Annotated in this window: 50 protein-coding genes and 1 pseudogene (1 of these 51 only partly in view); 7 read left to right on the top strand and 44 right to left on the bottom strand. The window is 64.9% G+C overall.

What is annotated here, in order from left to right; translation table 11 throughout:
• From ACTG4K_RS10140 to ACTG4K_RS10115, 6 genes are all read right to left on the bottom strand, one after another.
• Window positions 1-8,711, bottom strand: the 5' end (the start) of a protein-coding gene (locus tag ACTG4K_RS10140; protein WP_439114088.1) for an LEPR-XLL domain-containing protein. It extends 31,375 nt beyond the left edge of the window; only the first 8,711 of its 40,086 coding nucleotides appear in the window; it begins with the start codon at window positions 8,709-8,711; the stop codon falls past the left edge of the window.
• Window positions 8,712-9,457: 746 nt separating this feature from the next.
• Window positions 9,458-10,159 carry a response regulator transcription factor gene (locus ACTG4K_RS10135; protein ID WP_439114087.1) on the bottom strand — a complete coding sequence of 234 codons (702 nt, stop codon included), beginning with the start codon at window positions 10,157-10,159 and terminating at the stop codon, window positions 9,458-9,460.
• 3 nt (window positions 10,160-10,162) lie between these two features.
• The gene (locus tag ACTG4K_RS10130) at window positions 10,163-12,073 is read right to left on the bottom strand and encodes a sensor histidine kinase (protein WP_439114086.1); all 1,911 of its coding nucleotides are present in this window, start codon (window positions 12,071-12,073) and stop codon (window positions 10,163-10,165) included.
• Between the two features lie 209 nt (window positions 12,074-12,282).
• On the bottom strand, window positions 12,283-12,663 hold the full coding sequence (locus tag ACTG4K_RS10125; protein WP_439114085.1) for a hypothetical protein: 381 nt from the start codon (window positions 12,661-12,663) through the stop codon (window positions 12,283-12,285).
• Window positions 12,664-12,726: 63 nt separating this feature from the next.
• The gene (locus ACTG4K_RS10120) at window positions 12,727-13,443 is read right to left on the bottom strand and encodes a response regulator transcription factor (protein ID WP_439114084.1); all 717 of its coding nucleotides are present in this window, start codon (window positions 13,441-13,443) and stop codon (window positions 12,727-12,729) included.
• Complete coding sequence (locus ACTG4K_RS10115; protein ID WP_439114083.1) at window positions 13,428-15,425, bottom strand: 7TM-DISM domain-containing protein; 1,998 nt, start codon at window positions 15,423-15,425, stop codon at window positions 13,428-13,430. Before ACTG4K_RS10115 ends, ACTG4K_RS10120 begins: the two co-directional genes overlap by 16 nt.
• 597 nt (window positions 15,426-16,022) lie before the next feature.
• On the opposite strand from ACTG4K_RS10115, the gene ACTG4K_RS10110 reads away from it, so the two are divergent.
• Window positions 16,023-17,063: a ParA family protein gene (locus ACTG4K_RS10110; RefSeq protein ID WP_439114082.1), complete on the top strand. Its 1,041-nt coding sequence runs from the start codon at window positions 16,023-16,025 to the stop codon at window positions 17,061-17,063.
• Window positions 17,064-17,208: 145 nt separating this feature from the next.
• Here ACTG4K_RS10110 and ACTG4K_RS10105 read toward each other — a convergent pair whose 3' ends face one another.
• The 32 genes from ACTG4K_RS10105 to fliF all read right to left on the bottom strand — a co-directional run bounded on the left by ACTG4K_RS10105 (window position 17,209) and on the right by fliF (window position 45,375).
• Complete coding sequence (locus tag ACTG4K_RS10105) at window positions 17,209-18,330, bottom strand: EscU/YscU/HrcU family type III secretion system export apparatus switch protein (RefSeq protein ID WP_439114081.1); 1,122 nt, start codon at window positions 18,328-18,330, stop codon at window positions 17,209-17,211.
• Between the two features lie 3 nt (window positions 18,331-18,333).
• Window positions 18,334-18,915 carry a tetratricopeptide repeat protein gene (locus ACTG4K_RS10100; RefSeq protein WP_439114080.1) on the bottom strand — a complete coding sequence of 194 codons (582 nt, stop codon included), beginning with the start codon at window positions 18,913-18,915 and terminating at the stop codon, window positions 18,334-18,336.
• The gene (locus tag ACTG4K_RS10095) at window positions 18,912-19,214 is read right to left on the bottom strand and encodes a hypothetical protein (RefSeq protein ID WP_439114079.1); all 303 of its coding nucleotides are present in this window, start codon (window positions 19,212-19,214) and stop codon (window positions 18,912-18,914) included. The genes ACTG4K_RS10100 and ACTG4K_RS10095 overlap by 4 nt, the downstream gene beginning before the upstream one ends.
• A gap of 76 nt (window positions 19,215-19,290) precedes the next feature.
• Window positions 19,291-20,073 carry a hypothetical protein gene (locus ACTG4K_RS10090; protein ID WP_439114078.1) on the bottom strand — a complete coding sequence of 261 codons (783 nt, stop codon included), beginning with the start codon at window positions 20,071-20,073 and terminating at the stop codon, window positions 19,291-19,293.
• On the bottom strand, window positions 20,073-21,179 hold the full coding sequence (gene motB, locus ACTG4K_RS10085) for a flagellar motor protein MotB (protein WP_439114077.1): 1,107 nt from the start codon (window positions 21,177-21,179) through the stop codon (window positions 20,073-20,075). Before motB ends, ACTG4K_RS10090 begins: the two co-directional genes overlap by 1 nt.
• A 23-nt stretch (window positions 21,180-21,202) precedes the next feature.
• A complete protein-coding gene (motA, locus tag ACTG4K_RS10080) occupies window positions 21,203-22,063 on the bottom strand; it encodes a flagellar motor stator protein MotA (RefSeq protein WP_439114076.1) in 861 nt (286 codons plus the stop codon).
• A gap of 32 nt (window positions 22,064-22,095) precedes the next feature.
• Entirely contained in the window at window positions 22,096-22,932 is an 837-nt protein-coding gene (locus tag ACTG4K_RS10075) for a flagellin (RefSeq protein ID WP_439114075.1), read from the bottom strand.
• A gap of 24 nt (window positions 22,933-22,956) precedes the next feature.
• Window positions 22,957-24,333, bottom strand: a complete 1,377-nt coding sequence (locus ACTG4K_RS10070; protein WP_439114074.1) for a FlgK family flagellar hook-associated protein — start codon at window positions 24,331-24,333, stop codon at window positions 22,957-22,959.
• Between the two features lies 1 nt (window position 24,334).
• Window positions 24,335-24,715 (bottom strand): hypothetical protein, encoded by a 381-nt coding sequence (locus ACTG4K_RS10065; RefSeq protein ID WP_439114073.1) that lies wholly within the window; start codon window positions 24,713-24,715, stop codon window positions 24,335-24,337.
• A 1-nt stretch (window position 24,716) separates the two neighbouring features.
• Window positions 24,717-25,847, bottom strand: coding sequence for a flagellar basal body P-ring protein FlgI (locus tag ACTG4K_RS10060; RefSeq protein WP_439114380.1), 1,131 nt, complete (start codon window positions 25,845-25,847; stop codon window positions 24,717-24,719).
• Window positions 25,847-26,572, bottom strand: coding sequence for a flagellar basal body L-ring protein FlgH (locus tag ACTG4K_RS10055; RefSeq protein ID WP_439114072.1), 726 nt, complete (start codon window positions 26,570-26,572; stop codon window positions 25,847-25,849). The genes ACTG4K_RS10060 and ACTG4K_RS10055 overlap by 1 nt, the downstream gene beginning before the upstream one ends.
• Complete coding sequence (flgG, locus tag ACTG4K_RS10050) at window positions 26,572-27,354, bottom strand: flagellar basal-body rod protein FlgG (RefSeq protein ID WP_439114071.1); 783 nt, start codon at window positions 27,352-27,354, stop codon at window positions 26,572-26,574. Before flgG ends, ACTG4K_RS10055 begins: the two co-directional genes overlap by 1 nt.
• Window positions 27,355-27,373: 19 nt before the next feature.
• Complete coding sequence (flgF, locus tag ACTG4K_RS10045) at window positions 27,374-28,111, bottom strand: flagellar basal body rod protein FlgF (RefSeq protein WP_439114070.1); 738 nt, start codon at window positions 28,109-28,111, stop codon at window positions 27,374-27,376.
• A complete protein-coding gene (locus tag ACTG4K_RS10040) occupies window positions 28,111-30,393 on the bottom strand; it encodes a flagellar hook-basal body complex protein (RefSeq protein WP_439114069.1) in 2,283 nt (760 codons plus the stop codon). Before ACTG4K_RS10040 ends, flgF begins: the two co-directional genes overlap by 1 nt.
• 10 nt (window positions 30,394-30,403) lie before the next feature.
• Window positions 30,404-31,123 carry a flagellar hook assembly protein FlgD gene (locus tag ACTG4K_RS10035; protein WP_439114068.1) on the bottom strand — a complete coding sequence of 240 codons (720 nt, stop codon included), beginning with the start codon at window positions 31,121-31,123 and terminating at the stop codon, window positions 30,404-30,406.
• Complete coding sequence (gene flgC / locus ACTG4K_RS10030) at window positions 31,120-31,527, bottom strand: flagellar basal body rod protein FlgC (protein WP_439114067.1); 408 nt, start codon at window positions 31,525-31,527, stop codon at window positions 31,120-31,122. Before flgC ends, ACTG4K_RS10035 begins: the two co-directional genes overlap by 4 nt.
• Window positions 31,524-31,937: a flagellar basal body rod protein FlgB gene (gene flgB / locus ACTG4K_RS10025; protein ID WP_439114066.1), complete on the bottom strand. Its 414-nt coding sequence runs from the start codon at window positions 31,935-31,937 to the stop codon at window positions 31,524-31,526. The genes flgC and flgB overlap by 4 nt, the downstream gene beginning before the upstream one ends.
• A gap of 157 nt (window positions 31,938-32,094) precedes the next feature.
• Window positions 32,095-33,231, bottom strand: coding sequence for a carbonic anhydrase family protein (locus tag ACTG4K_RS10020; RefSeq protein WP_439114065.1), 1,137 nt, complete (start codon window positions 33,229-33,231; stop codon window positions 32,095-32,097).
• A gap of 43 nt (window positions 33,232-33,274) precedes the next feature.
• Complete coding sequence (locus tag ACTG4K_RS10015; protein ID WP_439114064.1) at window positions 33,275-33,916, bottom strand: hypothetical protein; 642 nt, start codon at window positions 33,914-33,916, stop codon at window positions 33,275-33,277.
• Window positions 33,906-34,670: a flagellar biosynthetic protein FliR gene (locus ACTG4K_RS10010; RefSeq protein ID WP_439114063.1), complete on the bottom strand. Its 765-nt coding sequence runs from the start codon at window positions 34,668-34,670 to the stop codon at window positions 33,906-33,908. The genes ACTG4K_RS10015 and ACTG4K_RS10010 overlap by 11 nt, the downstream gene beginning before the upstream one ends.
• Before the next feature lie 11 nt (window positions 34,671-34,681).
• Window positions 34,682-34,951, bottom strand: coding sequence for a flagellar biosynthetic protein FliQ (locus tag ACTG4K_RS10005; protein ID WP_439114062.1), 270 nt, complete (start codon window positions 34,949-34,951; stop codon window positions 34,682-34,684).
• Between the two features lie 4 nt (window positions 34,952-34,955).
• Window positions 34,956-35,699, bottom strand: a complete 744-nt coding sequence (gene fliP, locus ACTG4K_RS10000) for a flagellar type III secretion system pore protein FliP (RefSeq protein ID WP_439114061.1) — start codon at window positions 35,697-35,699, stop codon at window positions 34,956-34,958.
• Window positions 35,696-35,977, bottom strand: coding sequence for a flagellar biosynthetic protein FliO (locus ACTG4K_RS09995; protein ID WP_439114060.1), 282 nt, complete (start codon window positions 35,975-35,977; stop codon window positions 35,696-35,698). Before ACTG4K_RS09995 ends, fliP begins: the two co-directional genes overlap by 4 nt.
• A 5-nt stretch (window positions 35,978-35,982) precedes the next feature.
• Window positions 35,983-36,363, bottom strand: a complete 381-nt coding sequence (fliN, locus tag ACTG4K_RS09990) for a flagellar motor switch protein FliN (RefSeq protein ID WP_439114059.1) — start codon at window positions 36,361-36,363, stop codon at window positions 35,983-35,985.
• Window positions 36,360-37,370 (bottom strand): flagellar motor switch protein FliM, encoded by a 1,011-nt coding sequence (gene fliM, locus ACTG4K_RS09985; protein ID WP_439114058.1) that lies wholly within the window; start codon window positions 37,368-37,370, stop codon window positions 36,360-36,362. The genes fliN and fliM overlap by 4 nt, the downstream gene beginning before the upstream one ends.
• A 22-nt stretch (window positions 37,371-37,392) precedes the next feature.
• On the bottom strand, window positions 37,393-38,109 hold the full coding sequence (locus ACTG4K_RS09980; RefSeq protein WP_439114057.1) for a flagellar basal body-associated FliL family protein: 717 nt from the start codon (window positions 38,107-38,109) through the stop codon (window positions 37,393-37,395).
• A 29-nt stretch (window positions 38,110-38,138) separates the two neighbouring features.
• Window positions 38,139-39,698, bottom strand: a complete 1,560-nt coding sequence (locus tag ACTG4K_RS09975) for a hypothetical protein (protein ID WP_439114056.1) — start codon at window positions 39,696-39,698, stop codon at window positions 38,139-38,141.
• A 37-nt stretch (window positions 39,699-39,735) separates the two neighbouring features.
• A complete protein-coding gene (gene fliJ, locus ACTG4K_RS09970) occupies window positions 39,736-40,194 on the bottom strand; it encodes a flagellar export protein FliJ (RefSeq protein WP_439114055.1) in 459 nt (152 codons plus the stop codon).
• 1 nt (window position 40,195) lies between these two features.
• Window positions 40,196-41,593, bottom strand: a complete 1,398-nt coding sequence (locus ACTG4K_RS09965) for a FliI/YscN family ATPase (protein ID WP_439114054.1) — start codon at window positions 41,591-41,593, stop codon at window positions 40,196-40,198.
• The gene (locus tag ACTG4K_RS09960; protein ID WP_439114053.1) at window positions 41,590-42,237 is read right to left on the bottom strand and encodes a FliH/SctL family protein; all 648 of its coding nucleotides are present in this window, start codon (window positions 42,235-42,237) and stop codon (window positions 41,590-41,592) included. The genes ACTG4K_RS09965 and ACTG4K_RS09960 overlap by 4 nt, the downstream gene beginning before the upstream one ends.
• Before the next feature lie 36 nt (window positions 42,238-42,273).
• Window positions 42,274-43,383: a flagellar motor switch protein FliG gene (fliG, locus tag ACTG4K_RS09955; protein ID WP_439114052.1), complete on the bottom strand. Its 1,110-nt coding sequence runs from the start codon at window positions 43,381-43,383 to the stop codon at window positions 42,274-42,276.
• A 78-nt stretch (window positions 43,384-43,461) separates the two neighbouring features.
• Entirely contained in the window at window positions 43,462-45,375 is a 1,914-nt protein-coding gene (fliF, locus tag ACTG4K_RS09950; RefSeq protein WP_439114051.1) for a flagellar basal-body MS-ring/collar protein FliF, read from the bottom strand.
• Window positions 45,376-45,497: 122 nt separating this feature from the next.
• Between fliF and ACTG4K_RS09945 the strand changes: the two genes are divergently transcribed.
• The 4 genes from ACTG4K_RS09945 to ACTG4K_RS09930 are packed head-to-tail and all read left to right on the top strand — an operon-like array spanning window position 45,498 to window position 48,725.
• Window positions 45,498-46,652 (top strand): sensor histidine kinase, encoded by a 1,155-nt coding sequence (locus ACTG4K_RS09945; protein ID WP_439114050.1) that lies wholly within the window; start codon window positions 45,498-45,500, stop codon window positions 46,650-46,652.
• 7 nt (window positions 46,653-46,659) lie between these two features.
• On the top strand, window positions 46,660-48,138 hold the full coding sequence (locus ACTG4K_RS09940) for a sigma-54-dependent transcriptional regulator (RefSeq protein ID WP_439114049.1): 1,479 nt from the start codon (window positions 46,660-46,662) through the stop codon (window positions 48,136-48,138).
• On the top strand, window positions 48,135-48,461 hold the full coding sequence (gene fliE, locus ACTG4K_RS09935; RefSeq protein WP_439114048.1) for a flagellar hook-basal body complex protein FliE: 327 nt from the start codon (window positions 48,135-48,137) through the stop codon (window positions 48,459-48,461). Before ACTG4K_RS09940 ends, fliE begins: the two co-directional genes overlap by 4 nt.
• A 57-nt stretch (window positions 48,462-48,518) precedes the next feature.
• Window positions 48,519-48,725 carry a hypothetical protein gene (locus ACTG4K_RS09930; protein WP_439114047.1) on the top strand — a complete coding sequence of 69 codons (207 nt, stop codon included), beginning with the start codon at window positions 48,519-48,521 and terminating at the stop codon, window positions 48,723-48,725.
• Window positions 48,726-48,841: 116 nt separating this feature from the next.
• Here ACTG4K_RS09930 and ACTG4K_RS09925 read toward each other — a convergent pair whose 3' ends face one another.
• The 6 genes from ACTG4K_RS09925 to ACTG4K_RS09900 form a co-directional block, all read right to left on the bottom strand.
• A complete protein-coding gene (locus ACTG4K_RS09925) occupies window positions 48,842-49,162 on the bottom strand; it encodes an EscU/YscU/HrcU family type III secretion system export apparatus switch protein (RefSeq protein ID WP_439114046.1) in 321 nt (106 codons plus the stop codon).
• Window positions 49,163-49,179: 17 nt separating this feature from the next.
• A complete protein-coding gene (locus tag ACTG4K_RS09920; protein WP_439114045.1) occupies window positions 49,180-50,292 on the bottom strand; it encodes a hypothetical protein in 1,113 nt (370 codons plus the stop codon).
• Window positions 50,293-50,335: 43 nt separating this feature from the next.
• Entirely contained in the window at window positions 50,336-50,746 is a 411-nt protein-coding gene (gene fliS / locus ACTG4K_RS09915) for a flagellar export chaperone FliS (protein WP_439114044.1), read from the bottom strand.
• A 43-nt stretch (window positions 50,747-50,789) separates the two neighbouring features.
• Window positions 50,790-52,181 (bottom strand): flagellar filament capping protein FliD, encoded by a 1,392-nt coding sequence (gene fliD / locus ACTG4K_RS09910; RefSeq protein ID WP_439114043.1) that lies wholly within the window; start codon window positions 52,179-52,181, stop codon window positions 50,790-50,792.
• Between the two features lie 101 nt (window positions 52,182-52,282).
• Window positions 52,283-52,675 carry a flagellar protein FlaG gene (locus ACTG4K_RS09905; RefSeq protein ID WP_439114042.1) on the bottom strand — a complete coding sequence of 131 codons (393 nt, stop codon included), beginning with the start codon at window positions 52,673-52,675 and terminating at the stop codon, window positions 52,283-52,285.
• Between the two features lie 101 nt (window positions 52,676-52,776).
• Window positions 52,777-54,273 carry a flagellin N-terminal helical domain-containing protein gene (locus ACTG4K_RS09900; RefSeq protein WP_439114041.1) on the bottom strand — a complete coding sequence of 499 codons (1,497 nt, stop codon included), beginning with the start codon at window positions 54,271-54,273 and terminating at the stop codon, window positions 52,777-52,779.
• Window positions 54,274-54,739: 466 nt separating this feature from the next.
• Between ACTG4K_RS09900 and flhA the strand changes: the two genes are divergently transcribed.
• Both flhA and ACTG4K_RS09890 read left to right on the top strand, forming a co-directional pair.
• The gene (gene flhA, locus ACTG4K_RS09895) at window positions 54,740-56,821 is read left to right on the top strand and encodes a flagellar biosynthesis protein FlhA (protein ID WP_439114040.1); all 2,082 of its coding nucleotides are present in this window, start codon (window positions 54,740-54,742) and stop codon (window positions 56,819-56,821) included.
• Window positions 56,822-56,934: 113 nt separating this feature from the next.
• Window positions 56,935-57,522 (top strand): annotated as a pseudogene (locus tag ACTG4K_RS09890) (hypothetical protein); the annotation flags it as partial.

Raw genomic sequence — 57,522 nt, 5'->3', positions numbered from 1 at the left:
CGGTAGACCTGCCCGGCTTCGCCGAGCACCTTGCGCCAGCGCTGGGTGTTGCTCCAGTCTTCTTCCACCAGGTCGGGTGTCTCCAGCGCGGTGGTGCCCACGTATTCGAAGACATCGCCCTCGGCTGCGCTGTCACTGTCGAACTTGATCTGGACCCGGTCGCCGGCTTGCACGGTCGCGGGTTCGTCGTAACTGGTGTAAGCCACGCTGCCCACGCGCACCATATCGCCCACGGCCAGGGTCTGGGTGCCGGAGCGGTCGGTGAAGTCCACGCCCTCGCTGTTGGCGATGAAACCGGTGTACAGGCTGAGGCCGGCGTCGTTCTCGCTGGAGGCGATGGCAGAGAGGCGGGAGATGGCCCGAATCGACGCGGTCTCCGTGGCTTGGATGACGACGTCACCGGCTGCTGTCACCGCCTGGTTGGTGGCGTTGGTGCTGCGGATCGCGGCATCGGTGAGCGCGCTCACCATGTTGCTGCTCAGCACCGCACCCACCGCCAGACTGGACGCACCGGTCAAGGCCGCGGCTTTGGACTCGGTGTCGTTGTCGACCAGTGCGCGCAGCACGGCGCGGTTGGTCGCGGTGACGCTGACATCGCCGGCAGCGTTCACGTCGGAGTCGGTGATGTAGGCCCGCACCCGCGCCGGGTCTTCCTCGCCAATGTCGGTGCCAATCAGGGCATCGATCGACTGAAACAAGATGTTTTGCGCTTCCCAGCCGATGGTGTTGAACGCCAGGGTGACGTTCACCCCCGTGTCGCCCGACTGCACGTTGGCGATGTTGCGCGCATCGATAAAAGCGTGGTTGTCGGCGTTCACACTCACGCCACCAGTGCGGGTCTGCACCTGGCTGCGCAGGATCTCCGCGTCGGCGTGCGACAGCACCAGGTTGGTGGCGATCACACCGTTCACGGCCAGGCTCGTGCCACTACCCAGCGCACTGCCACCGGACGAGGTGGCTTCGCTGTTGTTGACGGCTCGGATGGTGGCCTCTTCCAGCGCCTGCACCTGGATGGCAGCGGCGTCGATGCGCGCGTCCGAGAGGCGGGCCAGGGCGCCGCTGCGCACGTCGTTGCGCACCACCAGCACGCCCACGGCCACCGAGTCGGAATCGCTGATGTTGAATTCCGGAATGGATTGGGTCGAAGTCTGCTCGTACCAGTAGCCCAGATCGCTGAAGTCGGCGGACGACAGGTCCACGCTCGATGCGGTGCCCATGTAGCGGTACAGGCCACCCGGCGTGCCGCCTGCATCGTGGTCCTGCGCCAGGCGCACCAGGTCGCCAAATTTCAGGCTCTGCTCGCCGTCGGTGCTGAGGTAGTCGAAGTCCTTGGTGGACAAGGCGTTCAGCGCGTTCTTCAACACGCTCACCCCGCCCGTGTTGCTGGTTACCGAAGACGCCACCAGCTTCATGTTGGCGTACACGCCCGCTTCGTCGCTGGCACGCAAGACAACATCCCCGCCCGCCACCACGTCATCGGTGCGGCCCTGCGGCCGCACGTAGGTCGATCCGTATTCGATGGTGGCCAAAGCACCCGCGGCCACCATGTTGCTGGCCAGCACCGCAGACGCACCCACGCCCGAAGCGCCGTACAGCGCCGAGGCCGACGACGACGCTGCGTTGCTCAGCGTGGCGTTGAGCTGAGCCGCGTTGGTGGCTTCGACCGTGACGCTGCCGCCGGCCGACACGGCGGTGTCCAGCAACCGGACCTTGGCCTGGGACGGCTGCGCATCCCCGATGGACGTGCCAATCAGCGCATCCAGCGCCTGGAACAAGATGTTCTGGGAGGCCCAGCCCAGCGTGTTGAAGGCGAGCGAAACGCCCACCGCCGTGTCGCCACTGGTGGTCACGCTGTTGAGGGTGGCGTCGATGCCGCTGGCGTTGTCCGCCGTCACCGACACGTTGCCGGTGGCGTCCAGCGTGCTGGAGAGCGCCTCCACGACCGCATCGGACAACACCAGGTTGGTCACGATCATGGCGTTCACAGCCAGGCTGGTGCCGGTGCCGAATGCGCTGCCGCCGGACGAGCTGACCACGCCCTCGGACAGGGCCTTGAGATCGGTGGCCTCCAGCGCCGAGAGCAGCACATCACCGCCCGCGCGCAACTGGCTGTCGTTGACGAGGGCCTTGACCGCGCTGCGCAAATCGTTGCGCACCACCAGACCACCGGCACCCATGGCATCGGAATCGGTGAAGCTCAGCGACGGGATGGCCGCTGCGATGTTGCCTGGCACCACACGCACCCAGTTGGTGCCCAGAAAGTCCTCCTTCGCGAGGTCGATCAGCGTGCCGCCGAAGTTGACACTCGGGTCGGTGGCCACCGGGATCGCCGCCACATAGCGGTACACACCACCACCGACGCCACCGGCGGTGTGATCGCTGGCCACACGCACCAGATCACCGGTCTGCACCGTTCGGTTGCCCGAACGGGTGGAATAGTCGTAGCTGCGGGTCAGGTCGCTGACCAGACCGCCCACCAGGCTGGAACCCAGGTCGTTGGTCGTGCTCGAAATCGCCTTCAAATCGCTGCTGGCGTCAATGCCCGCCTTTTCGCTGGCGTTCACCTTGACATCACCGCCGGCCGTCAAGCGGCTGCCATCCACCGTGGCCAGCGCTTCGCTGGCCACCCGGTTCATGGCCAGCACGGCACTCACGGCCATGCTGGAGGCGTTGAACAACGCCGACGCCGCCGAGGTGCTGTCGTTGCTGAGCTTTGCGGTAATTTGTGCGGCCTGGATCGCTTCCACCTGCACGTGGCCGCTGGCGGTGACGGTGCTGTTCGTCACGCGGGCCACCGCACCCGACGCCTCAATGTCGGCAATCTCGGTGCCTATCAGAGCATCCACCGCCTGAAACAGCAGGTTTTGCGGTTTCCAGCCCAAGGTGTTGAAAGCCAGCATCACGCCCGCGCCGGTGTCACCGCTCTTGGTCACGCTGTCGTTCGTGGCGTCGATCTCGGCGGTGTTGGTGGCCCGCACCACGGCGTCACCGCTCAGGGTCTCCACAGCACTGCGCAGCAGTTCCGCCGTGGCGCTTCCGAGCACCAGGTTGGTCGCAATGGTGGCGTTGACCGCCAGGCTCGTGCCGGTGCCAAACGCGCTGCCGCCCGAGCTTTCAGCGTAGCTGTCCAGCACCGCTTTGATGGTGGACTGTGCCTGTGCTTCAACCCGGACACTGCCGGCCTGGACCTGGGCATCGCTGAGTCGCGCAGTGGCGCCACCGCGCACGTCGTTGCGCACCACGGCAGCGCCAATGGCGATCGCATCGGAGTCGCTCACGTTGCCAATGCTGGGAATGGCGTTGGTGCTGGGCACCTCTTGCCACAGGTCCAGGTCGGTGTAGTCGGTGTCGACGGGCGTGAAAGTGCCACTCGCACCCAGGTAGCGGTAGATGTTCCCGCTGTCATCGCCGTCGGCGATTTTCACCCGCTCGTCAAACTTGATCGTGTAGCTGCCCGAGTCGGTGCTCAGGAATTTGGGCGCCTTGGCCATGTCCGAGATGGTGGACACGGTGTTGCGCAGGATATCGACACCACCCAGGTTGGTGGTGGTCGAGGAAGCCACCAGCTTCACGTTGGAAAAAACACCCGCCGCATCGCTGGCGCGCACCGCAAACGCGCCGCCTGCGGTGATCTGGCGCACCAGATCCAGGGGCAATGCAAAGTTGGCGCTGAAGTCCACCTGCGCCAGCGCGCCGGCGGCCACCATGTTGCTGGCCAGCACCGCCGATGCCCCGGCGCCGGAGGCGCCAAACAGGGCCGATGCCTCGGATGTTGCGGCGTTGCTGAGCGTGGCGTTGAGTTGTGCCGCATTGGTGGCCTCGACCAACACGTCACCACCGGCCACGACCACCGTGTCTATCAGCAAAGCCTGTGCCCGCGAGGCCTTCTCCGTGCCGATGTGGGTCCCCACCAACGCGTCCATCGAGCTGAACAGGATGTTTTGCGCTTCCCAGCCCAGGGTGTTGAAAGCCAGCACCACACCAACGGCCGTGTCACCGCTCTTGGTCACGCTGTTGAGCGTGGCGTCGATGGCGCTGCCGTTTTGGGCCGTGGCGCTCAGATCGCCTCCAGCGCGCAGCGTGCTGGCGTTCACATCCACCAGCACATCGGCCAGCACCAGGTTGGTCACGATCATCGCGTTGACGGCCAGGCTGGTGCCCGTGCCAAACGAGCTGCCGCCCGAAGAAGTCACCAGGCCTTCGGACAAGGCACTGAGCTCGCTCAGGGCATCGGCGGCCAGCTTCAGGTCAAGTTGGGCCGTCAGACGGCTGTCGTTCACCGTGGTCTTGACCTGGCTGCGCAGGTCGTTGAGCACCACAAGCCCCCCCACACCGATGGCGTCGGAGCCTGAAAGGTTCAGGCTCGGCAAGAGCTTGGCAGCAGACTCGGGCAGCACGCGCTGCCAGTCGGCACCGAAATAGTTGATGCCCGAGAGCTTGGTGCTCAGATCGGGGCCGCTGTAGCGGTACACACCGCCGGCCACACCGCCCGAGCGGTGGTCGGAAGCCACCCGCACCAGGTCGCCCGCCTTGAGGGGCTGGGTGCCCGAGCGGCTGCTGAACTGGTAACCCGAGGTCATGTCCCCAATCAGGCCGCCCAACAAGCTGGCTCCGGCGTCGTTGGTGGTGCTCGAAACGGCCTTCATATCGCTGTGCGCCGCGATGCCAGACCCGTCCCTGGCCAGCAGGTCCATGCGGCCGGTCGCGGTGAGCGTGCTGCCATCCACCGTGGCCAGCGCTTCGCTGGCCACCCGGTTCATGGCCAGCACAGCGCTGACGGCGAGGCTGGAGGCACCGAACAGTGCAGAGGCCGCCGAGGTGCTGTCGTTGCTCAGGTCGGCCGTCACTTGGGCCGCCTGGAGCGCTTCCACCTTCACGTTGCCGCTGGCGGTGAGCGTGCTGTCGAGCACGCGCACCACAGCCCCACTGGCTTGCACAGCCCCCATCTCGGTGCCCACCAGCGCGTCCAGCGACTGGCTCAGAATGTTTTGCGCCTTCCAGCCCACCGCGTTAAAAGCCAGCATGACGCCAGCCCCCGAGTCACCGCTCTTGGTGATGCTCTTGTTGGTGGCCTCGATCTCGGAGGCGTTGTCAGCGCGCACCACGGCGTCACCGCTCAAGGTCTCCACGGCACTGCGCAGCAGTTCCGCTGTGGCGCTTCCCAGCACCAGGTTGGTCGCGATGGTGGCGTTGACCGCCAGGCTCGTGCCGGCGCCAAACGCGCTGCCGCCCGAGCTTTCCACGTAACTGTCCAGCGTGGCCCGGATCGCCGAGCTGGCCACTGCCTCGATGGTCAGCGTGCCACTGGCCACCTGGGCATCGCTCACCTGCGCCGTGGCGCCGCCGCGCACGTCGTTGCGCACCACCACGCCACCCACCGCAATCGCGTCGGAGTTGCTGATGTTGCCCACACTGGGAATGGCGTCGGTGCTGAGCACCTCCTGCCACAGGTCCAGGTCGTCGTAGGCCTCGGTGCTGGGCTTGATGCTGCCCTGATCGCCCAGGTAGCGGTAAATTTTCCCATCGCTGGCACCACCGACGATCTTCACCCGGTCGCCAAATTGCACCGGTACTGTGTCCACGTTGCTGCTCAGGTACCGGGGCGGGTTGGCGTTGTCTTGTATGCGGCCCGCCAGTTTTTTGAGCACGCTCACCCCACCGTCGTTGCTCGTGGTTGAAGCGGCCACGAGCTTCACGTTGGCATAGACGCCGATGTCGTCTTGGGCTCGCACCACCAGGTTGCCGCCCAGCACCGCTTGGGCCGGCGTGCGTTCCAACGAGGCGCGTGCGCCCGTGTTGATGCGGTTGCTGGCGAGCACCGCGGCAGCGCCTGCGCCGGAAGCGCCGTACAAGGCCGAGGCCTTGCTCTCGGCCGCGTTGGTGACGGTGGCGTTGATGTCGGCGCCCTGCACGGCGGCCACCGTCACATCAGCGCCCGCTTGCAGCCGCGTGCCGGCGACCTGAGCGATCACCTCGCTGACCTGGTTGTCGTTCCAGTCCGTACCCAGCAGCGTGTCCATGCCCGCCGACCAGACATTGCCGATCGCCGCGCCAATCGAATTGAAGGCCACGGCGATACCGACCGCAGCCCCGCTGCCACCTGTCACGCGCGAAGCCGCCTCCGTGCGGGCCACCACTGCCGCTTCGTTGTTCGCCTGCACCCGGATGTGGCCAACGGCGCGGAGCTCGCTGTCGGTGACCACCGCCATCACGTCACCGGTGACCTCGTTCCAGGCCACGCTGCCCCCCAGGGCCAGCGAATAGGTGGGCAACAGTGTGCTCAAACTGCCGTTGTTGACCAGGCTCTGCACCGCCACACTGGACGACAGTTCCTGCTCGTTGAGCGCCACCACGCTGATGGCTGCAGCATCCAGCGAGCTGTTGGTGACCGATGCGGCGACAGACCGGTCCACCGTATTACCGGCGAGCGCCCGGCCCAACGCCACGTGCGGAAACTGCAACAAGTCCAGCTGGAAATCAGCCGACTGGGCCAGATACAAACCCCGATCGGTGGCGTCAACCACCACCCCATCGCCTTGAGCAGGCCCTTGGTAGGCCGTGTTGTCCACGGTCGCCCAGACGCCACCGCCCATGGTTTGACGAACGTCTTTGGCGCGGCCAAGGTATTCGCCAGCATGTTGAGACGATACCGTCAGCCCCGCAGCAGAAAGATCGGATTGCGCCACCGCCGCCTTGGTACTGTCCAAGGCATCGGTCTTCACGCTGCCAATGAGGGAGGAAAGCACGTCGGCGCTCACCACGCCGCCACTGGCAGCCCGAACCACCACACCACCGCTGGCACCACCCGACAAGCCGCCCAGGCTCAGGCGCGCAGCCGTTTCACTGGTCGATGGGGTGCCCAGCAGCGCCGAGGTGCTCTTCTCCAGGTCGATCACGGCCTGGAGCATGTCAAAGCCCGTCAACGCGCTCAGCAGCGTGTCCTGACTCGTCATCTTGACCACCACATCGGCGGTGTTCAGCGCCTCCACCAACAGGCTTTCGCCGCCACCAGCCGAGGACACCAACGGGCCCACCTGCAGCACCACACCGCTCTGGATCTCGGCGTCAGCGCTTTGGGTAGCGCTTACCGTGACCGTACCGTGGGTGGCAAGCGACAACGCCGCCGGTGCGGCCGTGGCGCTGTACTGGCCCTGGCTCACAGCCACCACCGACAGGCCACCAGCGCGAACCGTGGCCCCGGCCAGCAGGCGGGACTCCGCCACGGTGGACGCCTGTATCGACAGATCGAAGGTGTCGGTGCTGCTCACATCGGCCTCAACCTCGCTGCGCGATGCCACCGCCAGCCAGCCTGAGGTGCTGATCTGCCCCCCCACCACCACCGAGGAAGACGCCTGTAGTTGGGCCCCCAGGCCCGATGACGCGCTCGCCAAATCGCTCGCCAGCAGCGAAATATCGCTTTCCGACAGCACCACACTGTCCTGCGGCACCAGAATCGCCTCTGCCCGCACGGTCAGCGCCGTGGAGCCAAGCTGCATATCGCCCAGCGTGATCTGATCGCGGCCGCTGCCACCGTCCACCACCAGCTGCTGCGTTGGCAGCTGAACCACCACCCGGGTGGCGGCGTCCGCACCGGTGCCCTGCAGCGACAGGAACGTGGCGGCCCCGTCGCTGAACGTGTCGAGCACGGCCGTGTTGTCGCCCTCGCCCAAAGAAAGGGTGGCGCTGCTCTCAACCGAGCGCGCGAACAACCAAATACCGTCGCTTTGCTGGCGGTACTCCAGGTACACGCCCTGGCTGACAGCCAGCCCCCCAATGGCCGAGAACGAACCCTGAACCGATCCGTAACCAAGAATCTTGAACGAATCCCCTGCGGTGAGTTGGAAGCCGTCAATCAAGCGCACTTGAAGCGTGCCATCGAGCTGTGCCAGGCCCAACACATTGAGCTGGTCGTAACCCGTGCCAGCCTGCGTACCGCCAAGCTCCATTTCAAGCACGGCAAGGCCGTCCTGGCTGTAACTCGACACTTCCTGAAAACCGGGCGAATAACCAGGACTCAGCATGCCCTGGTTGACCAGATCACCCAGCACGGTGCCGCTGCCACCCAGCACCGTCCCCGGGTTGATGCGCAAGTTCGCCTTGAGGCTGCCATCCTGCGACGCGAGCACAGCCAAATCGGTGTTGCCCGCTTCAAGCGACAACCAGTCCGACGAGGAGCCAACCTGTGAGTCGGACGGCACCGCAAACAGGCGTTCCTGCCCCAACAAGCGGGTCAACGCGCTGGCGCTGTCACCAAGGTCTGACGGGACCGGTTGCGCCACCTGAACCGTCTCGGACGGCGGCGATCCACGCTCGCCCAAGGACACAGTCAGCATGTCGCTGCCGACCGCCGAGGAAAGCGCGGTCTCCATGAACGCCGAGCGGACCGAGGGACTCCCTGCCCCAAATGCGGCCCCATCCACTGAAAAAGACGGCAACGCCTGGCCCACGTCAAGCTCGTAACGGGCCTGGCCCTGCGAAGACAGCTGGACGCCGTCAGCCCCCATCGCATCAGCCAGCCAGCCCATCTGCTCATGAAGGCCATCATGCGTATCGCCCGTGCGAGGCATCACCACCTGCGCGGCCGCCAACAACGGGTCGGCCGAGAGCAGCACCCGCTGCTCCAGCGGTTCGACGCGAAAGGCATCGCGCATCAACCGCTGCAACAGGGGAGAAGCGCAACGTTTGGCTGAGCGAAATTTGGTGCGGATCATGATGGTCAATCAAAAAAATTTAGAGGCACGGCGTGTTGCAAACACGCCCCACGCTGGCAGGGGCAAACGCTGCACGCCAAAGAAAAGAGGGCCGTCCAGGCTTGGGCGAAGGCACTGCCCACCCAGAAGGCTGCTTGAGCCGAAAAAGCCGCGCACAGGACACCGAAAAAAAATAAAAGTTTAGTACTAAATGATATTTTTATAGCTTGTATTGATTTTCTACGACCACCCGTCTTAAAACTCGCAATCGACCCCCTGTGCCCGCGACGACTGGCGACAAAACTCGACCAAAAACGACACAAACCGACAAAACCCGACATGACAACTTCGATTCGGGTCCACACCACGGCCAACACAGTGCGCACCCAACGTGGCAAGGCCAGGCAGCGCCCGGTGTGAGCGGAGGCTTGGGAGGCTGGTGGTGTTGAGGGGCGGAGAAAAGGTCAGCCAACGGGGGTAGGCCCCGCACGCGCAGGCTCCTCGGTTGGCAAGGCAGACGGGCAACGCCATCCGATTTGATCGGACCGTGGCGCATGGGGGCGCCCCATCTCAAACCCCTTGCCTTGGGGCGACAACGCCACAGGGATCAGGCGACGGTGAAAACGGCGTTTTGATAAAGGGACCGCTGCGGTCGCTCAGCAGCCGGCAACGTCTGCCGCGCAGGCCTCTGGTGTGGTGTTTTGCGCTGCTGGAAACGTATAAATCGGTTTTATGGCTTCACCGAACGCCCAACACCTCACCAGCCCTCACGCAGGCATGGGGCGAAAAACAATGGCACCCGTGAAGGCGTAGCCCTGGCTGTGCGCCGTTTCCACCGGCAGGGGGTAACCCAGCGTGTCGCGCACCTTGTTGCGTAGGCGCCGCACCAAAATTTCCATCCGGCGCAAATCGTAATAAGAAGGGTCATGGCCCAGACTCAGCACCAATTCCTGGCGCGCGACCACCCTCCCCGGGGACTCCGCCAACTTGGCAAGCAGTGCATGCTCTGACAATGTCAGCTTGACCGCCCGACCATCGGGCGACGCCAACTGCCAGGCCGTTTTATCGAGCGACCAGGCCTTGACCGGACCCGGCCGCAACCGCCGGGCCAAATTGAAGATCAGCGACGACAGCTCTTCCAGCTGGACGGGCTTGACCAGGTAAATATCGGCACCGGCACGCACCCCGCTCAAACGGTGGCGCACCTCGCCACGGGCCGTGGTCACCACCACACCCCGCTCTAGCCGCTGGGGCTGGGCAGAGAGCCAATCGAGACCATCGCCATCGGGCAATCCCAGGTCCAGCACCAACACATCGACCGCCTGCCGCTGCAGATGCAGCTCGGCCTCACGCAGGCTGCCCACGCCGTCGGCGCTCAGTCCCTCCATCTCCAAGTAGGTGACCATCGCTTCGCGCAGATCGGTCTCATCTTCAATGACCAACACGCGGGTCTGTGCGGGTGGCGTCATAGCTCAATCTCCTGGGCTGCGCGGCAGCCAAATACAAAAACAAGCCCCTTGACCCAGCGTGCTGGTGAGTTCGACCCAGCCGCCGTGGGCCTTTGCAATACGCTGCACCATGGCCAGGCCCAGACCCATGCCACGGACACTGCTTTCAGGGGCGCCACGGTAAAACTCATCGAAGACCTTGGCCTGTTCGTTCCCGTCGATACCAGGGCCTTGGTCACGCACCGAGATACCCAACCAACCCTCATGGCAATGGGTTCTCAACTCAATGGTGGTGCCCTGCGGGCTGTATTTCACGGCGTTGTCCAACAGGTTCAACAAGGCAATGTCGAGCAAACTCTCATCGGCTTCGATGAACCCAAGCTGCGGGTCAAGCGCAAGCACCAAGCGGTGGCTGTCTGTGACATGGGCTTGCTCGTCGAGCAGCTTTTTGACCCAGTCATGCAGCGGAATTCGATGCCGGTTCACCTCTTCAAGGGCCGAGGCCAGACGGTCGCTTTGCAACCATTTATCAAACAGGCCAGTCAACCGGCGGGTGGCACGCAACATCACACCCACCCGTTTTTCTTGCTGATCAATGCCGCGCTCACGCTCTTTTACAAGCAAGCTGATCTGGCTTTCAATCACCCCCAAGGGGTTGCGAAATTCGTGCGAAAGCAAGGACCCGAAACGCACATATTGGCCCAAGGTGTCTTTTTGTCGTTTCAGCGCCTGCTCGAGCTGAGCGGTGCGCTCACGCACGGCGGTCTCCAACCGCTCCTCAGATGCTTTGAGCAGCTGCAGCACACGGGTGTTTCGTCTGAGTGTTCGCGCCTGTTCGGCTTCGCGAAGGTCGCGCTCCCGGCGCACGGCATCGGCAAGCGCCATGGCCAGCAACATCATCTCGAAAACCGATGCGATCTGCAGGGCATAAGCGGTGACCGCGTTGGTTGGCAACCAACCAAAGAGGCGACATGCAGCCACCAGGCCACCACAGCAGAACACCCACCAAGCCCAGACAAAAAAATGCGAGCCCTGCAGGTTGTGCCGATAAGCCACCACGCCGGCATAAAGCACCACCAAACAAATAGCGATGCCGTTGACAACAAGCAACTGGTTCACAAAATCTGTGGGGTAGCCCACCACGAGGCTACCCAGAAGGGCCACCGCGAGACCGGCAGAGAGCCATTGCTCGCAGCGCAGAACCGATGCCAGCCGAGGGGAAAACTCGCGTATTCGCAAGAACAACCGGCTCAATGCCAACACCACGGTGGCCGACACCGAGAGCAACACCAACTGCGCCACTTCGTCAAAGGCGGGTGAGTCGGGCCAGAGAAACAGGCGGCCAAACCCGTTCCCGGCAAACATGGCCATGCCGAAAGCCAGGACATACACAGAAAAATAAAGAAAGCGTGGATCGCGCAACGACACAAACAGAAAGCTGTTGTAAATCAAGAGCGCGGCGTAGAACCCAAAGTACATGAACTGAACCAGCTGCACCTCGCTGTTGTGGCGCTGAAATGCATCCACCCGCCACAGTTGGACGGGAATGGTGAGCGAAAAACTCGAGCGCACACGCACATACACATAAGCAGGCTCGACGGCCAAGGTGACCGGAAATACAAAAAACCGATTGAAATACACCCGACTGCCCACCGGCAGCGCACTACCCGTGATGACCGGCTGGTGACCGGGCGCGTAAACATCAAGCTCCGAGATCGGCGCATAGGCCACCTCAAGCAACCAATCCCGCGGGGCATCTGCGCTGCGCTGTAACGGGAACCGCAACCAGTAGGTGCTTCGGCTGAATCCAAAGTTAAGGTCGCTTTGGCTGGCCCAGGGCTCAAAGCGAGCAGCGACCTCTGGACGCTCCATGTCGCTTTTGACAAGGACACCGTCGGGGTCCATCAAAACCTCGATTCGCGAACTCAGCGGCATCTTCAACGTATCCGCCTGAACCAGCGGTGGCGCAGCATGTGAAGCTGTGGCGGTGTCCAAAGGCCCAGCGCTGAGTGCGTCAGCCACTGGATAGACACACAACACAAGCCACAGAAACAGCGCCAGGCAACGTCTCCAACACCCTACAAAGGCCGAACAAGCCAGGCCATTGGCCCATGAAAGGGCAGACCAAGCGCACCGCTTAGACATCAGACGGCCTGGCCCAGCCAGCGGTGCCGGGCTTTGCACAAAGCTCTGTATTTTCTGGTGTCAAGGTCGGTTGACGCGTGCAGGAGCGGCTGTGGGATCTTCTGCGTCAACACGGCATAGCCACGCGGGGGATTGAAAAAGCCGAAATTCATGATGTTGCATTTATATACAAAAATCATCACTTTTATGACAATAATTTTATAAATACATTGAAGCAGACGCGCAAACCCCACCCTCCCAACAACGCCCACACGCGCCGCTTTCGAGGGCTGCATCCCCAAAACGGCATCCTGTACACGGGAACGCTCTGCCGGGCGGGGGTCCTTCCCGCGCGCACACTGCCCACCATTCACCACAGAAGATGGCTCACCGGCGGGCATGGCCTGTTTTTCAGCGGGCCATGCGCCACCCCGTAAACACCTGGTCTGCGCGCCGCGGGTGTATCAAGCGCTGGTGATGGCGCTCGAAGACCGGCTATTGACCACCAGCTGCACACACAATTTGTAGCCCAACCCTCTGATCGACCGGATCGTTGGCTCTTCGGTGCCGCTGGACGCGAGCTTCTTGCGCAATTGGCTCAAGCGAACGTTGAGCGTGGCACGGAACAAGGGGCCATTGGGCAATTTCAGGTGCGCGGCCACCTCGGCATGGGAAAGAACTTGTTCATCAGCGAAGACCATGCCTTTCAAGAGATCGACTTCGGCCTGGGTTAAAAAAACCTCGGCGATGGGCCCTTTGAACGCCAAACGATCCACGTCCAACACCATCGACATATCCGACGCCCCGCGCTTCATGCGCGCTCCAATCGATTGAATGATCGCCAACAATTCATCGGTCTCGAATGGCTTGGTCAGATAAACGTCGGCACCGGTCTTGTAACCCGCCAAACGATCCACAAGGTCGCTCCGCGCTGAAACGATGACGATACCCGCGCTGGGCTGATCGGCGCGCAGTCGGTGCGAAAGACTGATGCCGTCTTCACCGGGCAAATTCAAATCCAGGATGTAAATATCGGGCACCTTTACCGCCAAACTGGCGCCAACATCTTCGGCGCAATAAACGCCCTCAGCCCGGTGACCGTTTTCACACAACATGGAAACGATAGCTTCACGCAGAAGGTCGTGGTCTTCAACCACAAGAATATCTAAAGAGGTAGCCATAACTCAAACTTCACAAAAATGGGATCTGGAACATATTGAACGGATCCACCCAACCGCTCGGCAAAACCCGCCACCAAGTACAAGCCCAAACCAGAGCCGCTTTGCCGATGGGCCTTGGCGGCGCGGTAATATTTGGAGAAAACAAGCTGCGGGTCGGGGAAACCTGCCCCACCAGGTTGATTTTCAACCACCAAGAGAATGCCAGACCGCCCTCCTCTGGATTGCTCATCGAGTCGGACCACAATACCTGTCTCAGGCTTTCGGTATCGGCAGGCATTCTCGATCAGGTTTCCAAAAACGATTCGGACAATTTGCTCGTCTGAATACATGGAAAAATGGTCTGCGGCTTCACAAAAAATATGGCACTCTGCTTTTTGAACCGCAACAATTTTTTGCAGCAGCGCCAACGGATCAAACAAGGTTTTTTGCAAAACCAACTGATCTTCCGTCAGGCGCCCGGCTTGCAGACAACGATCGACAATGACATTCATGTCATCAATGGCGATCTGGACGCCTTCAATCGAGTTTTTTGTAAGGTCTTTTTTCCCAACCAGCATGCGAACGACCGACAGGGGCGTTTTCAATTCATGTGCCAACATGGCCAGCATGTGCTGCTGGTCTTCACGAAAAATACGTTCAGATTGCGCAGTGGCACGCATGGTTTCAAATTCGGCCTGAAGATGGACCTGCCGATGCAAGAGTTGGCGGGCCCGCGTTTGTAAAATATACATGAGCACCACGCCAGAAAACAAGCCATGCAGCAGGGGCATGTAAAGCGTAAAAACGGAGTTGGACAGCAACCCGATACCAGAAACAACCGACACCACCAGTGAAGAGAAAATCAAAAAATGGGTTCCAACCAGTACCTTTTTTGATATCAACCAAGAGCCGTGGCGGTCGGCTATGGTGGGCTCGCGCACGATCAGTATATTCAGAAAACCGATCAAACTACCCAAGAATATCACCACCAAGTTGAGTTGCATGGCTTGCTGCACATAACCGTTTGCCAGAAGCAGAAACCCTAACGGATAAGCCAATGCAAAAGAGATAAATAAATTTAAGCTCCAGGCCGGCGGTCGCAATTCTTTTAAAAAAATCCACTGGTACATCAATGAAGCAAACGTAAATACCAGAACCCAGACGTTGGACGACATGTTGATCCATGCGGGCGGCACGAGACCATCCAACAAAATCCGCATGTAACCCAGTGCGTACAACGTGTAGACAACGGCCGAGACTTGCTTGGCCACAAAAAAGGTCATCAATTGCTCGGGTGCGGCCATGTACATGCTGAGCGCCCAGCCCAAAAACAACACCATGCAACCGAGGTAAACAGCGGCAATCATGTCCAGATGAATATCCAGACGCCGGGACTTGCTGTTGTCTAAAATTGTCATGTGCACACTGCGCACATTGGCGCTTTTGAGGCGCAACCACACATACCGGGCGCTTTCTTGTGGCGGCAGTTTGAAGTTGAAAAACTGTGATTGAAATTCGTCGTGGCTCCAGGCGTGCAAATCGCCCGTGCGGCGCGGCATGGATGTCTCAGCCAGCGGGTCAAAAAGCTCAATTTCATCCAAATGCGCGGGCATGATGCGCAAAACCAGGTCTGAATTGCTTTCTTGTTGCAATTTTTCAGGGGAAGCGGCCCGTATTTTTATGCGAATCCAAATGGGTGCAGAGCCAAACCCCCGATTCAATACGCCATCAAACGGCAAAAATTCCTGACGTTGAACTTCGGCCAAAGTCAATTGTTCGGTTTGATCCTCAAACCACGCCTGCTCTTCAATATAGTCACCGGCCCAGGCGGCGGCGGAACCCAACAGCAGGACCCAAAAAATACAGGTGTTACGAACGTCTAAGCACCAACGGAGGACCTGGCCAACGAGGTGGTTCGCAGCCACTGGCCGACCGCGCACCCACAGCAACGGCACCCCGCCGTGGCCACACAGCGTGCGACCGGGTGCAAAAACTGTGTTCATTTCAGAAACCGCGACGCAATGCAAAAAATGACTCCTCACCGAACAACAAGGGGATGGCTAGGGAACGCATCGGTGCGCACCTGCCGAACCAACAGCGAGCACCGATCGGGCTCAGGCAAACCAGACCGATGTCGCAGCGATTGGCCAAACGCCACAGCCAACACCTCGGGGCAGCATGAAACCGCCTGAACGGCGGCACAAAGAGGTGCTTGCGGTATCGGAGGGTACATGCCACGCCGGTGGAATGACCCGTGGAATCTGCTGCCGAGGACTTGCTCACCATGGCTCCCGGCTGGGCATCGCGGCGGCGACCAACACACTTGAGGCACCTTCGGCACCCATTACATCACCTGCCGCGCCCAATCTCACGCCGTGTCGTGCCGCACTGCGGGGGTTCGACAACAGTTTTAAATTTGTATTTTTAGCATTTTAATTGATCACATGGTCTTTTTTGCACCAGAATGGAACTTTAGCTGCTTGCTTGCAGTTTACGAGGGGAGTCTTGCAGCCCGGCGTTCCAGTGCGCTGGACATGCTTTTCGGTCTGGGTGGTTCGCTGCCATCAGATCAAACAACACTTTCTGATTAATTCCAAGACATGCCAGTTGTAGCAATTTTGAACAGAAAAGGCGGCAGCGGCAAAAGCACCCTGGCGACCAACATCGCCGGCTGGTGTGCCAGCAGAGGCTGGCGGGTGATGCTCGGTGATGTGGATCGGCAACAGTCGGTGAAGAGCTGGCTGGCGCGCAGAAGCCCGGACGCAGCGCCAGTCATGACATGGGCGGTGGACAACGGAAAAGTGTTCAGGGCCCCGCCCGGAACCACCCACGTCGTGCTGGACACCCCGGGGGCACTCTACGACCACGATTTGGCGAAGCTGCTGGTCTGGGTGGATGCGGTGATCGTGCCCATCGGGCCCTCGGTGTTCGACCGCGACGCCTCGCTCAGCTTTCTCGAAGACATTCGAAAACACCCCAAAGTCAAGAGCGGTCGCTGCCAGCTGGTGGCCCTTGGCATGCGTTGGCCGCAGGATGCGGCCCGCCAATGGCGCGAGGGCAACCGCGTGTGGGACACGCACTTGTTGACGGTGATTGCCGATCATGCGCAATACCGGCGCCACCTGGAGACGGGAACCAGCGTTTTTGACCAAACCGGTGGCCTGAACAGCGCTGAAGCCATGGCCTGGCAACCGCTGACCCAATGGCTGCACACGGTCTGGCATGAGGCCTCACCCGGTCTTGCCCCCGACGGCAAACCGGCGCAGCGCTCAGCGCAAGGGGTGAAAGAAGCCCACCCGGCACCCCAGCCCCAGCCCAAGCCGCCCACCCTGTCGATGGCGCACCAAGACCCGGCGGGCGCCAACAGCACGCGAGCGGTCGCCCCGATACCGGCCTACTTGCTGAAAACCCGGATGGATGTGGCCAGCGACGGCGGTGCGCGGCACATCCACCCCAACGGCCATGCCCAGGCGGGTGTGCAAGCCAACAGAGGCGTCGGTGCCGGTGCCCCGGCGGGCCTGGCGGCGGATCGCGCGGCGCATGCTCCCGGCGGGGATGCTCACCCACCTGCAGCGCCAGCGGTTGCCGAACCACCACCGAGGGATCCAGCGCAGTCATGGCTGCGCCGCCTCTTCGCCTGACCTTTGGCCTGTGGCCTGCGGTTTGGACACCACACAGGCGCCCTGCCCCGCCCTGACAACACCAGGCAACCACTGGGCGGCACGCACCCTGCCCTTTTTGGGCGCACAGGACGCGGCCCATTCGGGCAGGCCGGGTGTGTGGGCTTCAAGCGTCGTTGCCGTCCAGGCCTTCCTCGACATAGGCGAGGTGATGGGGCAGGTCTTGCGGCCCGCCCGTGCGGCTGGCGTAGGCCCAGGCCAGCAGTTGCGCCACCACAGCGTACAAACGCGGCGGCACCGCAGCACCGAGCTCGACGTTCGCTGACAGCCACCGCGCCAGCAGGGGGGATTCGGCCAGCGGGACCTCATGGGTGGCCGCAATCTCCCGCATGCGCAGAGCCACCTCGTCCGACCCTTTGGCAACCACCACCGGCGCCTCCATGCGCCCTTGGTCGTAGCGCAGTGCGACCGCGTAGTGGGTCGGGTTCACGACCAGCACGTCGGCCTTTTCGACGGCGGACATCATGCGCCGGCGCGAGGCGTCTCTCTGCATCGAACGCATTCGGGCGCGGTTCTCTGGAGAGCCTTCACTTTCCTTGTTTTCGTCCTTCATGTCTTGCAAGGACATGCGCATTTGCCGCCGAAAATCGAACCACTGAAAACTCGCGTCGACGATGGCGATGAGCAAGACCACCGCCAGCAGCCACTGCAGCCCTCCGCCCAACACACGACCGAGCTGCACCACCGCGCCTTCCACCGACGCAGAGGGCGTGAGCATCAGGCTGTCGCGGCGCAACAGAAAATAGCCCAGTCCCACGGCGAGCACGACCAGGGTGACCACCACCCCTTTGGCCAGCGCAAACAGGTTTTGGGCCGAGAACATGCGGCCAATGCCCGCGATGGGATCGAGGCGGCTGAGGTCAAACTTGGGCACAAAGACGGGCTGCATCCGGGTCAGCGCGAGCGGTGCCAAGGCACCCAGTGCACCCGCGGCAAGCAAGAACACCCCCACCAAAAACCCGAACGACAGCAGGGGGCCAGAGGCCCAGCGCTTCAGGTGTTCCAGCGGATCTTCGCCCGCGGTGAATCGCAGGGCGCCGGTGACCAGCTCTTGGGTGGCGCGCCAGAACACCGACCCCAGCATCAAAACGACCGCAGACACCAGCACCAGCGCGAACACAAAACTCAGGTCGCGCGACTGCGGAAACCGGCCCTCCTCGCGGGCTTTCTGCAGCTTGCGGTCGGTGGGTTCAAGTGTGCGGTCTTCGCTGGTCTGTTCGGAGGCCACCGGTCAGTCCTTTTCGGTCTGCTCCAGGCGCTTCACGATCTCGTCCACACGGGCCAGTTCCTCTGCCGTGAGCCTGCGCTCCAGCTGGTCGACCCAAGAGCGTGCGGCGGGCCCCCCCGCCTTCAAGGCCAGGCGAAACCAGGCCAGTGCGGCAACTTCGTCTTTGGGCACGCCAATGCCCTTCAGGTACAACAGCGCCAGATTGAACCGACCCACCGGATCACCGCGGCGGGCTGCGCGCAAGTACCACTGAGCCGCCGAGGCGTGGTCGCGCTCGGCACCCATGCCGCTTTCGTAGATAGACCCGAGCTTCACCATGGCCGCCACATTGCCACCGCTGGCTGCGCTCAACAACCAATGCCAGGCCCGTTGGCTGTCGTTTTGCCCGCCGATCCCCTGAAAGTACATCTGCGACAGGTCGTACTGCGCGCGCACGTCACCCGCTTCAGCCAGCTGGTTGTACCGTTCAAACGCCACCGTGTAATCACCCACCTCAAAAGACCGCCGGGCACGGTCGTAATCAGAGCAGCCTGCGGCCGCAAAGGCCAGTGCCACCAGGGCCATACGGTTCAACCAGGGCTTCATTGCACGGCCTCCGCAGGCGTTGCGTAAGACGCGCCCAGAGCACCGCCCAGACTGCGCGCGTAGTGCCCCAGCAACCGGCGGGTGATGTCTGGGTAATAGGGTGCGCTGGCCAGGTAGCCGCGCTGGCGCAGGCAATTTTCGGGTGCCGTTGGCGCCGACTCGCACGCCGCGATGGCGCCAAGGCGGTGGGCCTCCACCTGCTCAGCCACCACGAACACGACAAACAACGGCACCAGCAGCCGCACAGTCCATCGGAACACCGACCGAAGCAAGAGGGCGCTGCGTGCAAGAATCGTCATGGTTTTTTTCCTCAGGAAATCAAAAAAAGGGTGCGTGGCCCGTAAGCGGCCCTGCGGCACAACGCCAAGGCTTGCATCACGGCGCTTCTCGTTTTCCGGGCTGCAGCGCGGTGTCGGGTTGGACGCGCTGACGGGGTCCCGTCGGGCTTTGGGCGCGGAACAGCAGCGAATAGGCCTCCACCAGCTCCATGGCATCTGGCGCCAAAGCCTGGCGCATGGCGATGTAGGTTTCCAGCGCGGTGTTGCGATCGGCCTGGCCCAGAAAACCCCGCACCGCACACAAGTAGAGTTGCGCCACCAACGGGGACGGCGACGACGACGACCCCTGGCGTTCTTTCAGGTGCCCCGCCATGGCCCGACAAGCCGACGCGTGCCCCGCCTGGGCGGCCAGGCCCAGGTAGCGTTGTGCCGTCGCAGACTCCGTGGCAATCAAGCGCCGCAGATGGGCCGACTGCCCAGGTGAACGCAGGTCGAGTTCCATCGCAGAACGCTTGGCGTGCTCCTCCATCACCTGCAAGGACATCAGGCCCCGCTGGTAGGCGGCCTCGGCATCGCCCGCTTCGGCCAGTTCAGCGACCGCTTGCGACACCCGCCGGCGGGTCTCCATGGCGTCCATCAAACGGCCCTCATCGGAGCCACAGCGCGATGAACCCAGGCACACCTGCTCTTTCAGCGCCGCTCGCCGCGCCGCTGCATACCGCTGCAGCAGCGAGGGCAGTTCACCGCTGGGCGCGGCTGCAACAGACCCAGAGGCGACCGGCCCTGCCGCGCCCGACACGACCGGCAGCGCCACCAGACACAGCGCCAACACGGGGCCCACACAGCGCACCCACCCCACACGCAGGCAAGCGTTGCGCATCAGCGTTGATCAGGCAAGACCAGGGCCTGTCCGCGAACACCCCCCGATGCACGCGCGGGCGCCGAGGTCGCCGTGGGCACCAGGGGCAGCGGCACAGCGGGCAGCGCCGAGGGGACCGAGGCCGGGGTGGCTGGCTGTGGGGTTGCTGGCAGTGCAGCCGTTGGCGCAGCCAGCGGTGGCGCCACCTCTGTGGCCGGCAGCGGCGCCAGCGAGGTCTCGCCCAGGGTGTTTGCCGGGCGCTGAGTGGGGGGTGCGGCTTCGGGGCTTTGCGCTCGCTGTGGCGCCTGCTTGAGCACCAGCAACGAAATGCGCCGGTTCAACGGGTCGTTGGCGTCCGCTGGGTTCAACTGCACGCTGTCGGCAAAGCCGGCTACCAGCGAGATCTGGTTTGGCTCAACGCCCCCGCCCACAACAGCGCGCCGCGCGGCATGCGCGCGGTCACTCGAAAGCTCCCAATTGCCGTAGTCCGCAGCACTGCCCCCAAACGGCTTGGAATCGGTGTGCCCCTCGATGCGCAGTTTGTTGGGCAAACCCTTGAGCACCCTGCCGATGGTGGTGAGCAGTTGCTGTGATTGGGGCGACATCTGAGCGCTGCCCGATGCAAACATGGGGCGGCTGTTTTCGTCCACGATCTGAATCCGCAGGCCCTCCGAGGTGATGTCCATGAAAATCTGGTTCTTGAACCGATCCAGAGAAGCATCCGAGGCGATCTGCTTGTCCAACGCACGCTGGAGCTGCTCCAGCTTTTCCTGCTGCATGCGGTTGAACTGCGCCGTCACTTCTTCTTCGTTGCTGACCTTGCGCTGGGGCGTGTTGGAATCGGCTCTGGCCTCCTGCCCGTCTTGCTTGAAGATGTTGTCGCCACCGCCCTTGATGATGCGGGCCGCGTCCCCCGAGCCCGCGCCACCGTTGATGGCCACACGCAGCGGGTTTTGAAAATAGGCTGAAATGCCCGCCAGATCCCCACTGGTGGTGGAACCCAGCACCCACATCAGCAGGAAGAAAGCCATCATGGCCGTCACAAAGTCGGCGTAGGCAATCTTCCACACGCCACCATGGTTTTCGTGTGACGCCTTTTTGACCCGCTTGACAATGATCGGGGGCAAAGGCTTGTTGGCGGTTGTAGCCACTATTTGCCCTTCGCTGCTTTGGTTTCGTCGTCCAGTTCCTGGAACGTGGGACGCAGATCCGGGTAGAGAATCTTGCGCCCAAACTCCACCGAAGCCTGGGGCGTGAAGCCGTTCATGTGGGCCAGCATCACCGACTTCACACACAGGAAGGCCTTGGACTCCACCTCGTTGTTTTGCTCCATCACGCTGGCGATGGGGCCCACGATCGAGTAGGACAGCAAAATGCCCAGGAAAGTACCGACCAGTGCAGCACCGATGAGCTTACCAAGCTCCTCGGGCGGCAGCCCGATGGAGCCCATGGTGTGCACGACGCCCATCACGGCCGCCACAATGCCGAAAGCCGGCAGCGCATCGGCCACTTTCTGCACCACCGACACCGGCACGTGCGCCACCTGGTGGTGAACGTCCAGTTCCTGCTCCATCAAATTTTCGATCTGCATCACGTTGAGCGCACCGCCCAGCATCATGCGCATGTAGTCGGTGAGAAATTCCACCAGGTGGTGGTCTTTCATGATGGTCGGGTACTTGGCAAACAGCGCACTGGTTTTCGGGTCTTCAATGTCCGCCTCCAGAGACATCAGGCCGTCACGCCGAATGCGGTTCAGGATCTCAAACAGCAGGCAGAGCAAGTCCAGGTAAAGGCGCTTGCTGATGGACACGTTCCGAAACGCCGCCGGCACCGCTTTCGCGGTGTGTGTGAGCACACGCATGTTGTTGGAAGCCACCATGTAACCCACAGCGGCGCCCACGATGCTCAAAACCTCGGTCGGCTGCCATAACACACTGAGGTGCCCACCATGCAGCGCAAAACCGCCCAAGACGCACAGCATGCCGATAATCCAACCCAAAGGGATAGTCATGAAATTTTCCGAGAACTAAAAAACCCAACAGATCAGCGGATGAGGTCGAACAGACTGGTCGACTCAATCCGCCCAAACATCGAACGTGCGGCCTGGAGCTGTGCGCTGTAGGTGGCCAGATCCGAAGCCGCCTGGGCCAGATCGGTGTCCATCAGCGAGGAGCGGGCAGCCACCGCAGCGTCGGCAACGCCCTGGTTGGCGTCCTGGTAAATGCCCACCAGGCTCCAACGGGCGCCCACCGCACCCCGCGCGTCGACCACCGCCGTGCGCAAGGCCTCGACCTGTTGGGCTGCTGCAGCGCGCTGCGCGTCGTTGCTGCTCGCCAGCGCCATCACCCAGTCTTGCTTGATCAGCCCTTCCAAAGCCGCCTGCTGCTCGGCACCCAGCGTGACCTCGCTCGGCAGGGTCTGGCCGGGGCGCACCTCCAGCGCGGGGTGGGCTGGGTCGGCCACACCACCGGAATAGATCTGGCGGCCCTGGCTGTCACGCCGCCCCAGCTCGGCCACAATCGCCTGCGCCTCCATCTGCAGGCCCGTCGAAAGCGCGTTCTGGGCATCGTCGGCCAGGGCACCGTTGCGCGAGCGGGCCAAGGCCTCCCCCATGCGCAGCAACGCATCGCCGATGGCCGACAGACTCAGGTCGGCTTCGGCGTAGCGCATGTCCAGCTCCGCCAGGTTGGCGCCGTGCACTTCGGTGCGGGCTTTCACCTGGGTCAGCCGGGACGCCTGGGACACAGCGGCCACATCTTGCGACACCGCGTCCACGCTGCGGCCAGACGCAATGCGCCCGATCTCGCGCGCCATGGCGGCGCTGCCGGAACCCACAGCCTCTGCGGGCACCTGGTACATCTGGGCGGTTGAAACTCTCATGGTGGAGGCCTTTCAAAAAATAGGTCAGCGGCCCACAACGGCCAGGATTTCGTCCAGCATCGCGGCGTTGGCCTGCAACAAGCGGCTCGCTGCGGAATAGACCTGCTGGTAACGCAGCAGATTGGCGGCCTCTTCGTCGAGGTTGACGCCGGACTGGGATTCGAAGTCGCTCTTCAAGCGCTGTTCCACTGCCGCCGACGTCATTTGTCCGACTTCGTGCACAGACACTTCAGCGCCCAGGTTGGACACCAGGCCGCGCCAGCCAGAGAGCAGGCCGTCCTGCAAACCGGCCGCATACTGGGGCGAAGACGGGTCGTTGGCATTGCGCGCCAGCTCCAGAAAGGCGGCGTTCACGGCGGCCTCGGTCGCGCCGGGCGCGCGCGCGTTCCAGGCGGACAGCTGGGACAGCGCCCGGCTCAGCGCATCGGCCGACGGATCGGACACACCACGCGCAGCGCCGAACAGCGCGCTCAGGGGTTGCAGGCTCGCATCGGCTGCGCCGTCGCGCTGCAACACCACCGACGGATCACTCGCCAAGCGCAGCTGCCCGCCCAGCACACCGCCCCATGCCTCGCTGCGCAGCGGCACCACCACCGACACCGCTTCTTGGCCCAGCGCCCCCAGGCGCAGCGCGAAGCGCAGCGTGTCACCGCCTTCACCCGGCAGGCCCACGCTCTCAATTTGTCCGCCGTGCTCGCCGTTGACCAGCGGCTGACCGTCCACAAAGATGCGCGCCAAACCCTCGTCGCTGACGCTGACACCCCCGCCCAGCAAGGCGCCTGCGCGCAGCAGCAAAGCATCGCGACGGTCCAGCAATGCGGCGTCGGCTGCGCCCGGGTTTGCCGCCATCGCCTTGTTCATCAACACCAGCTCGCGGGCCAGGCCGTTGAGCTCGTCCACCGACCCGCCCAGGCTTTCACGCGCATCCGAACGCACGGTATTCAAACTGCGCTCCACCTGCTGCGCCGAGGCCAGCAGCACGGTGCCCCGGGCCTTCAGGTCGGCCAGCGCCGCGCCATCTGCAGGGTTGCGCGCCAGGCCCGCCAGGCTGCTGAACAGGTTGTTGATGGGGGCATCCATCGCCAGCACTGGATCGGCGGCCTCGCGGTTGAGGGCCGAAAAACCCTGGACCACGGTGCTGTGAAAGGCCGTCACACCCGCCTGGGTGATGCGCTGCTGCTGCAGCAAGCTGCTCCAGTCGCGCGCAAAACCCGCCACACTCGCGCCTTGCCCGAAACTGGGGAGGCCGTTGGGCACCACACGGGCCACTCCGGTTTCCATGCGCCGGCGGGTGAATCCCACGGTGGCTTGGCCCTCCACGTTTTGGGCGGTCAAGGCCATCCCGACCTGAGCGCTTTGCAGGGCCGAGAGGGATGTGTGGGCAATGGAGTTGGCGCTCATGTCAATACCTTAAAAGTGGATCGTTTGATGGATTGACGGCGGTTGGCGGCTCTTTGATTAATGGGGACGGCCCAGCCGCACCCGGTGTGGCCGCAGGAGGGATCAGCGTTTGCGACAGCGCGGCGCCCAGCCCCAGCCCACCGACCGAGGCAATCAGCTGCGCCAGATGGTCGTCGGCAATGGCCTGGTAACCCGACACCGCCGAAGCGCCCTCGCCCGCTGGGCTGAGGCCAGAGGCCCGCACCTGGGTCAGCAACTGGCGCACCAGCAATTGCTCGAACTGGCTGGTCAGGGGCGCTTTGGTGCCGGCAGCACCGGGCACCGCCACCGCAGGCGCAGCACGCGGCGGCACAAACACAGGGGGCACAAAAGAGACGCGCATGTCAAATGACCTCGATATCGGCTTTGAGGGCGCCCGCCGACTTCATCGCCTGCAAAATGGCGATGAGGTCGCTGACATTGGCGCCCAGCAGGTTGAGTGCTCGCACCACCTCGTCAAGCGAGGTGGCAGCGGGCAAAGACAGCAGCCCAGCGGGCGGCTGTTCGATGTCGGCGGAGTCGACCGAGCTCACCACGGTCTCGCCACGGGAGAACGGTTGCGGCTGGCTGACCACGGTCGTCTTGCCCACCCGCACCGTCAACGCGCCGTGCGACACCGCACACGCATCGATGGTGACGAGCTGGTTCATGACCACCGAACCGGTCCGGGCATTGATCACCACACGCGGTCGCTCCCGGTCCACCTCCACGCGCACCTGCTCCAGTTGGGCCAGGAAGGCCACCCGCTGTGCAGCGTCGGCTGGCAGGCGGATTTGCAAAAACCGGGCGTCCACCGGCAGGGCCGTGCCCGCGCCAAAACGCTGCCCAATGGCCTCCACGACACGCTGCATCAGCGTGAAGTCGCTGCGGTCCAGCTCCAGCTGCAGCAGCTCCTGGTCCATCTGGCCGGGCACACTGCGCTCCACCGTCGCCCCGGCGGGAATGCGTCCCGCAGACAGGTGGTTCACCTGCACCGAAGCGCCGGCCCCGCCAGCGCCCGCGCCAGAGACCAACACGCTGCCTTGCGCCACGCCATAGACCTCGCCGTCCGCGCCCCGCAAAGGCGTCATCAACAACGTCCCACCACGCAGGCTCTTGGCATTGCCCAACGAGGACACCGTCACATCAATGGCCTGACCGGGCCGCGAAAACGGGGGCAAGGTCCCCGTAACGATTGCAGCGGCGGTGTTCTTGAGCTGCAGGTTCTGCCCCGGCGGCAAGGAAATGCCCATGGCCTGCAGCATCGACAGCACGCTTTGGCGGGTGAACGGCGCCTGCGTGGTCTGGTCACCGGTCCCGTCCAGGCCCACCACCAGACCGTAGCCGATCAGCTGGTTGTTGCGCACGCCCGCGATCGACGAAATGTCTTTCAGCCGCTGCGCGGCCACGGCGCCGGGCAGGAGCAGGCCCACGGCGACACACCACGCGCACAAGCGTCCGGCAAGCCCGCCCCTGAAGAACGACCTGGCCAACATCAGAACGGCCAAAACTTCAAGATCCCGCGTGTCAGGATCCCGGGTGACTGGGCGTCGTCGGCGGCGCCGCGGCCCCGGTACTCAATGCGCGCATCGGCCACCAGCACCGACGGCACCGCGTTGCTGTTGAGGTCGGCCGGATTGACCACACCGGCAAACCGGATGATTTCATCTTCGTCACTGACGGCCAGGCGCTTTTCGCCCGCGACCACCAAATTGCCGTTGGCGTAGACCTCCATCACCGTCACCGTGATCGTGCCGGAGAAGTTGTTTGCCGCACTGCTGGAGCCCTTGCCGGCAAAGCTGTTCTCGCTCGAAGCCCCCAGGGCGAGCCCGTTCCATCGGTCAAAAATCGGGACCTTGGTGCCCGCCGTCACGCCGCTGCTGAGCGAGCTTTCTTTGCTCGCGGCGGCCGAGCTGCGTTTGCTGGCGGTCGTGCGTTCTTCGAGCACAACGGTCAAGGTATCGCCCACTTGGCGGGCCCGGCGGTCTTCAAACAGGGGCCGGTAGCCCGAGCCCTGCGCACGCACCGACGGAAACAGGCTGCCCTGGCTGGCTGCTACAGCCTGCACGGGACGGGGCTTGACCGTGGTGGGTGCCGGCTCGTCCAGCCGGCGATCGGCACTGGACACCGCACAACCGCCCAGCACGCACAGGCAACCCGCCAGCACCCACACGCTGGGCACGGCCCTGGCGCGCCCGCCACGCTGCTGATGCACCGACATCACAGCTGGCCCAGCCGCTGCAGCATTTCGTCCGATGCCTTCACCGCGCGCGCATTCACCTCGTAGGCACGCTGCGCCTGGATCAGCGACACCAGTTCTTCGGCCACATTGACGTTGGAAGCCTCCACGTAAAACTGCTTCAGGGTGCCCGCACCATCGGTGCCCGGGAGGCCGGCGGTGGGCGCACCAGAGGCCGCTGTTTCCACCAGCAGGTTGCCACCGATCGAGGCCAGACCGCCCTGGTTCACAAACCGCGCGATCTGCAACTCGCCCACCTGATTGGGCTCCACCTGGCCCGGCAGCTGCACCGAAACCTGGCCCGTCTCGCTCACCGTGATCGACAGCGCATCCACCGGGATCGTGATCCCCGGCTCCAGCACATAGCCCGCCTGGTTTACCAACTGGCCCTGGGCGTCGCGGGAAAAATTGCCGTCGCGTGTATAGCCCGTCTGGCCATCGGGCAACGTGACCTGAAAAAACCCCTGGCCATTGATGGCCAGATCCAGCGAGTTGCCGGTCTGCGTCAAGTTGCCTTGCAAAAACATGCGCTCTGCAGCGCCCGCCCGCACGCCGGTACCCACCTGCAAACCGCTGGGCGCCTGAGACTGCCCACCGGTGGGGCCACCGGCCGCGCGCAGGGTCTGGTAGAGCAAGTCCTCAAACACCGGCTTGACACGCTTGTAACCCGTGGTCGCGGCGTTGGCCAGGTTGTTCGAAATCACATCCAGGTTGGTCTGCTGCGCATCCAGCCCGGTTTTGGCAATCCAGAGGGATCGGATCATGCAAATACTCCTGTAGGGGTCAACGACCCGCGATCAATTGGTTGGCGCTGCGCGCGTTCTGGTCGGCGTTGCGCACCAGCTGCATGGACAGATCAAACAGGCGCGCCTGGGCGATCATCTGAACCATCGCCTCGGACACGCTCACGTTGCTCGACTCCGACACACCCTGGCGCACCCGTACCGAACCAGCGTCGGCCGGGGCCAGCGGCTTGCGCGACTCGTACAGGCCATCCGGCCCCCGGTCCAACGCACCCGGGTCGGCGCGCATCAGCTGCAACTGGCCCACGCGGGTGCCCGCCACACCACCTTCCCTGCGGGCGTAAACGGCGCCGTCGCCGCCCACCTCCAGCAGGGTGCCCTGGGGCATCACCAGGTCACCATCGACCCCTTGCAACGCCGCTCCAGCGGCGGTGCGCAGCACACCCGAGCCGTCCACCGTAAGCCGACCGGCCCGGGTGTATGCATCCGAACCATCGGCACGGCGCACCCGAAACCAGGCATCGCCCTCCAGCGCCAGGTCGAGCGGGTTTCCGGTCTGCTCCATGCGCCCGCCCACGCTGGAGAAGCCCGGCGTGGTTTGAACCGCTGAAGTCCGGGTGAGCGAACCGTCGCCCACCACGGGCACCGCACGAAACACCGGCAGCTGCTCCCGAAAACCGGGTGTGGACGCGTTGGCCAGGTTGTTGGTGGTGACCGCCAGCTGGTCGACCGCATTGCGCGCGCCGGCCATGGCCGTGAAAACCATGCGATCAATCATCAGCGGCTCAGGTTGATGGCCGTGGTCAACACCGTGTCGGCAGCCTTGATACCCTGCGAGTTGGCCTGGTAGTTGCGCTGCTGAATCATCAGCTTGACCAGCTCACCGGCCATGTCGATGTTGCTTTGCTCCAGCATGGCCGAGCGGATGGCGCCAAACGAACCGGCGGTACCCGTGCCCAGCACCGGCTCGCCCGACGCAAACGACTCGGCAAACACACTCTGACTCACCGCCTGCAACCCCGCTTCGCTGTTGAAGGTGGCCAACACCAACTGCCCACCCACCAGCGACTTGCCGTTGGTGTACTGGCCGGTGATGAAGCCCATTTCGTCAACGCTCACACCTGTCAGGGCACCGGGCGCATAACCGTCCGCCGTGGCTTCACGCACCTGGAACGCGGTGGCGTAGGCGGTCAGGTCAGACAGGTCCAACTCCAAGTCAAACAGCGGGTTACCGCTGCTGTCGGCCATCTCGGCGTGAAACACGGCGGGCAGCGACGGTGCGCCGTTGACCGCGTTGCGCGTCAGCGATCCCACCAACTGACCATCAACAAATTGCAAGGTCCCGATGCGGTTGGCCGCCACCGACAGTTTGTGCGCCAGGTCGGCGCTGGTGGCGGCGGCTTCCGCATCCTGCTTGGCCAACAGAGCCGCTGCAGTGGCTGCGCTGCCAGCGGTCACAGCGTTCACAGACACGCCATAGGCTTCGATCGCGGCATGGGCCGCTGCGCTGGCGGTGTTCAGCGAGCGGGCCACCACGGCATCGCGATTTGTCTGCGCCAGTTGCTGGTTGGCCACGAGATTGGGGTTGCTGGTGTCGAAGTCGGCCAGGGCCGCTGCCGCAGCCAGGTCGGCGGCGATCAGCGTGGCGTCGGTCGGATCTGCGGCTGCGGCCAACGCAGCCGCGCTAGCGTCCTTTGCCCCAGCCAACGCCGTGCGCTGCGCCACCAGGGCGTTCGCCGCAGCCAAAGCCTCGGAAGCGCTCGCCAGCGTTGGGGCGGCCGACAGTGCCGTCCCAAACGCTGTCAGCTGGGCTGACTGCCGGTCGAGTGCGGTGGCATAGACACCGCCGACAGCCTGGTACGCCGTAAGCGCGTCGGAAGCGGCAGCGGCAGCGGCCTGCAGCTCGGTGTAGCGCACCGCATTGAGTGGCGACTCGGCCGCGAGCGCGGCGTCGGCCGCCGCCTTGGCCGTCTCCAGCACCCCTTTGCGCGCGGTGGCGCTGGCAAGATCGGTGTTGGCGGTCACCAGGGCCGTAGCGGCGGTCACCAGGGCCGCAGCCTCTGGAGAAGCCGCACTCAAGGCGGCGCTGGGTGGCACGGCGGCGAGCAGGGTCAACGCGGCGTTGCGCGTGGCCACCGCAGCGGCTTCGTCGGCCACCGCCGATCGGTAATTGTTGGCTTTGGCTTCGGCGTTTGCGGTGGCGGCGGTGGACGCTTCTGACACTGCGCGGGCCTGCGCGGCTGCGGTGTCCGCTGCGGCACCCAGCATGCCGGTGCCCACCGAGCCGGCGGCTGCGCGGGTCAGCAACACGCCGTCGGCCATCATGTACACCTCGTACTGGTTGGCGGTGGCCAGCGCCGGCGGGGTCGACAGACTGCGTGGATCGTTGATGACGGTGGGTTCCACCTTCTTCAAGAAAAGGGTGACCTGGTGCGTCAAGCCCTTGGTGTCGTAAGCCGTGACGGTGGTGCTCGCGCTGAAGGTGGAAGCATCGTCGGCTGCGAAGGTTTTGGGCACATCGGTGGCCACACCCGCCACCACCCGCACGGGCATGGCCAGGCGCACGTCGAGGTTGGCGTCCACCCGACCCTGGCTCGATGCCACTGGCGCCACCGAGGCGGGTGGGAGCTTGAGCCCGCCCAGGGTGCCGGTCACACCGGTGAGGCTGGCGTTGGGTTGGTAACCCGTCAAAAACAGCCCGTTGGCATTGACGATGTAACCGTTTTTGTCGGCCGAAAACAAACCATTGCGGCTGTAGTAGTTCGACACCTCGTCTCCACCGGGCAGGCTCGCCAGGCGGAACATGCCCTGCCCCTGGATCGCCAGATCCAGCGTGGAGCTGGACGCCTGCAGAGCCCCTTGCGCATCGGTGCGCTTGGTGCCGAAATCGGCCGTGCCCGAGGTGCCTGACGACTGTACAGCTTTGAAATACTGGTCCACAAACAGCGACTCGCGCGCCTTGTAGCCCACCGTGGAGGCGTTGGACACGTTGTTGCTGGTCACCTGGATGGCTTCGGCCTGCACGGCCAGACCAGCGCGGCTGATGTCAAAAATACTCATGGTGTTGCCTTCAGGGTTTTGAGAGTTGAATGAGATCGGCTGGCTCGATCGAGCGTCCATCGGTCGTGAGCAGCTGCGAGGAACCGGAATCGGTGCGGCGAACACCACTCACCAGGCCCTGCGTGAGGGCGCTGGCCACCACGGCGGTGCCGGCGGTGTCGCTGGCGGCGGCCACCAGCCTGTAGCCACCCGAGGCGGCGCGCTCGCCGTCGTAGCCCGCGCCGTCCCAGGTGAAGGTGTGCACACCCGCACGCAAGCTGCCCAGGCTGAGCTCGTCCACCACCCGGCCGTCGGACGCCAGCAACTTGACGGTGGTCTGTGCGCTGTCTCCCGACAGCCGCAACCCAAAACCGGCATCACCGGTTTCACCCAGTGCCAGCACCTCACCGGGTGCCAGCACCTGGCTCCCGATCATGGCGGCGCTGCCCATGAAGGACTGCGACGAGATCTGGGCCGAGGTCTGCGCCAGCATCGCGCTGATGCTGCCGTTAAGGCGCTCAATGCCGCTGGCGGTGTTGAGCTGCGTCAGCTGGCTGGTCATCTCGGCCGGGTCCTGCGCGTTCAGCGGGTCCTGGTTCTGAATCTGCGCCAGCAGCATCTTCATGAAATAGTCCTGGGTCTCCGCTGCCGAAGTGCCCAAGGTGTTTTTGCCCACCACCGCACCCGCTGCGCTGGGGTCGTAAGCGCGGATGCCCGCAGGCAATGCCGCTACAGGATTGGTTGCCATCATGTCCTCACCATGTCGATCACGCGCTGCAGCAGCTGGCGTGAGTTGTTCATCAAGTCGATGTTCATCTGGTAGGAGCGCGAAGCGGCCACCATATTGACCATCTCTTCCACTGGGTCCACATTGCTGCCCTGGACGTAGCCCGTGGCATCGGCGTGCGGATGGCCAGGCTGGTAAATCTGCCGCAGCGGCGCGGCGCTTTCGGTCACGCGGGCCACCTCAACCCCTGTGGCCACCGCATCGGGGCCAGGCAGCGGGCGAAACACCACTTGCCTGGCCCGGTAGGGCACGCCGCTGGCCGACGCGGTCGACTCGGCGTTGGCGATGTTGGAGGCAATGGCGTTGAGCCGTTGGCTTTGGGCTACGGTGCCACTGGCACCAACCCGAAAGGCGTTGATCAAGCTCATGGTTGTCCCGTCAGCGCCATCTGGCGCGAGCGCACGGTGGCGCTCAACAAGGCAGTGGCCATTTCAAAGCCCACGGTGTTTTCTGCAAAATGGGCCCGCTCGATGTCGGGGTCCACGGTGTTGTCGTCCACGCTGGGCTGAACCGCGCTGCGGTACAGCAACGCCGGCGCTTGCATCCCCGGCGCTGCGCCCAGATGGCGCTCGTTGCTCACCGCCAGCTGTAGGCCGCCGGGCCCATCTCCACCCTGCATGCGAGCGTTCAGCTCGGCCTCAAACGAGATGTCTCGCGCCCGGTAGCCGGGCGTATCGGCATTCACGAGGTTGGAGGCGATGACCTGCTGGCGCATGCTGCGCAGCTTCAAGGCTTCCACCTGGAACTGCATGGGGTCAAAACGGGGAACGGTATACATGGTCACTCCGTGACTTGGGGGTGACCTTTCTACGCAATACACATGCCAAGCAAAAAGGGCCTTTTTTGCCGCTACCGGCGCCACGCAAGGCGCCCAGACCACCGGAACGACCGGAGTTTGCCGCCATCAGCGGCAAGGTTTGCCGCTGGCAGACCGCTCAGCGGTCTTCCTTGATCAGACGGCCGTTGGCTGGCTGAATCGGTCGCGCATTCATGGGGTAGAGGTGCGCAAAAATGGCGATCTGCTCGGCCGACAGTTGCATCGGCGTTTTCAGAACCATCCACAACACCCCTTCGGTACAGGGGGGCGTGGTCAGGGAGCCCATGTAGGTGACGTACCGCAGGTCGTCGGGCAACAGCTGGTTCAGGTCCATCGGTGCGGCGGCCAACACCTCCACCTGGCGCTCCAGGGGCAGGTTGTTCCACACCTGCTGAATCTGGGGCTGGTCCACCCCGGCGGTCAACAGCACCGCCACCACCGCCAGCCGGCCGTCGAGATCGCGGTGCACCAGGTGCAGCACCATGTCAAAGGCCTGCCCGTCCACACGCTCCTCCGATGGACGGTGAAAGTGGAACTGCAACAGCTCGTAGCGACGCCCGCTCACCACGATCGAACTGCCACGGGCCGGCATGACCTGCACCGTGTGGCCCGTGTCCAGCACCCGAAAAGCGCTGGGCCGGTAGTCAAACTCGATCGGGTCCAGCGCCACCTGAATACTTTCTCGGATGTCGATCGGGCTCTGGCGTTGGCCCTTGGCGCAGGTGGCGTAGCCTGGCTGCAGCTTGCCCCAATGCTCAGGCCCGCCAGCGCCAGCGTAATCCCAGTGGCCATGTCCCTCTGGCGCCTGGGCCTGGCGCTGCACAGCGGCCAGGTCGGCCGCCGTGAGGGCTCGGGGGTTGGTGCCAGCGCGCTTTGCCCTGGGCGGCGCCACATCGCTGCTTCGAAGCACCACCTCGCCCGAACCCGCAATGCGTTCCAGCAGCAGCTTGCGCAAGTCTTCGTCGCCCTTGATCAGGTCTTCCGCGCCCTTTGCGCCTTCGCGGGCGGGCACCGGCGCGCCGGCCGTGGTCTTGGGCGCTGGCGACACCAGCGGCTCCTCCCGAACCTTGGCCACCGGCGCGCCAGGCTTGTTGGCCTTGGCGGGCAGCGGCGTCGCCACGGGCGGCACCCGCACCGCCGGAGCGGGCAGCGTCAGGGTGGGCTGCTCGCTGGCGGTGGCCTGCGTCAGGGTGGCCAGGCTGCACAGCAAGGCGCCGATGAGCAAAGTGGTACGGGGTTGGCGTTCAAAGGTCATGGTGGGTCTGGTACGGCCGGTGTGGCCGGGCTGGAAAGACGCCCTACCGGGCAATGCCCAGCGCGGCACCCGCCGGGGTGGGCACTCGCGGTACGGCGCGCTGGGGAAAAACGGGAACGACCGGCTGCGCCACAGCCAGCGGCGCGCGCAGCCCCTGCACGGCCTCGCAGCGCGCCACCGCCAGGCCTGGCAAGGGGGGCAAGTCGACGCTTGGCACGGGTGCCTGTAACGGCGCCGGCGCGGGAAAGGCCCAGCGCACCGGCGGTGGCGGTGGCGGTGGCGGTGGCGGCACAGGCCCAGCCGCTTCCAGCGGGCGCACGCATTGCTCCAGCGACAGCGCAAGGTCACCGGCGCGCACCAAGCCACCGGCAGCCAGTGCGTTGGCCAGGGGCTGCAAGCAGGCCTTGAACGCCAGCGATGCGCCAAGCGTTGCGCTGGCCTGCGCCGCCGCCAGCGCCGGCACCTCGTGCGCCAAGCATTGCAGCTGCCAGCCCATCTGCTGCGCGCGCTCACAAAGCTGCGGATCGTCCAGTGGCCACAGGCTTTGGCGCTGTGCGATGCGCTCGGCAGGCACGTCACACACCCGCAAGGCCTGCGCCCACACGTCGGCAAAGCGCGGCGGCGGCGGTGGCGCCGCACAGCCCACCAAGCTCAGCGCCAGCAGGGCCCAGACGTCAGCGCGCATTCAAAAGCCCCTGATCGACAAACCGCAACGCCGCCGTGGCGATGATTTCAGACAACACCGGCAGCTGCAGCACCACCAGCGCAATGACCACCAACGCCAGCGGTGCCGTGACCGAAAAGCCCACCGACATCAGGTTGAGCTGGGGCGAAATCCGGTTGATCATGCCCAGCGTGAAATTGGCAAACAGATAGAGCGCAAAACTGCCACAGGACATCACCAGGCCAATCGAAAAAGCGGTCCCCATGAGACCCAGCACCGCGGTGGCGTCCCAGGCGCTCGGCCAACTGCCCAGCGGCACCGCCACCAGGCTGTGCCCCAGGCGTTCGATAAACATCAAATGCACATCGGCCAAGAACAGCGAAGCCAGCACCGACATGCCCAGCAATTCACCAATCACCGTTGAGGGCAACGCCGCGTCGGGCGCCACGGTTTGCGCGAAGCTGAAGCCGGCGTGCATCGAGAGGGACTCGGCCAGAAAATCCACCGCGAGCATGGCCAGCCGCAGCGACAGGCCCATCACCACCCCAATGCCCAGTTCAACCGCCACGACCAGCCCGCCCTGCTGGGCCATCTGGGCGCTGGACACCCAGGTGGGCGGCACCATGGCCAGCGCCAACACCAGCACCGGCGCCACCCGCAGCGTCAGGGGAAAAGATCGGAACGCCAGCAGAGGCAGCGCGAGAAACAGGCCCAGCAGGCGCACCGACACCAGCCCGAAGGTCAGGACAAAAGGTTCCAGCGCACTGAGATCCACCGCGCCCGCCCTCAGCCAACCATCTCGGGGATGCGCAAGATCATGTTGCGCAGGTAGTCCACAAACAGCGTGAGCGAGACCGGCCCCGTGAGCGCAATCACCACCATCACCGCGAGGATCTTGGGCACAAACACCACCGAGGGTTCGTTGATCTGGGTGGCCGACTGCAAAGCGCCCAGCAGCACGCCCACCACCAGCACCGACAACAAAATGGGCCCGGCCAGCACCACGGCCATTTTCAAGGCCAGCAGCACCAACTCAATCACCAGACTGGTTTCCATGGTTCTACCGCGTCAAGTAACTGTTCACAAGGGAACCGGCGAGCAAACTCCAGCCATCGGCGAGCGTGAAAATGATCAGCTTCAAGGGCAGAGAAAACATCACCGGCGACACCATCACCATGCCGACCGACGTCAAGATGCTGGCCACCGCCAGGTCGATCACCACAAACGGCAAGAAGATCACGAAGCCAATCAGAAAACCGGTGCGGATCTCCGAAATGGCAAAGGCCGGCACCAGCACCCGCAGCGGCACGGAAGCCCGGTCGGTCAGCTCGGTGCCAGACAGCCGGGCAAACAGCGCCAGGTCGGCTTCACGCGTGTGCGCCAGCATGAACTCCTTCAGCGGCTCCACCCCCCGCTGCACCGCTTCCTCCAGGTCAATCTGTTGCGCCACATAGGGCTTCCAAGCCTGCTGCTGGATCTTCTCCAGCACCGGATTCATCACAAAAAAGGTGAGAAAAAGGGACAGCGCCACCAGCACCGAGTTCGGCGGCATGGACTGCAAACCCAGCGCCTGGCGCACCAGCGAAAACACAATCAGGATGCGGGTGAAACTGGTCATCAGCATCAAGGCTGACGGCAGAAAGCTCAAGGCGCTGAGCGTCAGCAGCGTCTGCACCGGCACCGTGTAAGCGGTGCCACCGCCGGGCACCGGCGTTCCCGTCACCAGGGGCAGGCTCTGGGCCCACACCGAGCTGGTGCACAACACCGCGCACGCACCCAGACCCAGGGCTGTCGCGCGCTTCATGGCAACACCTCGCCCGGTGAACGCACCGCCGCCGGCGCCGGCGCATCCAGCCGATCCAGCAAGCGCACGCCCTGCACCCCTTGGCTCAGCAGGTAGCGCCGGCCGTCACATTCCACCAGCAACAAGCGGTCTCTGGGGCCCAGGGCAAAAGCTTCGAGCATGCGCAACGAAGCGCTCGAACGCCCACCAGGCCCTTGCCGGGGCCGGCGCCACAGCAGCCACACCGCCACGGCAACCAGCAGCACCAGCAGCACCAGCGCCGAGCTGTACCCGGCCATACCGCTCACCGGTTGAGCTTTCTCAAACGCTCGGCAGGTGTCACGATGTCGGTCAGCCGAATCGCGTAGTGGTCGTTCACTATCACCACCTCCCCCTGCGCCACCAAGGTGCCATTGACCACCACATCCAGCGGGTCGCCCGCCTGCACATCGAGCTCAATCACCGAGCCGTAGGTCAGCGCCAGCAGGTGCCTGATCTGCATTTTTGAGCGGCCCAGCTCAACCGAAATCTGGACGGGCACGTCCATCACCAGCTCGATATCGTTGCCGCTGTGCCCGCCACCGGAGTCTTCCAGCAAGTTGTAGCCTGCGGGCTTCACGTTCGGCCGCCGGGTGTCGGCGTTCACGGGGTCCGCAGCGGCGGATGACGAGGTTTCTGTGTTCACGGTAGACCTTTTTCAGATGTAAATTCGCCAGCACCGGCGTCGCGCTCGCGGTACTGCGGGCCAATCAGGCCGCGGTCTGCGGGCTGGTTGCTCAAGGCCACGGGGTGGTTGATGTCGGAGACCTTCACGGCGTAGCGGCCGTTGCGCACGCCGTAAGCCCCTTTGATCATGGGCAGACCGTCCACCATGACGGTGATCGGCTCCTGCACCTCAATGGGCAACAGGTCGCCCACATTGAAGGACAGAACCTCGCCCAACGTGCCTTGGCGCTTGGCCAGCGTCGCCACCATGGTCACGTTGGCTGATTGCATTTCTGCGCGCAGGTTGTCGGACCATTCGTTGTCTTCATCGGCCTGAAACGCCTGCATCTGGCTGAACAGCAGCGTCTTGATGGGCTCAAAAACCCAAAACGGCACGCAGAAATCCACGCTGCCTTTTCGGCCATTGATGTCCACCACAAAACTGCAGTGCAGCACCATTTCGTCGGCATCGGTGATGCGGGCGAACTGAAAGTTGGTCTCCTGGCGCAGGAAGTCAAACTTCAACTCGTGCACCCCCTTCCAGGCCTTTTCATACTCGGCCAGCAGGCTGTCGACCAGGCGCCGGATGATGCGCAACTCGATGGCGGTGTATTCCTTGGACGTCACCTTCGGAGGCAACCGCCCCTCCCCACCAAACATGTTGTCAATGGCGATGTAGACCACCTGCGGATCGATGATCCAGCAGCCCACACCGCGCAGCGGCCGGATGTTGACCAGGTTGATGTTGGTGCGTTCGGGAAACGCATTCACAAACACCTGGTACGGCTTGAGCTCGGGCAAACGCACCTCCAGCTCAATGGGGCGGCGCACCATGTTGTACAGCGTCAGCCGCGCGGTCCGGGCAAAGCGCTCGTGGATCAGCTCCAGCGTCGGCATGCGCCGCTTGATGACCCGCGAACTCCGGTCAAAGGTGTAGGTGGGCAACGAAGCGTGGTCGGGCCCCGCTGGGGAAGAGGGTTCAGTCATCGTGCAACACTCGCGGCCAGGCTCATTGCATCACCAAGGCACTGAACAACACCGCCTGCACCGGCAGGTCCATTTCAGTCACCCGCCAGAACTGCGCAGCGGCTTCTTTGGCCACCGAGCTGTAGGAATCGCCGTTGCCTTGCCGGGGGATCGCACCCAGACGCTCAAGATTGCGCAGATCGGCCGTCGACGGGTCTTGTTGCAACACAAAAATGGCCGTCAGCTGGGGCTCGATGATGGCGTTGATCACCAGCGCCAGGTCTTTCGCCATGGCCGCCTTGCCCTCCACCGTGGACAGCTCCGACACACTGCGCGATGACAACACCGACAACACCCGGTCCCGCACCAGCGGCAAAAACTCAGAGACCCGCTTTTCAGTCGCCGCGTCCCCCACTTGCAGCACCAGCTTGGTTTGCAGGTAGTGTTCGCCGCCAGCACCTGGCAGGTTCACCAGAAACTCGTCCAGCGAAGTGACGAACACCGGCGGCTTGTTGGTTTTCTTGGCCTCCAGCTGCTTCATCAGCCGTTTCTCAACCGCTTCTGGCGTGGACTGCTCGGCCTGCTTCTTTTTCTGGTCAGCCGACCACATGCTGTAGCCACCCGCCAGCAGGACCAGCAGCACAGCGCCAGCCAATCCCAGCACCAGCGGCTTTTTGCTCTTGACTGCAAGCGGGCTGCCTGCGCCCTCGGGAGACGCCGACGCGCCCGCGCCTCCAATGATGGTGTCGAGTTCTGCCATAAAAACCTTGTCGTTAGAAATTGCCGCCGTCAGGCGTAAACACTGAGGGAAAGCCCACCGGCGAGCGCACGCTGAACGGTGGGTGGCACAACAGTCCGAGGCCGTTCGGGATCGAACGGCGGCGCCAACGGTGGCTCAACCAAGCCACGTCCGCGCTGAGAAAAAGAGGAACCAGATCGGGCGTCGCCGTGGCGCACATCCACATCCACCCGCAAGCCCAGAAGCTCCATGGCCTCCTGCAGCTCCGCTGTGCGCTCGCGCAGCGACTGGCCCAACACATCGTTGTCGGTCTGAACCACCACCAACGCGCGGCCACTGCCGTCAAAACTCAGATCGAGGTGCAAACCATCGATGTCGGTCGGCGAGGAACGCCAGACCCCGTCCCCAGCACCCTCCGCAGCCCAGGCCAAGGCGGCCGCCGCCGCTGGGGAAGGCGCTGGCTCGGCACGCACGGCGCGCGCTTCGGGCAAGGCCGGCGCACCCAGCGGCGCGGCCTGCAGCGCAACAGCCTCCCCGCCCAGCCCCCTGGCCGCGCCCGAGCGCGGCGCTGCGTCGTTGAACAACGCCTGCATCTGCTCCGCCGCGGCCAACGCATCCACCGCCAGCGCCTCGCCGGGCACCCACGCGGCGGGCTCGGTGGCACCCTGCGCAGGCACCACCGCGCTCGCTACACCAGACACCGAGCCAGACGCCACACCTGGCGCCCAAGCCAGCACCGGGCTGCGGGCCACCGGCCGAAACTCTGTCTTAACCTCTGCCCGAACCACCACCGAAGCCCCGCCGCCAACCAGCACCGGAGCGGCCTGCGCCACCACCGGCCCAAGGTCTTGCACCGGCACCGGCAAGGCCGCAGCCGCCGCCGCGCCTTGAACCGGCACCGACGGTACGGGCAGTGGCGAGGCACCATCCACCAGCCCAGACCCATTGCGGCCCACCGGCGCCGGCCAAGCACGTGCTTCGGTCGCACCCAAAGCCGACGCCAACACAGGCGCCAAAGCTGGATCCAACACCGGCTGCGCCACCCCTTGCGCGGCTGGCGCCAGCGCAGCGCCCAACGGCGCAGGCAGCGCCTGGGCCAACGGCGCTTCTTGGCCCCCTGCCGACAGGCGCACCAGGCCGCCAGCGTCTACCGCGACCGGCGCAGCAAGCCCACCGAGCCCAAGCGACATGGCCGCCCCGCCCGGCTCACCCGACCCGCCCTCACCCGTCAACGGCCGCTCGGGCTGTGTGCCAGGCCAAGCCCCGTCCAACGGTTGTGGCGCACCTTCGGCCGCATCGCCGGACACGCGCCCGGTCTGCACCGACGGCGCACCTGCCACCACGGCAGCCACCGGCTCGGCAATGGTTGCCGGCACCGGCGCTGCGTCCTGCGCCGGCGGTAAAAATTGCCGCTTGCTGCCGGTCTCTTTGGCCTGCGCCCGGTCCTGCACAGCGGTGTCTGCGTGGCGCTGGTTGTGCAGCTCGGTGTTCAGCTGATCGGCAAAACTGCCCTCAGAAAACGGTGCCAGCGGCTGCACGCCGGCGGTGCCCATGCCCGCAGGCGCGGGTGGGACAGACGGGGCAGTGGACGGGCTGAACGTTACAAACACGGTGGAAAAAGCAAACCAAAAATAGGGGGTTGATGGGTCACATCACCGCACGTTCTGTGCCAACCCGTCGACCCCAGCGCGAAGCCACCAATTCGTCGATGCGGCGCTCCGCGCGGCGCGCCTCAGCCAGCCGCTCAACCTGCTGCGCCTTCTGCCACAAACGCTGCAAACCGTCGGCGCGGTGGCGCGCCTGTGCCAGCGTCTGGCGCGCTGCTTCACAGCGCTGCTCCTGCTCGCGAACGCGCGCCTGTTGCTCTGAAGCGGTCCCGTGCAAGCGCTGGCCAAACGCCAAGGCATCGGTCGAAAAGCCCGCCCCACCGGCACCGCCGCCAGGGCTCAACGCGGCCATCCGGTACTCGGTCCCAAAGGACTGCAGCTGGTGCGCAATCTGCTGCACCCGCTCCAGCTGGCGCAGCGCAGCGCTCAGCTGAGCGGCTGCACGGTCTTCGTCCCGCTGCGCCAAGGCGCGCAAGGTCTCCAGGGTGCTGTTCTGCATGTCAAGCTCCTATGTTCATCACGCCGTCCAGCGCCACCAGCTGCGCCAGCGCCTGCACCCGGTCCACCGTCTCGTCGGGCGACTGCTGGAGATAGGCCTGCAAGCTCGGCCAGCTGCGCAAAGCGGCATCGAGTTCGGGATCGCTCCCCGGGCTGTAAGCGCCCATGGCCACCAGGTCGCGGCTGCGCAGGTAGCGGCCAAACAGGCGCTTCACCTGGCGGGCCCGCGCGACCTGGGCGGCGTCGGCCACACGCGGCATCACGCGCGAGATCGAACGCTCAACATCGATCGCCGGGTAGTGCCCCGATTCGGCCAACTCCCGCGAGAGAAATATGTGACCGTCGAGCACCCCGCGCGCCGTGTCGGCCACCGGGTCGTTGCCGTCATCCCCCTCCAGCAACACGGTGTAGAACGCCGTCACCGAAGCCTTGGGATCGGCGTTGTTGCCCACCCGCTCCACCAGCTCGGGCACACACTGAAACACGCTGGGCGGGTAGCCGCGCGACACCGGTGGCTCCCCCAGGCCCAGCGCAATCTCGCGCTGCGCCATGGCAAAGCGCGTGAGCGAATCCATGATCAGCACCACGTTGCGTCCCTGGTCGCGAAACCAGGTCGCCACATCAGTGGCAAACCAGGCCCCACGCACGCGGGCCAGGGGCGAAGAATCCGCCGTCGCCACCACCACCACCGAGCGCTTCAGGGTCTCGGGGCCGAGAATGTCCTCACAAAATTCGCGCACCTCCCGGCCACGCTCACCAATCAGGCCCACCACCACCACATCGGCCTCGCAGCGCCGGGCCAACATGCCCAGCAGCACGCTCTTGCCCACACCGGTGCCCGCAAAAATGCCAATGCGCTGCCCCCGACCAATGGTCAACAGCCCGTTGATGGCCCGCACCCCAACGTCCAGCGGCGCGTGTATCTGCGTGCGCTGCAACGGATTGAGGCGCCCGCCGCCCTGCCCGGGCAGGTCGGTCAAAGCCACCGGCAAATTGTCCAGCGGACGGCCAAAACCATCCACGATGCGCCCCAGCAGCGAAGCCCCGATGGGCAGCGCCCGGCGGCGCTCGATCAGCTCAAAACCCAGCCCCGCATCGGCGGGTGTGCCCGCCGGGTACACCAGCGCGCCCGGGCCCACGCCGGCATCGGCATCAATCGCCATCAGCTGGGTAATACCGTGGTCAAACGACACACAACAGGCCTCGATAGTGCGGCCATCGCCGGTGCGCACCAGCGCCATCTGGTCAATCGCCAGCGGCAAGCCCTCCACCTCCAGGATCAGCCCATTGATGCGCACCAACCGGCCGCAGCGCACCGACGTGGGCGCCACCGTCAGCCGGCGCAGCGCCATTCCCAAGCGGTTGCGCGCCCGCTGGGCCGCTGTGGACAAACCGCTCACGGCTGCAGCGGCAGGCCCAGGGCCGACCGCACCAAGGCTTCGCGTGCGGCCGGGCCAATGTCCAGCCGTGTGCCCCCCACCTCCACGTAAGCCCGCCCGGGGGGCAGGTCGGCGTCGATCACGATCGCGTGGCCAAACGGCAGACGAAAGTCGTCCAGCATCTCGGTCCACGTCGCCTCGTCGGCTGGCCCCAGGCGCAGCAGCAGGCGTTCGCCCGGCATCGGCAGGTGCATCAAAGCTTCCTGCACCGCCTGCACAAACGCCGCGCGCTCATAGCGCTGGTTGCCGCTCAGGCGCTGCGCAATCAGCAGCGCCAGGTCCACCACCGGCTCGGCAATGGCATCGGGCAAGCCGCGTATGTCGTCCAGCGTGTTTTGCAGCGAACTGGTCAGGTTGCTCAGCTTGGGCTGCGCCTGCAGAAAAGCCTCGCGGTGGCCTTCGGCGCGACCATCCACCAAGCCCTGCGCCAGCCCCTGGGCGTGGCCCTCGGCAAGACCGGCGGCCAGGCCCTCGGCATGCCCTTGCTCGCGCGCCAGCCGAAACACCTCCTCGACCTCGGCCGGGTCCAGCTGGGGAACGGGTGGTGGTGCAGGCGGCGCCGGGTCAAACGACCGCGGCTGCCAGAGTCGGGAAGGGTTGTTCACAATGTCTTTTTCTCCGTTGCAACGTCAGCGTGCAGCTCACAAGAAGGCATCGGCCTGCTTGTTGCGCTCCATCACGATCAGGCCCTCGGCGTGCAACGTGCGACCGGTGCGCAGAATGTCTTTCTGCGCCTCCTCCACCTCTTGCACCTTCACCGGCCCCTTGGTGCTCAAGTCGTCGCGCACCACCTCGGCCGCACGGCGGGCCATGTTCTTGAACAGCTTCTCGCGCAAACGCGGGCTCGCGCCCTTCAGGGCCACCACCAGCTGAGGCTGGGCAATCTCCAGCAACAGCGTCTGCAGCGAGCGGTCATCCACCTCAATCAAATCTTCAAACGTGAACATCATTTCGATGATGCGATCGGCCAGATCGGCGTCGTAACCCCGGATCGTGTCCAACGCCATCTGGTCCACCCCACCCGAGAGGAAGTTGAGGATGTCCGCCGTCGGCGCCACGCCACCCACCTTGCTGCGCTGCTGCACATCGTCTCCGCCCACCACGCGTGCCATCACATCGTTGAGCTCTTTGAGCGCAGCGGGCTGTACCTTTTCCAGCAGCGCCACGCGCAGCAAAATCTCGTTGCGTGTCTCGTCGGGAAACAGCCGCGACACCGCCGAAGCCTGGGCCGGCTCCAGAAACACAAACACCGTCGCAATGATCTGCGGGTGCTCGTTCTTGATCACCTCGTACAACACGTCGGACTCCATGCGCGTGAGCGTCTCAATGCCCGACATGTCAATGGCAGACTCCAGGCGCCCCAGCAAGTCCGCGGCCCCCTCCATGCCCAGCGCCTTGTTGAGCATGTTTTCCATGAACGAGTCGGTGTCAAAGGCCACCTGGGCGTTGTCGGCGGTGACCTGCTTGAATTCGCGCAACACCTCCAGCACCAAGTCGCGGCTGAGCGCGCGCACCGCCGCCATGCGCCCGCTCAGGCGCTGCACTTCATAGGGGCTGAGCTGCCGCAGCACGTCGGCGGCCGCTTCAGCGCCCACCGCCAGCAGCACCACTGCCGCCTTGGCCGAACTGTCCAGGTCCTCCACGCTCGTGATCGACCCCTTCGAAGCACGCACCCCGGCGGTGAGTGCCGCCGCCATCGACAGCTGCTGCCCGCCGGCGGCCGGTGCGTTGCTGCTCACTTCATCGGCCATGCACCACCTCCAAGCCCGTTGTCAACCCCGCTGCGCCAGCGCGCAGGGCCTGTTGTGTCCGCCCCGTCAGCCCGGCGCTCATGACTTCCCCTCGGGCTTGTCGGCCAGCCATTCCTTGAACACCGAGGCCACCACGCGGGGGTCCTTGGTTACGTACTCTTTGGCATAAAGCATCAGATCCTCGTACTCACGCTGTTTCTCCTGGTCCTGGCGCAAGCGGTCGTCTTCCTGGCGCCGGCGCTCCTCTTCCAGCCGCGCCCGATCGGCTTCCTCGCGCAGCCGCCGCTCTTCGTCTTCCACCTGTCGGCGCTCCTTGTCGAGCTCAATCTCGCGCCGGCGGCGCTCACGCGCCTGGGGCAGCAGCGCAGCCAGCTCCACGCGGGTTTTCTCATCCATCTCCTCCTCCAGCTGCTGCGCCTCGTCCACCGGCTTGGGCGGCGGTGGAAACAACATGGGCCGCACCACGCTGAAAAACACAATCCCCAGCAAACCCAGCAGCAAGGCCAGCTTGAAGCCCTCCTTGGCCATTTCAATGAAGCCGCCGTCCTGCCACAGCGGCGTGTCCGCCACCGGCTCCACGTTGAACGGGAAATTGGCCACGCTCACCGAATCGCCGCGCTGGGCGTTGAAGCCCATCGCATCGCGCACGGTCTGGTTGATCTGTCGAATCTCGTCCGGGGTGTAGGGCCCAGGCAAGGGCTTGCCCGCCGCGTCGGTGCCGCTGCGGTAGTTCACCATCACCGCTGCCGACACCCGCTTGATCTGGCCCCGCCCCTGCTTGGTGGTTTGTATCGAGCGGTCCACCTCGTAATTGGTGGTGGCCTCACGCCGGGTGGTGTTGCTGGTCTGCAGCGCCGTCGAATCGGCCTCGGCCGGCGCGTCCTCTTCGCCTTGCTGCGTCGGTGGATCGGACTCCAGCGGCGTGCTCACCGGCTGCGGGGGCTGGTTGCTCAGCGCCCCCGGAATGCCGCCCGCCGTGAGCGTAGGCGCCTCCGATTCAAGCGTTCGCTCGCTGCGAATCGCGCTTTTTTCAGGCGACGAATTGGGGCGAAACGTCTCCTCCGTCCGGTCCACCACGCTGAAATCCATGTCCACCGTCACCTGCGCGCGCACGTTGTTGCGCCCCGTCACCGGCTCCACGATGGCGGCAATGCGCTTGGCGATCGACGCCTCCACCTCCGCCACATACTTGAGCTGCGCCACATCCAGACCCAGCTCACCGACCCGGCTCGCCTGAGGCGCCAACAAATTGCCCTCGCCATCCATCACCGTCACCGACTGCGCACTCATCATCGGCACCGACGAACTCACCAAATTGGTCATCGCAATGACCTGCATCTCGTCCAGAAAACGGCCCGGGTGCAAGTCCAGCACCACCGAGGCCGTGGGTCGCTGCGCATCGCGGCTGAACGCCGAAACTTTCGGAATCGCCAGGTGCACCCGCGCCATGTGCACCTGCGACAACGACTGGATCGTCTTCGCCAACTCGCCTTCCAGGCCCCGCTGGTAGTTGATCTGCTCGACAAACTGGCTGGTACCCAGCTTCTGGTTTTCCAGCAACTCAAAGCCCACCGACCCGGCCTTGGGCAAGCCCTGACCCGCCAGCCGCAAGCGCGTTTCATGCACCTGCGTGCCCGGCACCAGGATCGCGCCGCCCCCTTCCGTAAAGCGGTAAGGCACGTTTTGTTGTTGCAGCGCCGCAATGATCGCGGCCCCATCGCGCTCACTCACGTTTGAAAACAGCACGCGGTAATCGTCCTGGGTGCGGCCGGCCAGCATCACCGACAAAACAATCGCCAGCAGCAGCACCACGGCCGAACCCAACAACAGCCTTTGCACCAGGCTCAAGGCCAGCACGCGCGCTTTCATGACCAACAACCGCTGAGAAAGGCTGTTGGCCGACTGGGCCGACGAGGGGTTGGGCTTTCGGGGTTCACTCAGACTGAGCGTGGTTCCCACGTCAGACGGATCGCGCTTGATCGCGTCACTCATTTTTAGGCATTCCTTGCAACTTTTGTCAGATCATACAACCTTAAAAAAGATATAGCGTTTTTGCGTTTCTTAATGTTCTAGACATAGAATCGCCAAAATTGAATGTCGACGAAAGCTCCGCCTTGAACCCAACTGCGCTCCAGCTCGCGACCCCGCCTTCCGACGTGGAACACGCGTGGCCAACCGCGTGCGAGCCCACGCCAGACGGCGACGTCTCGCTGCGCCACGTGGTGGACAAGTTGCGCCGCGACCTGGCCCACACCAAGGCCTGCCACGCCGACGAACAGCAGCGCCGCCTGCGCTCGGAACAGGGCGCTGAAGCCTTGATGGCCCAAGTGCCCTTTGGCTTGGTCACGCTCAGCCGCACCCGGGTCATCGGCTTCAACACCGCTGCGGCCGCCCTGCTGCCCCATTTGCGCCAGGCGCAAACGTTTTCATTGCCGGCCGATTGGCAGCGCCAAGGCAACAGCGACCGCTACACCGCCGGCCGAAGCGCCGAAGCCCGCGTCATCCAGGTCGACTGGCTGCACGCGCCCAACCTGGACACCCAGTGGGTGCGCCTGGAAGACATCACCGCCGCCTGCAGCGAGCGCGACACCCTGGAACGCCAGGCCCGCCTGGCCTCCATGGGCCGCCTCACCGCCGAGCTCGCCCACCAGCTGCGCACCCCCCTGTGCACCGCCACGCTCTATGCCAGCATGCTGGCCGACGAGGTGGAAGACGGCATCGACCGGCCCCTGATCACCCGCCGCCTGGTGCACCAGCTCGGCCAGCTCGACGCCCTCATCGTGCGCATGCTCGCCTTTGTGAAATCGCGCCCCCGGCCGCACGAGGTCTGCGCCATCGAGCCGCTGCTGCAAGCCCAACTCGACATCATTGCCCCGCTGCTGGGGCTGCGCGGCGTGCAACTGGCGCTGCGCTGTGACGCCGCCAACTGCCTGGTCGCAGTGGACCAGCTGCAAATGGGGTCGGCCCTGATGGCCCTGCTGGAAAACGCTCTGCAACATGCCCCCGCGGGCAGCACCCTCAGCGTCAGCTGCCAGGCGCTCGGGCACCGGGTCGACATCGTCGTCGCCGACCAGGGCCCCGGGGTCTCCGCAGCCATGTTGCCCCGCCTGTTTGAGCCCTTTGCCACCGAACGGCCCAGCGGCACCGGCCTTGGTCTGGCGCTCGCCCGCGCAGCGGCTGAAGCCCACGGTGGGCGCCTGGCCTACCACCACGCGGTGCCCCAAGGCGCCGCCTTTGTGCTCACCCTACCGGCCTTGCCCCAGGTCTGAGCGCCACATGTCCAGCACACCACGCCTCCTGTTGGTTGAAGACGACAACGATCTGCGGCTCGCCCTGGAAGCGGCCCTGCGGCGCGCCCACTACCAAGTCACCGCCGTCGCATCGGCCGAAGCAGCGCTGCAATGGCTGCAACACGCCCAGACCGACCTGGTGGTGTCCGACTTCCGTTTGCCCGGCATGGACGGCATGGCGCTCTTGCAAGACCTGCGCGAACGCAACGCCTACCTGCCCGTGGTGCTCATGACCGCCCATGCCGACGCCATGCTCGCCATCCAGGCCCTCAAGGCCGGCGCGCGCGACCTGTTGCTCAAACCCTTTCGGGCCGACCAACTGCTGGAAGTCGTGAACCGCCTCACACCGGCCACACAGACCCCACACGCCAACCCGCCCGACAGCGGGCTGCTGGCCTGCGACCCGCTCATGCAAGTGGTGGTGTCGCGCGCCGAACGCGGTGCCCGCGCCAACGCCAGCGTGCTGCTTTCAGGCGAGTCCGGCACGGGCAAAGAAGTCATGGCCCGCCACATACACCTGTGCTCGCCACGTGCGCAGCAGGCTTTTGTGGCCCTCAACTGCGCCGCCATCACCGAAACCTTGCTCGAATCCACCCTCTTTGGGCATGAAAAAGGCGCCTTCACCGGTGCCGTGCGGCAGCAAGCGGGCACCTTCGAGCGGGCCAACGGCGGCACCCTGTTCCTGGACGAAATCGGGGAAATGCCGGTCGAAACGCAAGCCAAACTGCTGCGCGTGTTGCAGGAACGCACGGTCGAGCGCGTCGGCGGACAGCGCAGCATCCCGGTCGACATCCGGCTCATCGCCGCCACCAACCGCAACCTGCTCCAGGCCGTGACGCAGGGCCGCTTTCGCGAAGACCTGTATTACCGGCTGGCCGTCTTCCCCATCGAACTCCCCGCGCTGCGCGACCGGCCTGGCGACGTCGTGCCCCTGGCACACCGTTTTGTACAACGCTACACGGCCAGTTTTGGCCTGCAGCCCACCAGCCTGTCCAGCGCGGCCGAAGCGGCCCTGCTCTCGCACAGCTGGCCTGGCAACGTGCGCGAACTCGAAAACACCATTCAGCGAGCCCTGCTGCTGGTGGACCAAGGCCAGCTAGAGCCCGTCCACCTCGAACTGCCGCTGCCGCCCGATAGCCCAACCGCCGCCCAGCACCCGCTCGATCTGGGCGCCCACCCCGAGCCTACCGTCGGAGCCTTGCCGCCAGCGGCCTGCCACGACCCCGAGGAAGCCGCCCCACGACCCGCGAGCGCCACGCAGCGCCCCGCCAACGTGCGCGATGTGGAGCGCGAACACATCCTGTCCGTGCTAGAACGGGTGCAGGGCAACCGCCGAGAAGCCATCGCCATTCTGGGCATTTCCGAACGCGCCCTGCGCTACAAGCTCAAGGCCTACCGAGACCAAGGCGTCTGGTCAGGTGCCGAACCGACCGCCCCACGCCACTTCAGCAGCGCCCCATCATGAACCTGAACACCGTCGAATCCATCCTCAACCGCATGGAAGCGCTGCAACGCGCATCGCGGGGAGAAGCCAGCACCAGCGCCGCCCCCGCCACCACGGGCGGTGTCGACTTCGCCGCCATGCTGCGCGACGCGGTGCGGGGCGTCAATGCCCAGCAAAACACCGCCCAAGCCCAGGCCCAAGCCTTCCAGACCGGCGACCGCAGCATGTCCATCGAACAGGTCATGATCTCCATGCAGCAGGCCTCCCTGTCGTTCCAGGGCATCGTGGCCGTGCGCAACAAGCTGCTCGAAGCCTACCGGGAAATCAGCAGCCTGCAGGTCTGACAAAGGCACCGGCGCCGCCCAAACGCGACAACCCCATCAACCGCGCACAGGAATCCCATGGCACAGCACCCATCCTCCCAAAGCCAGCCCGTGGTGCGCTACGTACCGCCCGGTGCGGCACAGCCCGTCAGCGCCCGCATCACCGACTTTCACCGCAACCTGGACGGCTCCGAATCGGTCACCCTGCGCACCCTGGGCGGCAACCAAGCCACCCACCACCTCACGCTGGCTGAGCTCAAAAACTGCCGCACCGACGGCGGCTGAACGCACGGCGCCGCGCGACAGCGCCAACCACCCTCAATTCGCCCATTTTTTAAGCACCGCCTGCGATCCCAAGCGGGCCGTGGCTTTCACGACTTTTCAGCCCACTTATCCACAGCCTAAGGCACAGTCTGTGGGGGTAAAGGCAAGCCTTGTCCACCGCGCGCCTCGGCTTGGCGTTCGTCCACGCTGTAGGCCCACACCAGCACCTGGGCCACCACCGCGTACAGCTCGGGTGGCACCACGTGGTTGAGCTCCAGTTTCATCAGCAGCTGCATCAGCTCGGGCGCCGTGTTCAGGGGCACGCCGGCGGCCTGCGCGCGCTCGATCAGCGCCTGGGCCAAAAAGCCCTCGCCTTTGGCCACCACGCGGGGCGCCAGGGCATTGGCCTCGTAGCGCAGGGCCACGGCTTGCCGGTGGTGCGGGGGGCTGGTGCTCATGGGGTGCGCTCGCGGGTTCAGGTGGGGCCGGTGGCGGGCGCCTGCAGCGCCAGGTCCACCGGCGGGTCGGCCAGCGGGGCCAGTGCGGTGTGCAGGTCGGCCAGTGCCGCCTCGAAGGGTGCGGTGTGGGCCGGGCTGGGCAACAGCCGCACGGTCATTTTGCCGGCCACCTGCTGTGCCAGCACCACCAGCGGGCCGGTGGCGGGCAATTGCAGCTCCAGCCGCAAGGCGGTGCCGGGCAGCAAATGCCCGGGCTGAGCGGGGTCTTCTTGCCACACGTCTTCGCGCTGCAACTGCAGCGGCACACCCGGCGTCAGCTCGCCGCGCCACTGCAGTTGCCCGTGCAGCAGCAGCTGCAAGGCCTGCTGCGCGCGCTCGGCAGGCTGAGCCAAGGGGGTGGGCAGGGCCAGCGGTGGGGCCTCGGCCGCCGCCGCAGACGGCAGCGGCGAAGCCAGCGCCCCTGCAACACCGGGTGCACCAAGTAAAGCGGGTGCAGCGGGGACGCCCTGCGCACCGGGCGCCGGCAGCCCGTTGCCTGCCTGGGCCATGGGCAACGGCCCCGGGGCGGTGGCTTGCGCGCCAGCGGGCGCGGGGTTTGGGGCGCTCTTGCCGCCCCAGGGGCTTTGCGCCAGCGCGGCCAGCGCTGCGGGCGTGCGGGGGTTGGCTGCAAACAAAGGCGACTGCCCCAGCGCCTCGCGCAAGCGCAGCAGCGCGGTGGCGGGTTCGTCGGCCACGGGCTGGCCGGCTTGGGGCCAGTTCACCACCGGGGGGGCGCCCTCCCCGCCGTCGGCCACGCCCAGCGCTTGCAGCAGCTGCAGCAGCTGGGTGAGCTGCGGCGCCACGGCGGCGGCGCGGCTGTTGAAAGCCGGCAGCGCCGGCAACACCTCTTGCGCGGCCGCACCCGCCGCACCGCCAGCGCCGGCCACAGCGCCCCGGGCCAGCTCGGCTTTCACGCGGGCGGCGTCGGCCGCGTCGGCATTCACCGGCAGCGCGGCGGCGCGGGGGTTTTGCGGGTCCACCGGCTGCAGCGGCTGCACGGCGGCCACCGCCTGGGTAGCCGCCACGGCCGGCGCCGGGCCTGTGCGCGAAGGCCCCGGGTCAACCCCACCTGGCGGCAACACGGGAAACATGCCGCCTCAGCCCCGGGCTGCGCCGCTCAACACGCCACCGCCCTCATGAAGCCAGCACCCGGCCCGAAGCCGCGTCTTGGCGAATGTGCACCCAGCCCTCGCGCAGCTCACCCAGCAAACCCGCCACCTCCCGAAGGGCCATCACGTCGCGCCGCAGGTTGGCTTGCAGCAGGCGGCGCACGCAATAGGCGTACACCCGGCCCAGGTTCACCGCCACGTCGCCGCCGCGCTCGTGGTCCAGCGCGGCCACCAGGCCTTGCTCGATCAGGTCCACCACCTGTTGCACCAGCTCGCCCAGCTCGGCGCGCTGGTTAGCGGCTATGGCCGCTTCGGCCATGAGCAGTTTGTCGGCAATGCGGTCGTACACCAGGATCACCAGCTCAATCGGCTCCCGGCCGGTCACGGCTCCCACGTTGTTCACACTCTGGTAACGGGCTCGGGCGCGGCTCAGCATCGGGCGTCTCCAAATTCAAAAAGGACAAGGGGGTTGCTGCGGGTTATTTGGCTTCGTTTTGCGCCTTGATCGAGTCCAGCGCACCCTCCAGCGCGCTGCTGGTTTGCTGCATGCCGGTGAGCATGGCGTCGAGCCGGGCGTATTGCGCGGTGTAGCGCGCCTGCTTGGAAGCCAGGCGCCCGCTCAGCGTGTCGCGCTGGTCGTTCAAGGCGTCCACCATGCTCTGGCCGCTGGTGCGCCCGCTGGCCAGCATGCCACCGGTCAACACCGAACTGCGCACAAAGGCCAGCAGGCTCTGGGTGCCTTCGGCCGGGCGCACGCTGGTGCCGTTGGCCAAAATGGTGCCCAGCGTGCCTTCGAGCGCGGTGTTCAGCGCGGCGCTGTCCACCTTCAGCGTGCCGTCGGCGGCGGTGGTGATGCCGGCGTTGTAAAAGCGCACGTTGTTGCCAGCGGCGTCGTTGAAGCCGCCGTCGATCATGCTGCGCACCTGGGCCATGAAGCTGTGCAGGGTTTGGTCGCCCGCCAGCGGGCCGCGCAGGGCCGCGTCGGCGTTGCTGCGGGTGAGTGACTTGTACAGCGTGTAGGCCTCGTTGTAGGCCGTCACCACCGCGTTCACCGACGTGGCGGCGTTGGCGTTGCTCGTGCTCACGCCCACGCTGGCGCTGGAGGCGCTGTCCCAGTCGGCCGCGCTCACCGGCTGGTTCAGCGTCAGCGTGACGCCGGGCAAGATGTTGCTGAACGTGTTGCTGGAGCGGGTGTACTCAATACCGTTCACGCGCACCGCCGCGTCGGCAGCGGTTTGCGGCGTGCTGGTGGTGGTGCCCGTCAGCACACCCGCCGTGCCGCCCTCGGGCGTGAAGTCGGTGCTGAAAGCCTGGGCCGCGCCCACGCTGTTGCCGGTGAGCAGCAGGCTGTAGCCGGTGTCGCTTTGCTGCACCACGGCCGCCGTCACACCGGCGTCGCTGGCGTTGATGGCGGCAGCCAGCTCGGTCAACGTCATACCGGCCGTCACCGCCACCGGGGTTACCGCGCTGGTGGCCGTGTTGGTGATGTTGAAAGCACCGGCTTCGGTGCTCACGCTGTCCGTGGCCGAGCCAAAACCGCTCACCAGCGTTTGCTGCGCGGTGGCGCTTTGTTTTACCTGCACCGCCAGCGTGGCGGCCTGCGCGCTGGTGGTGGCGGCCACCGTCACCAGCGCGCTGTTGCTCGACGTGGTGGTGCGCGCGGTGAAGCTGCTGGCCGTGCCCAGGGTGTCCAGCGCGCTTTGCAGCGCGCTGGCCTTGGCCATGAAGCTGCCCAGCGCCGACACCTTGGTGTTCACCGCGCTGATGCGCGTGTCAATTTTCGTCAGCGCCAGGTTTTCCACCTGCATCAGGCCGCTGACGATGCTCACGACGTCCAGCACGCTGGTGCCGGTGGCTGCAATGGTGGCCATGGAAAGCTCGCTTTCAACAATTCAAAGACCGGGCACCCAGCGGGCACCCGCGTCACACACACCCACGCCCAGGGGCTGTGGTTTCTTGGCCGCCAAGCGGCTCAGGCGCGCTGGTTCACCAGCATGCTCTGCATGTAATCAATGGCGCGCGCAATGCGCAGCGTTTCTTCGGCAGGCAGCTGGCGCACCACCTCGCCGTTTTCGGGGTTCAGCACGCGCAACACGTTGTCGCCGGTGCTGGGGTCGACGCTGAAGTCCAGCGAGCGGCCCACCGACTTCACAAACGACTCAATATGCCGCGCCGCCTGCACCACCGCTTCGCGGCTGGGCTTGGCCACCTCGTCGGCGGTCACGATCATCGTCGGTGGCGGCTTGGCGCCCACCGGCTCGCTGGGCACCGAAACGCCTTCGGCGGCGCGTTCGCCCCGGCTGGGCAAGGTACCGGCCGACTGCAACAGCGGCGCCGGCACGGAAGCAAGGTTCACAGACGACATAAGAAGTCTCCAATCTCAACAACAAAGGCCGGGGTGCCAGGCACCCCGGCCACAGGCCACCAGCCCCAACGGCCAGCAGCCCCTTACCTCACGTCAAACCATCACTTCAGCAGCGACAGCACGGCGTTTGGCATCTGGTTGGCTTGCGCCAGCATGGCCGTGGCGGCTTGCTGCATCACCTGGTTTTTCGATAGTGCGGCGGTTTCGGCAGCGTAGTCGGTGTCCATGATGCGGCTCATCGAAGCGGTCAGGTTCTCCGACTGGGCCTGCAAGTTGGCGATGTTGCTGTCCAGGCGGTTGCTCATGGCGCCCAGGTCGGAACGGTAGCCGGCGATGGTGTCGATGGCATCGTCGATCAGGGTCGTCAGATCACCGAAGTCTGCGGCATCGACCGCCGAGTCGATGTCGGCACTCAGCGTGCCGAAGGCGGAATTGGTCAACGACACATCCTTGAAGTAGGTGCCGAGGTCCAGGGTATCGCTAACATCGGTGCCGACTTGGAAGTACAGGTTGCTGCCGCCCGTGGTGGTGGTCACCGCCAGAGAACCGGTGACATCGCCGGTGGCGCTGGTGTTCGTCAACACCAGGCCGCTGCCGCTCACAGATGCGCTCACGCCACTCAGCAAACCATCGGATACTGCGCTGTTGATGGCCGCTGCCAGGGTCGTCCCGGTCTTGTCGCTACTGAGGGTATAGGTCTGAGTGGAGCCACCCGACACCTGGAACGACAGCACCGTGCCCGCGGCGTAGGCAGTCGACGCCGTACCGCCGAAGTTGACATTGCCTGCAGCCACGCTCACGTCTGCCACACCATCGGTGGAGGTCGCCGCCGTGGTCGTGAATTCGCTCTTGTCGACATAAGAGGCGGTCAGCGTCGACGTGCTGCCCGTGCTGTTGCTAGTCAGCACCAGACGGCCTTCGACGTCCTTGGACGCTGTGGCACCCGCTGCAAACGTACTGTCCGCGTTCAGCTCAGTGACCACCTCGTCGATCGTGGCCGTGGTGAGCTCATAAGACACATCGGCAGCGCCATCAATGGAATACTTGATCACGTCGCCAATGGCCAGGGTGGTGGTGGCGTCGTCGATCACCGCGGTGCCGCTGGTGGCCGTCTGTGCCGCCACATGGTAGGTAGCCGTTCCCTGGGTGGTCGAGGTGCTGGACGTGGAGGACAGGTCGCCGTTCAGCAGGTTTGTGTCGTTGAACGTAGTGCGGGTCGCAACCTGGCCGATCTCGTCGCGCAGCGCAGCCAGTTCGGCCTGGATGTAGCCGCGCTGGACGTCGTCTAGGGAGTCGTTGTTGCCCTGTGTAGCCAACTCACGCATGCGCTGCAACATGCTGGAGACTTCCTGCATGCCACCTTCAGCGGTGGATACCATGGAGATGGCGTCGTTGGCGTTGCGGGCCGCCACGTTGGCGCCGGTGATCTGCGATTGCAGCTTTTGCGAAATGCCCAGGCCGGCAGCGTCGTCTTTGGCGCTGTTGATGCGCAGGCCCGACGACAGGCGCTGGACCGAGGTGGTCAGGTCGGTTTGCGAGGTGGCCAGGTTGCGCTGGGCAACCAGGGAAGCGTTGTTGGTATTGATAACGGATGCCATGGAGTGCTCCAAGTGGGTTGAGGGAGTGGGGCGGCCTGCACATTCAGAACACCCACCTTCTGATTGACGGCGCTGGGCGGCGAAGTGTTTAGCGGCGCGCCGCAAAAAATTAAAAAATATTTAGCTGTGCACCGCTGAACCCCACCCACGCCGCTGGCCGCTCGCCCCCTCCCCGCAGCGGCTCAACGCCCAACACCCACTGCCCGCCGGGCAGCGGTGCACGGCGCCCCAACAAAACCTGCCACGCCCTGCAGGACGCCTGCAGGCGCCCTGCCCACCCCGCACTGGCTGACACGCCGGGCGCTGGGCGCAAGCCGACCAACGGACCAACCAACTCAACCCGACTATACTGGCGCATCGGTTTATGTATTTTTAACATTTTAGTGACTGAATCACCGGTGAAAGTGCTCCGCTGGCGCGCTGGGCCCGCCGCTGAGCCGCCTGGACACACCCCAACCCGACACGCATGGCCACTTCTCGCCTGGGCGCTTTGCGCCTGAACCTGCCACTGGCCTCATCGGCAGCGCCTGTTTTGGTGCTGATGGTGCTGGGCATGATGCTGCTGCCGCTGCCGCCGCTGGCGCTGGACTTGCTGTTCACCTTCAACATTGGGGTGTCGATGCTGGTGCTGCTCTCGGCCATGAGCATGCGCAGCTTCAAAGACTTTGTGGCCTTTCCCACCATTTTGTTGATGACGACGCTGCTGCGGCTGTCGCTCAACGTGGCCTCGACCCGGGTGGTGTTGATGGACGGGCACACCGGCACGGGCGCCGCTGGGCATGTGATCGAGTCGTTTGCCGAGTTTCTGGTGGGCGGCAGCTACGCGGTGGGCGTGGTGGTGTTTTTGATTCTGACGATCATCAACTTTGTGGTGATCACCAAGGGCGCGGGCCGGGTGGCCGAGGTGGCGGCCCGCTTTGCGCTGGACGCGATGCCGGGCAAGCAGATGGCGATTGACGCGGACTTGAACACCGGGGCCATTCGCGAAGAGGAGGCACGCAAGCGCCGGGCCGAGGTGGGCCAGGAGGCGGACTTTTTTGGCTCGATGGACGGTGCCTCGAAGTTTGTGCGCGGCGACGCGGTGGTGGGCATTTTGATTTTGCTGATCAACCTGATTGGCGGGGTGGCGGTGGGCATGCTGCAGCACGGCATGGACTTTAGCGCGGCCATGCAGACCTATGCCACGCTGGCGGTGGGCGATGGCTTGGTGGCCCAGGTACCGGCGCTGATCATTTCCACGGCGGCCGGTATTGTGGTGACGCGGGTGAGCACCGACCAGGACTTTTCATCGCAGCTGAGCGGCCAGCTGGCGGGCGGTGGCCAGTCTTTTTACATGGTGGGCGCCATTTTGTTTTTGATGGGCGTGATTCCTGGCATGCCGCACATGGCGTTTCTGGGTTTTGGCGTGCTGTTTGGCGGGCTGGGCTGGGTGATTTCGCAGCGCAAGGCGGTGGCCGACGCCAGCGCGGCGGCGGCCCTGGCCAAGCCGGCAGCGGCCAGCGGCGAGGTGGACTGGAACGATGTGCCGGTGATTGAGCCGCTGTGCCTGGAGCTGCCCTACCGGCTGATTTCGTTGGTGGATGCGGGTGACGAGAGCGACCTGATCAAGCGCATACGGGCGATTCGCAAGAAGTTTGTGGGCGAGGTGGGGTTTTTGATTCCGTCGGTGCACATACGGGACAACCTGCAGCTACCGGCCGAGGTGTACCGGTTTTTGCTGTACGGGGCCGAGGTGGCGCGCGGCCAGGTGCTGCCCGACCGCTTGCTGGCCATTGAGCCGCCGGGCCAGCACACGCCGGTAGAAGGCATTGCGGTGCGCGACCCGACCTACGGCATGCCGGCGCTGTGGATCACACGCGAGCGCCGTGCCGCGGCCATGACGGCGGGCTACACGGTGGTGGAGCCGGCGGTGGTGATCACGACCCACCTGGACCAGCTGATTGCGCAGTACGCGCACGAGCTGCTGGGCCGCCAGGAAACGCACGAACTGATTGACCATTTCAAGACGCGTTTTCCAAAGCTGGTGGAAGAAACCATACCGAAGCTGGTGCAGCCGGCGCAGCTGCAGCGGGTGATGCAGCTGCTGCTGGAAGAAGGGGTGACGGTGCGCGACCTGCGCACGGTGCTGGAGGTGACGGCCGAGCAGCTGGCCCGCAACGCGCAGCCGGTGGACATTGTGGCGCCGCTGCGCCAGGCGCTGCGGCGCCAGATTGTGCAAGACGTGTTTGGCGATGCGGCGGAATACCGGGTGGCGGGGGTGCAGCCAGAGTTTGAACGGCTGATTGACCAGTCGGTGGGCGAAGCGGCGGTGGCGCCCGACGGCGCGCTCGAACCCAACCTGGTGCGGCGTTTTCTGGAAGAAGCCGGCGCTGCGGTGGACGAACTGGAAACGCTGGGCCATGCCCCGGTGCTGGTGTGTGGGCTGCGCGCGCGGCTCACGCTTTCGCGCCTGCTGCGCCGGGTGCGGCCGCAAGCGGTGGTGCTGGCCCTTTCAGAGCTGCCGCCCACGGCCAAGCTGCAGTTTCAGCGCGTGATTTGCCAACGCTGAGGAAACCCACCCATGCCCTGCCCTGATACACCTTGCCTGCGGCTGGCCCACCACGCTGGTGGCGTGCCGGTGCTGCAGGCGCTTTTTCAACCCGCCCCTTTACCGCCCTGCACATGAGCGCTCAACGATTTCAGGCACCGACCACCATCGAGGCGTTGCGGCGCATCAAGGCCGAACTGGGCCCCGACGCAGTGGTGCTGTCCAGCAACGACGTGACCAACGGCGTGGAGATTGTGGCCATCGCGGCGGCCGATTTGGTGTCGCTGGCACCGCCTCGCCCGGCAGAGCCACCGAGCCCGCCAGCCAGCACCGGCATGAGCCAGCGCTGGGCCAACCGCCTGGCCGAGGACGCTGCAGCCACCGCAGCCACCGCATCCGCCGCGCCGCCGTTTGCGGGCAACGCCATCAGCCAGGCCACGGCGCTGCGCGCTTCGCGCGACCTGCCCCCGCGCGACGAAGCCGAGCTGAATGCGCTGTACGACCTGCGCATGCCGCAGCCGCCTGCACCGGCACCTGCGCCTACACCTGCAACTGCGGGCCGCAACGGCATGGCCCGGCACACCCCGCATGCTGCAGCGCGCCCCGAGCCGGGCTTTGCCAGCTGGCGCGGCGGCTTGGCCGCAGCGCCCGCCCCCAGCGCCGCCCATACGGGCGCGCTGGGCCAGGCGCTGCGCATGGCCCAGCCTTCCCCGCCCACCCCA

Origin of the sequence: Hydrogenophaga sp. (genome assembly GCF_965657535.1) — a bacterium.
Taxonomy (GTDB): Bacteria; Pseudomonadota; Gammaproteobacteria; order Burkholderiales; family Burkholderiaceae_C; genus Hydrogenophaga.
This window is presented reverse-complemented; position numbering and strand designations above follow the sequence as displayed.

Excerpts from the sequence above, each read along its gene's own strand:
- ACTG4K_RS10135 (WP_439114087.1), bottom strand. The coding sequence starts at position 10,159 with ATGACGCCACCCGCACAGACCCGCGTGTTGGTCATTGAAGATGAGACC.
- ACTG4K_RS10130 (WP_439114086.1), bottom strand. The coding sequence starts at position 12,073 with ATGCCGCTGAGTTCGCGAATCGAGGTTTTGATGGACCCCGACGGTGTC.
- ACTG4K_RS10125 (WP_439114085.1), bottom strand. The coding sequence starts at position 12,663 with ATGCCCGCCGGTGAGCCATCTTCTGTGGTGAATGGTGGGCAGTGTGCG.
- ACTG4K_RS10120 (WP_439114084.1), bottom strand. The coding sequence starts at position 13,443 with ATGGCTACCTCTTTAGATATTCTTGTGGTTGAAGACCACGACCTTCTG.
- ACTG4K_RS10115 (WP_439114083.1), bottom strand. The coding sequence starts at position 15,425 with ATGAACACAGTTTTTGCACCCGGTCGCACGCTGTGTGGCCACGGCGGG.
- ACTG4K_RS10110 (WP_439114082.1), top strand. The coding sequence starts at position 16,023 with ATGCCAGTTGTAGCAATTTTGAACAGAAAAGGCGGCAGCGGCAAAAGC.
- ACTG4K_RS10100 (WP_439114080.1), bottom strand. The coding sequence starts at position 18,915 with ATGAAGCCCTGGTTGAACCGTATGGCCCTGGTGGCACTGGCCTTTGCG.
- ACTG4K_RS10095 (WP_439114079.1), bottom strand. The coding sequence starts at position 19,214 with ATGACGATTCTTGCACGCAGCGCCCTCTTGCTTCGGTCGGTGTTCCGA.
- ACTG4K_RS10090 (WP_439114078.1), bottom strand. The coding sequence starts at position 20,073 with ATGCGCAACGCTTGCCTGCGTGTGGGGTGGGTGCGCTGTGTGGGCCCC.
- motA (WP_439114076.1), bottom strand. The coding sequence starts at position 22,063 with ATGACTATCCCTTTGGGTTGGATTATCGGCATGCTGTGCGTCTTGGGC.
- ACTG4K_RS10075 (WP_439114075.1), bottom strand. The coding sequence starts at position 22,932 with ATGAGAGTTTCAACCGCCCAGATGTACCAGGTGCCCGCAGAGGCTGTG.
- ACTG4K_RS10070 (WP_439114074.1), bottom strand. The coding sequence starts at position 24,333 with ATGAGCGCCAACTCCATTGCCCACACATCCCTCTCGGCCCTGCAAAGC.
- ACTG4K_RS10065 (WP_439114073.1), bottom strand. The coding sequence starts at position 24,715 with ATGCGCGTCTCTTTTGTGCCCCCTGTGTTTGTGCCGCCGCGTGCTGCG.
- ACTG4K_RS10060 (WP_439114380.1), bottom strand. The coding sequence starts at position 25,847 with ATGTTGGCCAGGTCGTTCTTCAGGGGCGGGCTTGCCGGACGCTTGTGC.
- ACTG4K_RS10055 (WP_439114072.1), bottom strand. The coding sequence starts at position 26,572 with ATGTCGGTGCATCAGCAGCGTGGCGGGCGCGCCAGGGCCGTGCCCAGC.
- flgG (WP_439114071.1), bottom strand. The coding sequence starts at position 27,354 with ATGATCCGATCCCTCTGGATTGCCAAAACCGGGCTGGATGCGCAGCAG.
- flgF (WP_439114070.1), bottom strand. The coding sequence starts at position 28,111 with ATGATTGATCGCATGGTTTTCACGGCCATGGCCGGCGCGCGCAATGCG.
- ACTG4K_RS10040 (WP_439114069.1), bottom strand. The coding sequence starts at position 30,393 with ATGAGTATTTTTGACATCAGCCGCGCTGGTCTGGCCGTGCAGGCCGAA.
- ACTG4K_RS10035 (WP_439114068.1), bottom strand. The coding sequence starts at position 31,123 with ATGATGGCAACCAATCCTGTAGCGGCATTGCCTGCGGGCATCCGCGCT.
- flgC (WP_439114067.1), bottom strand. The coding sequence starts at position 31,527 with ATGAGCTTGATCAACGCCTTTCGGGTTGGTGCCAGTGGCACCGTAGCC.
- flgB (WP_439114066.1), bottom strand. The coding sequence starts at position 31,937 with ATGTATACCGTTCCCCGTTTTGACCCCATGCAGTTCCAGGTGGAAGCC.
- ACTG4K_RS10020 (WP_439114065.1), bottom strand. The coding sequence starts at position 33,231 with ATGACCTTTGAACGCCAACCCCGTACCACTTTGCTCATCGGCGCCTTG.
- ACTG4K_RS10015 (WP_439114064.1), bottom strand. The coding sequence starts at position 33,916 with ATGCGCGCTGACGTCTGGGCCCTGCTGGCGCTGAGCTTGGTGGGCTGT.
- ACTG4K_RS10005 (WP_439114062.1), bottom strand. The coding sequence starts at position 34,951 with ATGGAAACCAGTCTGGTGATTGAGTTGGTGCTGCTGGCCTTGAAAATG.
- fliP (WP_439114061.1), bottom strand. The coding sequence starts at position 35,699 with ATGAAGCGCGCGACAGCCCTGGGTCTGGGTGCGTGCGCGGTGTTGTGC.
- ACTG4K_RS09995 (WP_439114060.1), bottom strand. The coding sequence starts at position 35,977 with ATGGCCGGGTACAGCTCGGCGCTGGTGCTGCTGGTGCTGCTGGTTGCC.
- fliM (WP_439114058.1), bottom strand. The coding sequence starts at position 37,370 with ATGACTGAACCCTCTTCCCCAGCGGGGCCCGACCACGCTTCGTTGCCC.
- ACTG4K_RS09980 (WP_439114057.1), bottom strand. The coding sequence starts at position 38,109 with ATGGCAGAACTCGACACCATCATTGGAGGCGCGGGCGCGTCGGCGTCT.
- fliJ (WP_439114055.1), bottom strand. The coding sequence starts at position 40,194 with ATGCAGAACAGCACCCTGGAGACCTTGCGCGCCTTGGCGCAGCGGGAC.
- fliG (WP_439114052.1), bottom strand. The coding sequence starts at position 43,383 with ATGGCCGATGAAGTGAGCAGCAACGCACCGGCCGCCGGCGGGCAGCAG.
- fliF (WP_439114051.1), bottom strand. The coding sequence starts at position 45,375 with ATGAGTGACGCGATCAAGCGCGATCCGTCTGACGTGGGAACCACGCTC.
- ACTG4K_RS09940 (WP_439114049.1), top strand. The coding sequence starts at position 46,660 with ATGTCCAGCACACCACGCCTCCTGTTGGTTGAAGACGACAACGATCTG.
- fliE (WP_439114048.1), top strand. The coding sequence starts at position 48,135 with ATGAACCTGAACACCGTCGAATCCATCCTCAACCGCATGGAAGCGCTG.
- ACTG4K_RS09930 (WP_439114047.1), top strand. The coding sequence starts at position 48,519 with ATGGCACAGCACCCATCCTCCCAAAGCCAGCCCGTGGTGCGCTACGTA.
- ACTG4K_RS09925 (WP_439114046.1), bottom strand. The coding sequence starts at position 49,162 with ATGAGCACCAGCCCCCCGCACCACCGGCAAGCCGTGGCCCTGCGCTAC.
- ACTG4K_RS09920 (WP_439114045.1), bottom strand. The coding sequence starts at position 50,292 with ATGTTTCCCGTGTTGCCGCCAGGTGGGGTTGACCCGGGGCCTTCGCGC.
- fliS (WP_439114044.1), bottom strand. The coding sequence starts at position 50,746 with ATGCTGAGCCGCGCCCGAGCCCGTTACCAGAGTGTGAACAACGTGGGA.
- fliD (WP_439114043.1), bottom strand. The coding sequence starts at position 52,181 with ATGGCCACCATTGCAGCCACCGGCACCAGCGTGCTGGACGTCGTGAGC.
- ACTG4K_RS09905 (WP_439114042.1), bottom strand. The coding sequence starts at position 52,675 with ATGTCGTCTGTGAACCTTGCTTCCGTGCCGGCGCCGCTGTTGCAGTCG.
- ACTG4K_RS09900 (WP_439114041.1), bottom strand. The coding sequence starts at position 54,273 with ATGGCATCCGTTATCAATACCAACAACGCTTCCCTGGTTGCCCAGCGC.
- flhA (WP_439114040.1), top strand. The coding sequence starts at position 54,740 with ATGGCCACTTCTCGCCTGGGCGCTTTGCGCCTGAACCTGCCACTGGCC.